We start from the raw sequence: 57,671 nt of genomic DNA, 5'->3' as shown, positions 1-57,671 counted from the left end.
TACCAGGCTTGTGCGGAATGCCGCTTTGATAAGGATTTTGAGCCATGGCTTTTACTTGAATTCGCTGATGTCGACGATTGCGTTATCGTCTACATACTGCAGGAACTCAATTCCCTTGCCATTTTTCTTCCAGGTATAATTATTCTGAATCCATTTGTAGATACCGGCCATATCCTTCGGCGCCTTTTTCGGGATTGTAGCCGTGTACACACTACCTGTTGGATAATGCACCTGATAAAAAGCACCATCGGTTAGAAACACCAATGTTGTCTTGTCTTTAGATTGCATAAAGAACTTACCCTGGATACGTTCATTTTCATTCTGACGCTTTATCGGGTACACCTTTGCATTTACGGTGGTGACGAAAACGTCATTATTGATTAGGTACCCAGACTTTCCAACGCGGATCATTCCTTTTGTGAAGGTTTCATCATTTGCCCCATTGGAGGCACGGTATAAACTAACCACTTCAACTTTTCCGTTGTTAGCTGTAATCAGGAAAAATGGCGCTTCTGTTTTAAGGCTTCCTTCCAGTTGTACCAATACACAGGTTTTCTGCGTATTTACAACTTCAGCAAGGCTGAAGCGGTCTTTAAGGAAGGTTTTATCTTTTTCATCAGGTTGAATTCTGATGAGGGTGTCTTTATACTTAACCTGAAAAGTCTCTTTGGCATCTTTTCCATTCTGTTCGGATGGACTGGCGAGAATAACTTTAAAGACATCTTCCGGGCTTTTGGGATAATGGTTGAAATCCTCCTGTTCAGCTAAGGATCGGGGCACATAACTTTGTTCCTTCGGGGCCTCTTTGCAGGCGTAGAAACAAGCGATAAGTAGAAGGGCGTATAATTTGATTTTCATATAGGGCCAAAAGTAATATTCAGCGCCGAAATCCTATATTTTATTTTTTAAAACTTCAGTTTAAGGACGTTGTTTTTTAAATAGATAACATAATTTTTTGTGCTATGAGATTTACGTATAAAGACCCAATTACCGAAAACGAGATCGAACTAACTGCTGAGCCGGAAGACTATAATGGCGAACAGGGTTTTCGAATTATTTTTCCTGAAAAAGATTCTTTTGTAATGGTACAAAAAGATGGAAGCTGGGAAGTGGTGGATGATGACGACATCAACCCGGCGATTGTAGAAGCAATTGCGGCAGGCCTGAAGAGCCCCACGCGATAAGTACCAGATGTAATAAACGACTAAGTCCCGGCTAACTACCGGGACTTATTTGTTTATCTGCTATTGTTTAATTCTCTTCATAAGCTCCATGCAAGCCCTACTGTTGTGATAGGGACATTTCCATAGGCCTACTTTATCTTCATGGGCCATCAAATGCCCATCGTTTTTTAAACCCCAAAACCACTCACCATTTTCTTTGTCGAGCATAAAGCCTTGAACAAACTGCCAGTTCTTATAAGACACCTCAAGATAACGTTGATCGCCGCTGATTTGCCAGGCGTTAAAGAATCCGACCATCGCCTCCGCCTGCACCCACCAATGTTTTTCTTTGATTGTGTGCCCTTTTGCAGGATCCTGCTCATACCATAAACTTCCATCGGGATCAATCCCCTTCAGGCAGGCATCAGCCATTTTAACAGCTACTTTCCGGAGCGCGGCAATCTGCGGCTCATCTGCTAGCACTTCAGCGGCTTCCAACAACAGCCAGGAGGCCTCAATATCATGCCCATAGGAGACTACATTAGACCTGCCATTCCAATACTCATCAAAAAACAGGATCATACTGGAACGCTCCGGATCAATGATGTGTTGTTGAAAATCATTCAACAGGCCCTGGATCTTAACACGTAAATCTGCATCAGGCCACGCCCGGTAAAGGTTGGTGAAAGCCTCCAGCACATGCAGATGCGTATTCATGGTCTTTTTTTCATTTGCATCTTTATCGCTGAGTCGCAAATCGTCCAGATCTTTCCACTCCCGATCGAAAGCTTCCAGATAACCCCCATGCTGCTGATCGTAACTGTATTTCACAAGATCACGGTATAAGGCTATGGCATGCTGCAGGCTTTCTTCACGGCCACTGGCCAGGTAGTACTCGGAAAGTGCATAGATGGTAAAAGCGACTGCATAGACCTGCTTTTTGGTATCCAGCGGAGAACCTTTATGGTCCACGGTCCAATATACACCGCCATAGGTATGATCCAGAAAATGATCCAGTATGTACTGATATGCGCGGTCTGCAAGGTCCAGAGAATTTTCAGCCTTTAGGTTGTACGCTGCAGCAAAAGACCAGAGTATTCTTGCATTCAGCACGGCGCCTTTCGCTTCGGTATGTTCAACCGCATTGGTATTGGAGATCTTGCCGTAGAACCCGCCATTTTCTTCATCTACCGTATGGCGCCTCCAATAATCCAGAATATGCTTTAGTTCAGCTACCATGGCTGCTTTGTATTCCGCTAACTGGGTGGTCTGACTGCTGTTCATCTTATGCGATATCTTGGAGCGCTTTTTTGTTGTTGTTTACAATTTTCAGGATAGACTGCACAGCGGTTGCGGAGCGCAGACCATCTTCAGGCGTGTTCATAACATAATCCAGCAACTTTGGAATGGTGGTTGTCGCGACGTGCATACGGGTATCTGATGAAGCATAATAGATAAACACCTGATCATCCTCGTCTCTGATCCAACCATTGCTGAACACGACATTGGACACATCCCCAATCCGTTCCTCCCCTACGGGTGCCAGAAGGTAGCCCCCGGGCTTGTAGATGACTTTAGTAAGATCGTTGAGGTCGGTCATGAACATGTACAATACATAACGGAGCCCTGCTGCGGTGTTACGTACTCCATGTGCAAGGTGTAGCCAGCCATGTGGCGTTTTCAGAGGCTCCGGCCCTAGCCCATTTTTAGCCTCGTAAACGGTATGATACAATTTATTTTGAACGATGTGCTCCTTTGTTATGAGTGCATTTTCTATGCTATCGCTCAAGCCGAATCCGATGCCACCTCCGGTTCCGGATTCAATAAAACCATCCTGTGGACGTGTATAAAAAGCGTATTTACCGTCGACAAACTCAGGATGCAAGACAACGTTGCGCTGCTGTGGAGAAGGTGTTTTCAAATCGGCAAGGCGATCCCAGTTGATCAGATCTTTCGTTCGAACGATGCCGCATTGCGCAACAGCCATCGTCTGGTCAAATGCCGGCGCTGCAGGATCTTTACGTTCCGCACAGAACAATCCATAAATCCAGCCGTCTTCATGTGCGGTTAAGCGCATGTCGTACACATTCGTATCCAGATCTTCCGTCTCGGGAATGACCATTGGCTCCTCCCAAAACCGGAAATTGTCGATACCGTTATCGCTTTCTGCAATGGCAAAGAAAGATTTTCTATCAAGCCCTTCTACACGCACGGCCAATATGTACTTGCCGTTGAACTTCATAGCACCGGCATTAAAGGCGGCGTTGATGCCGAAGCGCTCCAGTAGGTAAGGGTTTGTATCCGGGTTGAAATCATACCGCCAGGTTAGTGGTGCATGTTCGCCGGTAAGCACCGGATTTTGGTACCGACTGTAAATGCCATTGGCACTTGGAAGTTCTGTATTAGACATCTTGAGCAGGGCCTCATGTGCCCTGTTGAGTTCTTGTTGTCTTTTTTTGAAGTATGTCATGGTTTATTAATGGGGTAATCTTAATCTTCTAATTTGTTCCACCAGGTCTTTTTTAGGATGGTGATTAATAGGGCCAGGATAGCCAGTGTAATCCATAGTGGCGTTTGCATGTTCAGAATGAAATACATGGGCAGTATGGTCAGGCAGAGTTGGGCGATAATACCGAGCACAACATTAAACATGTCGAGCTTGAAACGTTTGTTGGCTTGAAAAGCAGGATCTTCAGCAACGACAATGTTGTGGATGGGCTTCCAGAATCCCCAGGGGCGCACTGTCTTGTAGAACGACTTTAGTACGTTGATGTCTGTTGGCTCGGTAGCATAAGTACCAATGATACTGCCGGCAAGTGACAGCGCAAATAACAGCGGCCACCAGTATAAGGGCAGTCCGGTAGTGAAGTACGGCATCAGCAATGCGGCAACGATACCAACGGCCATGCCCCAGAAAAATCCATTTGCATTAAAGCGCCACCAGTACCATTTTAAACAGTTTGCCGCGACATAGCCGCCATAAAGGCCCCCAACGATCCATTGGAGAATATCGTTAACATTGGTCGCCATTAAGCGAAGGCCAATACCGATGATGACAACCCCGACCCCCACGATGTAGTTCATAGACATGATCTTCCGGGTACTTGCATTTGGATTGTAGTATTTCACGTAAATGTCGTTTACAATGTAGGCTTGCGCGGCATTCAATGTACCACTGAAGGTGCCCATGAAGGCGCCCAGTAAACCGGTAAGCACCAGGCCGAGTACGCCTGTTGGTAAAAACGTGTTGATCGCCGCAGGAAGGATCATCTCGAAATCGGTCACCCCACCTGGCCCCTTCAGATTTAGTCGATCGTAGTACAATAGCGCCAGGACTGTTAAACCGATGACCATGGAATAGCGGATGGGCAATAGAATAATGCTCACAAATCCTGTCATCTTGCTGGCATCTTTCGGACTTCTCGTGCTCAGGATCTTTTGCATGTCGTAATTGGGTGCAGGTCCTGCCAGTGATGCAAACACACCTTTTAAAAGCATCATGCCGAAGAACAGGCTAAAAAGGCTGAATCCGTCCTCTGCGATCTTCCGGTTCGCATCTGCAACAATGCCAGACCAATCTAAGTCAAGCTTCCATCCAAAGAACGGATGATCCCAGCCTTCTGGCACCTTTAACGTCTGGCCGTTGAGGTGCGACATGGCGATGACCGCAATGGAGATGCAGGCGACAGTCATGATTGTATATTTGATCATGTCGCCAAGTACAATACTGTGCAGACCGCCTAAAATTGAGTAAAACATGGCGAACAGCGTGAAGGTGATTCCATACACATGCGGCACATATTTCGGTGCGACCTCAAATGGAACGTAGGCTTTCACCAAATCCCAGGGGATGAAGATTTCCATGAACTTACCTAGGCCAATGAAGCCGTACGCTAGAAATCCGAAGCAGCTTAACAATGCGAAGGCAATAACGACAATGTGGGATGCTGTTACGCCCTTTCCAGTAAGGCCAAAACGCGTTTGAAGCCATTCTGCCCCCGTATTGGCATTGCTCCTGCGCAGCCATTTACTCAGGAACATCATCATGAAGACCTGATTGAATACTGGCCAAAGCCAGGGAATCCAAATGCTTTTAAGCCCGTAGACAAAACACAAGGCCACCATCCACATGGTTCCGCTGATGTCGAACATATCGGATGCATCACTTAAACCCAGTTTGTACCAGGGGAGCGACTTGGAACCGAGCAGGTAACTTTCCTTGTCGGTTTTGGCTTTCTTGCGGTACCAGAAGCCAATGAATATCATGGTTGCCAAGTACAGCAACAGGATTATAACATCAATTAATTGTAGGTTCATACTTGGTTTAATGTTCGACGAAACATCGAGGGTCTAAATTAGAGATCAGAATTGCCACTAGAATAATACTATTTTAACCAATTCACATCTATAACTTTGAACTTATATATTTAAGCTGTGCTGAGTGTTTCAATTAGCCTGGATTTTTTCATTTATTTGTATCCTGTTCTTTTATCATGAAAGAGCTTGTTTCTAACCAAACTGTATGAACAACATCATCAAAGAGATCACGCCGCTGACGCAAAATGATTGTTTTACGATCTTTTCGCGGGTTAAGAGCGAATTCAATTTCCCATTACATTTTCATGAGGAGTTCGAACTGAACTTGATCGTTAATGCGAAAGGCGCCAAGCGTATTGTAGGTGATAACATTGAAGAAATCGACGACCTGGAATTGGTACTCGTTGGACCTAATCTTTCGCACGTTTGGTTGAGTCACAATTGCACCAGCGAGAACATTACGGAGGTTACGATCCAATGGCACAAGGACCTTTTTGATGAAAAGCTGCTAAAACGAAACCAGCTGAGTTTCATCAGGCGGATGTTTGAACGCTCTGTACGCGGCATTCTCTTCCCAAAGGCGACGGCAGAGTCCGTAGCACCACGGCTGCTTGCCATAAACCAGATGCAGGGTTTTGATTCTGTCTTAGAGCTCATGAGCATTCTGCATGAACTGAGCACTTCGAAATCCATGCGTGTGCTTTCTGATGTTACGTTTAATAATTCACAAGTCCTAAACTACAACAGCAGGCGGATTGATAAGGCTTATGAGTTTATGAACGCAAACTTTCATAAGCCCATTGCCCTTAAAGATCTTGCGAAGCTGGTTAATATGACAGAGGTATCCTTCAGCCGCTTTATAAAAAAGCGTACCGGGAATACCTTTATCGATAGTTTAAATGAGATCCGTCTGGGACATGCCACCAGGATGTTGATTGAAACTACGCACTCTGTGGCGGAGATTTCCTATAACTGCGGGTTCAATAACATATCCAACTTCAATAGATTCTTCAAGAAGAAGAAAAACTGTACCCCTAAAGAGTTCCGCGAAAGTTTCTCTGGCACAAGAGTGTTCATCTAAAAAGCTAATGTGTATGCACCTTTTTGTTAAGGTGCATTTCTTTTTCTAAGTTCTGCTCTGATATACTGCCCTGCCGGTGTGAGTTCTGCTGTTGTCCACTTCCCTTTTGCATTTGCACCGGGTATCAGGATCGCTGTGGTTTCTTTTTTATCAGTGATGTTCCAGTTCGCCCAGCTTAACTTATGCTGTTCCATCCATTGCATCCACTTTGCATTCTTCTCTTCATCAAACACGCCATCGCCATTGGCTTCACCTACGCCCCATTCTGTTACGAAAAGCGGGAGCTTGAGGCGGATGGCTTCATCTGCCCTGGCCATTAAACCCGCCTGGTGATTGGGATCCGAAGCGTAGAAATGGAAGGAATAGACGATGTTCTGCTGATCCAGGATTGGATCTTTTGCCGCCACATCTACATGTTGATCCCAGAAAGGGCTTCCAACAACGATGATGTTCTTCGGATCATGCTTACGAATCGCACGAATTACCTCAACGGCATAATTCTTTATTGTTGACCAGGATTCCTTTTCAGGCTCGTTCCACACTTCATAAATGACGTTGGGTACGCCGGCGTAACGTTTTGCCATTTTGCTGAAAAAGGCTTTTGACTGCTCCAGGTTTTTATCTGCATGATGATCGTGCCAGTCAATAAGCACGTACAATCCTTTCTTGATGCCTGCATCTATAACCTTCGTGACCATCTTCTCCTGGCCAACCGGGTCCTTAAGATAACCGCTGTCGGGTTCTACAGCCATGGATACCCTTAACAGGCTGATCTTGAAATCATCTGCAAGCCAGTTTACCACTTCAGGGTTGTAGTATTTCCGTCCGCCCCAGACACTCCAGGACAGGCTGATTCCACGAAGCTGTGGCGCTTCATTTTTAGCATTGACCATAACGCCGTCCTGTACTTTCAGCTGCCCATGCTTGGAAACGGGACTTACCTTTTGTGCCTGGGCTGCTAAACAGCTTGCAATGCTCAGCGCTCCGATCATGACGTGCCTAATGGTGTTTCTCAAAAGTATCTTCATAATGTTCAATTGTCGAAAAAAAACCTGGCTTCGTAATAGAAGCCAGGTTAACTAATTTATAGATTGTATTAAATTAAACCAAAGTCGTCGATGTAAACAACAGATGGTGTGTTGCCGCTGAATTCCTGAATCCAGATTTCAGTAAGTGTTGTCGCCTTGGTGATCTCAGATAATGGTAGGGTGTAGTCGGTCCAAACACCTTCATGTAGCACAAGCTCTTTACCGTCGGCACCGTTAAACACAAGTTTAATCAACTTACCTTCCGTGCCGGCACCACCGTAGATTGAAATCTTAACCGATTTGTAGTCTGCAAACCTAAGTTCAGCACCAGAGTAACCGAGTTGCAATGGTGACCCATATCCGCCAACATAGTCAATGCGGATAGAGTTGCTGCCTCTTTTTACCGGCGTTGCATTGTTCACATTCTGGGTACCACCCCATCCGCCCCAGATGTCAAATCCTGCGGATAGTGCATCATCAAAGATCAGCCTTTTGAAACCAAAGGAAGTGATTGATCTCGATGTTCCACCTGGCGTAGTTACAAAGATGTATGCTTGAACAACGCCCTCGGGTACTCTCACTTTTATCTCTGTAGGACTGGAAGAAACAATCTGGGCTTCTTTATCATCAAAGCGTACGGAGGTTACTCCATCGAAGATGGAACCGCCGATGGTGATGATCTCGCCTGCACCAGCAGCTACAGGATTTAAGCTGGTGATGTTTGCTGGCGGTTGTTGTACAACAAACTCGGTTTCAGCAGTACCGGAAGTGGTAACCACACGGATTTTATTCTCTTTATCAGCACCCCATGGCGCGGTTGCCGGAAGGGTGAAGATGATGCTCTTATCCGTAAGTAACGCCGGATTAAAGTACACGGATGTACCATTTACAAGCACCTGTGTGGTTTTTGAAAGATGCTCTCCAATGATGGCATACTGGGTGTTTAATTTACCCAGCGTGGTTGTCGAGTCAAAAGCTGCGACATTGGTTTGAAACACCGTGATTGTAGAATCCAGATTAAATGGGCGCTCAAGCGTGTCTGTCGTTGTTTTACTCACGGTCCGCACCCTGGAAATGGAAGGGGCACCGTTCCCACCGCCGTCATTATCATCCTTTTTGCAGGAAGAAAGGCAAAGTAGGGCTGCGAAGGAAAGTCCTGCAGCCATTTTGGTATATTTTAATATCGCGTTCATGTTATGCTTATTTAAAGTTATAAGGAACTGGTGCTTGTAGCAACAATGGGTTTGCAGCAGTTTCCGTAGATGGATACGGGAACAGGAAGTTTGCATCAGTTGGTGTGCGGTACTCATTACCGTATCTAACCGGTGGTGTGCTGCTATCTGATGTTCCCCGGTCTTGCTGCTTGATCAGCGTGATGGCTCTTGGATGGCTTGAAGCATTAAAACCATCGATACGCGTGAGGTCGAACCAGAAATCCATTTCAATCGCAAACTCTCTTCTTCTTTCATCCAAGATATCGTCCTTAGTCAGGGTTCTTGGTGCATTCGGATTTGTAGTGGTGTTGTATGCTGCATTTGGAACCTGGTAGAACCTTCTGATGGAGGTGAGATTTCCAAGACCTGCACGGTTTCTTACTTTGTTTAGCGCTGCAAGGGCTTCCGGGTTGGAACTGGTTTGTGCCGCACCAACAATCGCTTCTGCCTTGATCAGGTATACGTCTGAATAACGCATCAAATAGGTATTGTTTCCGGTAGACTGTGAAGAACCAATACCGCCATTGTCTGCTGGTGAGCCCACGACATATTTCTTCACCTGTGCATGTGTACCTTGTGAGTTTGCATCCGCAGGAAGGGTGTAGCCGCCTCCGGACTTGTTGATGTCATCATAGTGATCACCTGGCAACATGATAGTTGCTTTCCGGCGTAAGTCACCTGCTTCATACATGTCCTGAAGGTCGAATGTTGGACCAAGCACACCCCAGCCGTCACCAGTCGTGGTGATCTGAGAGTTGTAAGCAAAGGATGCCTGCATTGCATTTGCACGGCCGTAACCACCATTTGCCGCCCATTGCAGTGCGATCACCGATTCTTCGTTATTGTTATCTGAAGTATGGAAAAGATCGTTGAACGTTTTGCCATTCACATCAGCACCGTACAGCTTGAATTCTCCACTGTTTATCACCTTATTGGCGTACAATAAGGCATTTGGATAATCCTGCATGTACAAATAAACCTTTGCCAGCAAGGCTGATGCAGAGCCACTTGAAACATGGCCCTGTGCAGAAGAAGCGCCACTTCTCATCATCTTTTTGCAATTCGCTTCAGCAAACAACAAGTCGTTGATGATGAATTTATAAACATCAGGAACTGGATTGCTATTAAGTTGGTAGTTATCGACATAGTCTAGACTATTCTCGATAATAGGCACATTGCCCCATAGACGTACCAGGTAGAAATAGGCTAGTGCACGCATAAGGTGGGCTTCACCTAAGGCGTTGTTTACGACAGCGGGATCTACCGTTGCTGGCACTTTATCTGGCAGGTTGTTGATCAGTGCATTTGACTGGGCAACAACAGTGAACAGAGAGTTCCATGCACTGGTAAGTTCGAAGTTATCTCCTGTCACGGAGAAGTTCCCAAAGTTTACCACGTCGCTGGAATACGATCTTCCATTACCGCTGGCCATTTCGCTTATTGCCCAGCCAGATTTGGTGTTCCACCCGAACCATGGGGTGCTATATAGCGCGTTTGTACTGTTTGCGACCTGCTCGTTGGTTTGGTAATAATTATCGAGTGTGATAGCATCTTCAGGTGCGCGATTGAAGAAGTCTTTTTTACAACTGCTGAGGCCTACGCAACTGATTGCTGCTGCCACCATGATTGTTTTTATATAATTGTTCATGTTAAATCTCGTGTTATGATTAAAACTCTGCATTAATTCCAAAGGTGATCGTACGTGGGATTGGATAGCGGCCCAGATCAACATTCGTCAAGAATACGTTTTGATTTGTAGAACCAATCTCTGGGTCCAGACCAGTGTATTTGGTAAAGGTGTATAGGTTTTGTACACTCACATAGGCTTTCAATCTGCTCAAATGAATAGATTTTACCATGCTCGATGGTACATTATAGCCCAGGTTCACGTTCTGAATTCTTAGGAATGAGGCGCTTTCCAGAAAACGATCTGACATCTTCAGGTTCGGGTTATCAGTTCCGCTTTTTGGAGCCGGGATGTTAGAACTCGAGTTCGTTGGTGTCCAGAAGTTTGCAGATTCTGCAAGTTGATTCTGGTAAAGGCTTGCCAATCCAGCGGTGGTATACTTCAGGGCATTTAAGATTTTTCCACCTTGAGATCCATTCAAAAAGATGGACAAGTCAAAGTTTCTATAGGAGAATGTATTGGTGATACCATAAGTAAAGCTTGGTTGTGGGGAACCCAATGCACGTGTGTCGTCCTCGTTGATCACACCATCACCATTTAAATCTTCGAACTGAATGTCGCCCAGCCATGTGCCGGCAGAAGAATTCTCAACTGGTCTGCCAAATTGCGTTGCTGCTTCGCGCAGTTGCGCTGGTGTTCTGAAGATGTCTTTTACCACATACCCGTAGAACTCGCCTACTGGTCCGCCAACCACTGTTTTGGTTACCGGAACGGAAAGGAAACCATTGGTAATGTTCGCAGAGATGAATGGAATACCGGTCGCAAGCGATTTTACCTCATTTTTGTACCTTGAAAATACAACACTGGTGTTCCATCTGAACTTGTAGCGAACGAAGTTTCTGCTGGTGATGCTGAAGTCAAAACCTTTATTGTTCATGTTACCACCGTTGATATACGGTGCACTGATCACTGCTGCAGTGCTATACGCTGCTGAACCACCAAGCAAGTATGCAGGAAGTGGCTTTTGGAACAGGAAGTTTTTAGAGTCTTTGTTGAACCAGTCGAATGTAAAGTCTATGCGGCTGTTCAGGAAGCTGATGTCGATACCTGCGTTGGTCTGCTGTGCTGTTTCCCATGTTAATTCTGGGTTAGGCACTTTATCCACGGTGAAACCAGTACCCAATCCTGTTGTTGAAGGGCTAAGCGCCGAGCCATACAGGTAGTTTGGAACACCTTGGTTACCAACTTCACCATAGCCTACACGCACTTTAATGTTGTTCGCAAAGGACTTGGTAAATTTCATGAAATTCTCATCAGAGAGTTTCCATGACGCCGCAAATGATGGGAAGTAACCTGTTTGATTGCCTTCGGCAAACTTTGAGGATCTATCACGACGCACTGTAGCCGTTACACTGTACTTTTCATTAAAGGTGTAGATTGCACGGGCGAAGAAAGATTCAAGCGCCTGGCTACCCCTAAATTCACTGTTGGTCGCAGTTTTTGCATCACCTAGGTTTAATGTAGGCACATCGTTACTGTTGAAGTTCATTACTGAAGAAGTGACACCACCCCATGTAGATTCATTCACCTCATAGCCCAATAAACCCGTAACGCTGTGTTTACCGATGGTTTTATTGTAGTTCAAATATTCTTTCCAACCCCAGAAAGTGTTGTTGGTCATCAATTTATTCAGTGTAGCTACTTTGTTTTGGAAGATACCCCACTCATAAGTTGGATTGAAGGTAAGGGCATCTGACCAGCTGTAATCTGCGTTAAATTCAGATCGCAGGGAAAGTTCTTTTGTAAATTGAAGATCTCCAAATACGCTTCCATTGAAGTTACTTCTAAGTAAGGTATTGGTTAAACTCATTGCTTGCGCAACCGGGTTGATTGTACCGCCAATCTGATTAGCTAAAGGACCCGCAAAGGTACCATCCGCATTGTATACAGCATTGTCGGGCGCACTTAACAGGGCATTGTACACAATCCCAGTGTTATCGGTAAGTACCGAATTCTGATTTGTTCTACTGCCGGAAACGTTGGCACCAACTTTAAACCATTCTTTTACTTTACCATTCACGTTTGAACGAAGGGAAAAACGATCAAAGTCGTTACCGATTACGGTACCATCTTGTTTCAGGTAGCCACCAGAAATGTAGTAGTCTGTACCTTCTTTACCACCGGAGATGGATAGTTGGTGACTCTGCATAACAGCAGTCTGGAAGATTTCCTTTTGCCAGTCTGTACCGGAGCCTAATAAAGTTGGATCTGCGAACTCACCGCGTTTTGCGGTTCCATAAACATCTGCTAAAGCGTTCTGAAGATTTGCATATGCTTTAAGGTCCATCATGTCCAAAAAGCGATTCTGCTCCTGAACACCGCCATAGCCATCATAGGCAATTCTGGAGGTACCATTTTTACCACGTTTGGTGGTAATGATGATTACACCATTGGAACCTCTGGCACCATAAATAGCGGTTGCGGAAGCGTCTTTTAGCACGTCAATCGACTCAATGTCGTTAGGACTAATGGTTGATAAAGGACTCACGCCAGTAGCACCGTTGTTCTGAGAAAGTGCCGGAGAGCGACCACTTGTCGACTTATTGGTTGCATCGCCAGAGATAGGCACACCATCAATAACGTACAAAGGCTCATTTGACAAGCTTAAGGAGGTAATACCACGTACACGAACGGAAGTCTGACTACCTGGTGCTCCTGAGTTCTGGGTGATGGTAACACCTGAGGCCTTGCCTTGTAAAAGTTGGTCAATACTCGGCTGAGGTACGTTGGCGATGTCTTTAGCGCTGATACTTGAAATTGCGCCGTTAACATCCTGTCTTTTCTGTGTACCATAACCAATAACAACCACATCATTTAAGTTGGTGGCTGTAGACCTTAGAGTCATGTTGATTACGGTTCTGTTGCCTACAACAATTTCCTCGGATGTCATACCAATAAAAGAAAATACTAATGTTGCAGTTTTTGAAGGTACGGCAATTGAATATTGTCCGTTTTGATTTGTAGAGACAGCTGTTCTGGCTCCTTTAATTGCGACACCGACGCCGGGTAATGAAACACCCATCTCATCTTTTACTGTTCCGGTGATCACACTGTTTTGTGAAGTCTGGGCCTGTGCAGAATAAAAGGCACACATACACAACACCAACAGGCAGATTGCTCGTAAATTTTTAATCATAAAAAATTTATATTTGGTTAGTTAAACCCCAAATGTACTTGCAAGAACCTGCTGTGTAGTAATGTTATTTTACCCGAAACTAAGCTTAAATATACCGCTTATATGGGTGTTAAGGCTGCGTATCAAGCCTATATATCGTACCCTTGTTACCTGTAAGAAGAATAAGGTTACCCGCTTTTGCTTTTTGTATCGCATTTATATTCTCGGAGGAAATATTAGCCCATGTTTTACCGCCATCGGTGGATAAATCTACCCCGGAGGAGCCACCGGCAATACAGATCGTTTTCGTAATGTAGCATACTGCCGAGCGATAGCCAGACACGGAGACTGTTGGCTTATGCCAGGTCTTACCCCCATTTGTTGTATAAAGCGCATTGTTGGAGCTTTCCTGATCTTTCATGTAATCGCCACCTACGACGATGCCATGCTTTTCATCATAGAAATCCAGAGAGAAAGCTCCTGTACTATTTAAGCCTTGAATGATCGGATTGTGATAGCGCTTCCATTTTTTACCAAAATCTTTAGAATAGTAGATGTTTGCAGCAGCACCGCCAGTTGCAATCCACACTTTTCCCTGACCAAGGGTTTTTATGGTTGTTCCACTCGCAGCGAAACCCGCCTCTCCCATGGTTGGCTTAAATTTTAGGTTGTCGGACAGGTCGTCCCAGTTTGCACCGGCAGTTGTCGTGCGTAGAATTTTTAGCTTCCCTTTTATCGGATCGCCGAAGATCATCCCCTGGTTTGGATTCCAAAAATCCATACCATCAAGGAAAATGGCTGAATCTCTATTTACATAAGATTCCCGCCAGCTTTCACCACCATCCGAGGTGGACAGGATGAAAGCTGGGGAACCCGCATTAACAATGATTGCATTTTTTTCATCAAAGGCTTCGATATCCCTGAAGTCTAGCTTTTCCATGCCGTTCGGCTTTGACCAAGTCCAGCTCCGTCCCCCATCAACAGTTTTACCGACATAACCGTTACTGCCACTTACCCATGCAACGCGATCGTCCACAACAGAGAGACCCCGGATGCTGGTGTTTGTGCCTTTGTTAACTGGCGTTAAGGTGTATTGTTGTGCAGTTCCAATCAGTGGAAACAACAAGAGGAGAAGGAATATTTTCATCTATTTAACTTTTTTCCAGACTTCAGTTCTACCGATTATCGAAATACCGATATATCCTCGGATGTTCAGGTCTCCGTTGCCTTTCTGGCTAATGTTACAGCTATAGGTTTTACCAGATTTCGGATCATATATTTTTCCGTCGGTCCATTTGGATCCATCATAAACAAAGTCTTTAAGGATTTCCAGACCAAGCATAGGTCTTGTTCTTAAGGACTCGTCAGGATTGTGAATGTCTGTTTTTGCGGCACCCCGCTCATCTTTTGGATTTTTCAACCAGACAATTTTGCCCTGGAACTTGTCATTTTTCTTGTAAATGTCTACGTGGGCCTCACCAGAGGAGTTTACCCAGCGTCCAACGATTGCATCTTTAGTTTGCGCGAAACCTGCAATGGTTAGGCTGACAAATAATACAAGGAGCGTAATCTTTTTCATGTAAGCGGATTAAAAAACGTTAAATGGATTTGAAAATTGAAGAAAGATAAGAAAAAAACCAGATTATCCTAATTTATGAACCGGAAGGGAGAACCAGAAGTCGGACCCCTGGCCGAGCACGCTCTCCACCTGAATTTCGCCGCCATGTACCTTGATGATCTCTGCACAAATGTATAGGCCTAGCCCAAGTCCTGGAAATTTAGACATTTCTGGCGTCTTCACACGAACGAAGCGATCGAACACAGAACCAAGCATATCCGCAGGGATACCCATGCCGCTATCTTTTACACGCACGACAATGGTATCGTCCACGCGCTCACAATGTACCTGCACATCGGCGCGTTGGGGCGAATATTTTACGGCATTGCTTAACAAATTTAGAATCACCTGTTCAATCCGAACTTCATCACCATTGACCTTTATGTCTTCAGCAGGGAAATTGCAGTCGATCTTAGCTTCGGGCTGCGCTGCCTTAAATCCCTCCACGCAGTCATTCAGACACCTGGTGAGATCGAAAACAGCCATCTGACAATTTAAAGAACCGGCCTTGATCCGGGTAGATTCTAACAAATCATTGATGAGTGCGACCAACTTATCCAGCTGAAAGTTCATCTTAGACGCAAGGTCAAGAAAGGAAGACAACACCGACTTTGCTTCTAAATCTGATTTATTTTCTGTGCTTTTAAGTTTCATTTCTGCCAACTGAAGGTAGGCTTTCAGCACCGTTACCGGCGCTTTCAACTCATGCGTGGCCATGTGTACAAAGTCTTCATGAAGTTTTTCCCGTGTTTGGATCTCCTCTTTGGCTTTTAAAGCTTCTTCGTACTGCAGGGCACAACGCTGTTCATTTTTATGAAAGCGTTGGAGCAACGCGGTAAGAAAAACACAAAGGGAGCTATAGAGCAGCACCTGTAAGAAACTCCAAAACCAGATGAGTTCTGAATTTGTGCTCGCGAACAGGATCATGCCAATTGATGCAAGCGTTGTGATGCCCGTGGCGATATTTGCACCGCGGATGCCGCCGTAGCAGGCGCTCAGGGTGAGAACCACGAAGAAGTAAAGATAAGGTGGCGTTTGAGAATCCAGCACATAGACCTTGAGTAAGGCTCCGGTGATGGTTAGTAGAAATGGAAGCAATAAAACTGACCAAAGTGGGCGGTTCAGAATTTTCCCGTTGTCCCAGATTCTTTGATAAGCTAAAGCGATCCAACCATCAAGTGCCTTAATGATACTCATAGTCCTTTCCTTTCGGCAACAGGTTATTGATTTGATAAACCAGGGCATTGAAGTCTACAGGTTTAGTGACGAATAAGTCACACCCGTAAGTGCCCAAAGATTCAATAATCCTGTTGTAGGCAGAAAGAAGGATCACTGGAATATGTTGCGCTTCGGGATCGTTTTTGATGATGGAACACAATTCACCCCCATTAACATCGTTCATCAGGAAATCCATAATGATGAGGTCTGGATGGTTTGACGTGATTAGTTCAGAGATGTTATAGGTTGGAGCAGACGTTACAACATCGAACCCGCTCAGCGTCAGAATTTCCTTCATAACGCCAAGAAGTGCTTGGTCGTCATCCAGGATTAAAATTCTACTCATAGACAAGATTTCTAGAAAGATTATATTACAAAATTACAGCTGTGGCAGTAAACCCACCACAGTAATTGAACGATAATATAAAGCGGTATTTACTTGAAATCGGCTGGTTAATTGATGATACCATTTAGAACAGCATATCGTATTAGGGCAGCAGTGTTTTTTGATCCCGTTTTCTCGATTAAGCTTTGTCTGTGACCTTCGATGGTACGTTTGCTCAGGAACAGTTTTTCAGACATTTCACTGTTGGTAAGACCATCTGCGATAAGGTGTAAGACCTCAATCTCACGCATAGAGAACTCGATGTTGGACACATTTTCAGCTACAGAATTCACAGACTTCTGACTCAGCTTTTCAAGCATCTTAATGGATAGCTCTGAACAAAGATACTTCCCGCCTGCTTTAACATGCTTCAATGAAAATATCATTTCATCTGCACTGACGCTTTTTAAAAGGTATCCTGAGGCGCCTTCCTGGAAAGCCTGCGATACATATTTGTCATTATCGTGCATAGATAAGATCACGACACGAATGTTTGGATTTAAATTATGTGCTTCCTTGATCAGCGAGATCCCGTCGAGCTCCGGCATATTAATATCAGCAAGTATCACGTCTATGCCTTCGTTGTTGGAAATGAATTCTAAAGCTTCTCTTCCATTGGTGGCCTCTCCTGCTACATGTATTTCCTTGTCGGAACCTAGCAACATCTTAATGCCATTACGAACTATATTGTGATCTTCTGCTAATAAAACTTGTATCATTCTTTGATTAATTTATTCTTATGTTCCTATCGAGCGCTAATTAACTTCTTCATAACAAAGAAACTTCTTAATTGTGCGGTAAATTATCATATTTTATTCTAATTTTTATCATTGTTCCCAAACTTGAGCTCTCAAAGTCCATAATACCATTCAAAAGGAAGATTCTGTTTTTTATGCTGCGAAGTCCGGAACCATTTAGCAATGAGCGTTCTACTTTGACACCAAAACCTTTTCCATTGTCTTTGAATATCAATTGAAGCCAGCCCTCTTCTTCAAACATTTTTATTTCAGCGAGAGATGCCTGTGCATGTTTCATGCAATTGTTAATTAACTCCTGTATAATCCGGAAAAGGTATAATTGTTTTTCATCATTCAGCTTACTGAAATCCGCATTGATGTCTGTGACGATCTTAAAACCGGGGACACTCAGCCGCTGGCCCATCTCCTGTATCCCTGCCGCAAAGCCGAAATCACGCAATACAGATGGTGTAAGTTCGTAGGACATTTCTCTGGTTTCGCGGATAACCTGATCAAGAAGCAGGTTCACACTGTTGAATTCCGTCTTCATGTCATGCGTTCGCTGAATGCTTTGGAGATTGATCTTAATGCCATAGAGGATCTGGCATATACTATCATGGAGGGCACTGCTGATTTGCAGCCGTTCTTTTTCCTGCGCATTAAAGGTTGCAGACAGGATGTTTCGCTGGTTTTCTTCCTGGAGCCTTACCGCCTCCCTTGCTAGAGTAGTCTTCTCGGTAATGTCCATTATAATACCCGCAAAGTAAGTACGGTCATTGAGGCCCTGAATTTCATTACCCTGCGCATAGATTACTTTTCTTGTGCTTTTCTTAGTAATGATTTCAAATTCAAGTTCGACTTTATTAACGCGGCCCGGTGTAACTTCAAAGGCCTGCATTACTCGTTCGCGATCCTGAGGCTGAATAAAGGAGAGGAAGTTTCTGATTCGACCATCGAAGGCGCCGGGTTCAATTTCGAATATGGAGTTGCTGTACTCATCCAGGAACATGCGTTGTCGCTTGAAGTCCATTGTCCATGTTCCGGTATCAGATGCACTCAGGGTCATCTCCAGTCGGTGACTGGTATCCAGCAGTTTCTGTTGCGCCTTCCTGCTTTCTGTAATGTCTGCTACGGTGATGTAGTACTGGAGCTTCTCAGAAACGAGATCCCTAATGGACACGCCTTCTATCCGGGCATAAAATGCATATTGTGCCTGCGGCCTCATCTTAATCTCAATATATTGCCGCTGACTTGAAGATGAAACCTTCTCCAGGAAATTATTGAAAGCATCAAGATGATCAGCTTCAAAGAAACTGTGGAGACGTTTATCAAATAATGCTTTTCGCTGAACCTTTAATAAATCGGCGCCGGTCTGATTGGCTTCGTGGATAAATCCGATGTCATCTAAAATGAAATAACCTACTGGTGCATGATTGAAAAAACCTGCAAGCTTCGCCCGTTCTGCCTCTAAAAGCTGGTAAGAGACCTTCAGTTCCTCATTTTGCATCTCAAGCTCCAGCTGAAATATCTGAAGCTCATTGAGTAGAACTGAAATATCGTGATCTGAGATATTCAATTCTCCAGCTTCAGGCTTACACCTGGAGGTTTCTATTCGACGATTTAAAAGTTCAATTACCTGCTCCCTTTTTATTATATTCCTATCCAATGTGATGGTATTAAAGTTCTAAATAGAATTCCTGGCATGTTCAACTTAAATCTAGGGGATAATACGGACACCAACAAATAGATAAAATATTTACCACGTAATTAGGAATTTGTGTTTACCGGAGCTGTGCATAGATTTTCTCACAAATCTACATTTTCAGAAAACAAACCATTGTGTCACAGGGCATAAACACGTATTTGCCCATACAAATGCTGTATTTGTCCCACACCCGCATCCAGCTACTCGAAGCGAAATGATTATCTTCGCTTAACATATGCAAACAAACGGACGCCTTCAATTCAAACCATGCACCATAACACAGCTCAATATACTTCATCAAATTGCTGTTCAATCTTACAAAGAGAGCTACACACAAATCTGGCATGATCAAGGCGCAGCTTACCTGGAGCGGTTTTACGATGAATCTACATTAGCATCAAACTTGGAAGATCCTTCATGTACCTTCTACCTTATGTATCAGCAAGAAAGTGCAATAGGCTTCTTTAAACTAAGGGAAAATGCCTTAGCACCTTATTCCACAACGGATTGCCTTGAGTTGAACAAGATTTATATACTTCAGGCATTTACCGGGATGGGCTTTGGACTTGAAGCGCTGCGCTACATCGTTGAATTGGCAGCTACAAGAGACCGAAGCATACTCTGGTTGAATGTAATGGAAGAAAGTAAAGCAAGAAAATTCTACGAAGCTCACGGATTCGAAAAGGTTAAACAAGTCGCACTGGAGTACCCCTTTATCAAAGAAGGGCTTAACGTGTTGTGCACCTATAAGCTCGCGATACAGAATTTTAGATAAAATACGCTGAATGATGTAAAATTGCTTTCATGGTGATCCGTAACTTTGTTGACATGAAAGCTAATAAAAGCATGGAACATACGAGTACGCTGAACATTCCCGTGACGGGTATGTCTTGCGCAGGATGTGCGGCCAGCGTTGAGCAAAGCATTGCAGACTTACCAGGGGTAAATGAAGCGTTGGTAAACTACGCAAGTCAGACGCTTAAAGTGACCTACCAACCTGATTTCGTAAAACCTGAAAGTTTAAAGCAAGCCGTTCAAGACGCGGGATACGATTTGATTCTTGATGAAGTAAACGGTCTGGAGAAACAGCAGGAAATTCAACGTGATGCTTATGTAAGTTTAAAAAGGCGTTTGATCTTTGCGGTGATCCTTACCATACCGATCGCTATTCTTGGGATGTTTATGATGGATCTGCCGTATGCAAACTTCATCATGCTTGCGCTGAGTACGCCTGTGCTCTTCATTTTTGGCAGGTCCTTTTTTGCAAATGCATTTAAACAGGCTTTACATCTCCGGGCAAATATGGATACGCTCGTTGCACTTAGTACAGGAACCGCTTTTCTTTTCAGCACATTCAATACCTTTTATCCGGAGTTCTGGCACCGCAGAGGCTTGCATCCACATGTCTACTTTGAAGCTGCAGCCGTCGTAATCGTATCCATCATGCTCGGTAAGGTGCTTGAAGCTGGGGCAAAAGCTAATACAGCCACTGCTATTAAGAAACTGATGGGCCTCCAGCCACGAACTTTAATTGTATTGGATGAAAGTGGAGAGCGGGAAATCCCTTTATCGGAGGTGCAACTCGGCGCTGTGGTATTGGTTAAGCCAGGTCAGCAGATCCCTGTTGATGGAGCACTCCGGCAGGGTAGCTCCTACGTGGATGAAAGCATGATCACAGGGGAACCCGTTCCAGTGCTGAAGTCCGTAGGAAGCCAGGTTTTTGCTGGGACCATCAATCAAAAAGGCAGTTTCCAAATGGTCGCTACCAAAGTAGGTGCGGAAACCACGTTGGCGCAGATTATAAAACTTGTTCAGGAGGCGCAAGGTTCTAAAGCACCAATACAGAAGCTTGTGGATAAAGTTGCAAGCGTCTTTGTACCTGTGGTCTTAGGTGTTGCCGCACTGACGCTGTTGGTATGGCTGCTCTTGGGTGGCGTGAATGCGACTACACAGGGCCTTATGGCGACTGTAACCGTGCTTGTAATTGCATGTCCATGTGCCCTGGGACTTGCTACGCCTACGGCTTTGATGGTGGGGATTGGCAAAGGTGCAGCACAGGGCATCCTGATTAAGGATGCAGAAGCACTTGAACTCGGCGTCAAAGTAAACACCTTAATTTTCGACAAAACCGGGACCATCACCCAAGGTGAGCCGGTCGTTTCAACGCTTCATTATTTTGAACATTCAAAACCACTTGCGGCAGAACTTAACCAGATATTACTTTCGCTGGAGCAGCAATCTGAACACCCACTTGCCGCTGCTGTAGTAAAACATCTGCAATCCTCAACTAATGGTGTGATTGATCTGAAAGATTTTGAAAGCATAACCGGAAAAGGTGTGGTTGGCAGTCATAATGGACGCAAGTACTTTGTGGGTAACGCCGCTTTGCTTTCCTCAAATAACATATCAATAGGTGATAAGATCGAAGCACAGGCAAGTCTATTGCAAGATGGTGCTAAAACCTTGATTTACTTTGCAGATGAAGAACAGGTATTAGCGATTGCAACGATCGAAGACAAGATTAAAGCCAGTTCCGCTGAGGCGATTAAACAGTTAAACCGCAGTCATATTGAGGTGGTGATGCTCACTGGCGACAATGAACATACTGCCGCGGCTGTGGCGTTGAAGGTTGGTATTAAGCATTTCAAGGCGAATATGTTGCCGGAGGATAAAGCCGCTTTTGTAAAGCAGTTGCAAGGCCAGGGTAAAGTTGTTGGTATGATCGGCGATGGCATCAATGATAGTCAGGCTTTAGCGACAGCTGACCTGTCCATTGCTATGGGGAAAGGATCTGACATTGCGATAGATGTTGCGGGTATGACGCTGATGTCTTCAGATTTGATGCATGTACCAAAAGCGCTTAAACTATCCAGAATAACTGTGAAAACGATTCGCCAGAACCTATTCTGGGCGTTCATTTACAACCTCATTGGCATCCCAATTGCGGCTGGCATACTCTATCCGGCTTTTGGCTTCATGCTCAATCCGATGATTGCAGGAGCAGCGATGGCGCTAAGTTCAGTGTCCGTTGTTGCAAATAGCCTGCGACTAAAATACATCTCACTTTAACATTTCAAATCATGGAAACATATAAATTCAAAACCAATATCAAATGTGGCAACTGCATTGCTACGGTAACGCCTTTTCTAAATGGAATTTCAGATATCCAGGACTGGTCTGTTGACACCAAAAATCCCGATAAAACCCTTACTGTTACTGCTACAGACGAGTTAGATACTACGCAGGTTATATCTGAGCTGAATAAAGCTGGATATCAGGCGGAGACCATTCTGTAAGGCAGACCGATGGTACTACACATCAAAAATATGGTATGCGACAGGTGTGTCATGGTTGTACGACAGCAGCTGGAACAGCGGGGAATTTCAATCATGGACATCACCCTGGGACGGGTAAAAATTGTGCAGGACCTTGACGAACAGCAGCTTCTGGACCTTGGCGCATCCTTACAGCTGCTTGGCTTTGAGTTGATCGACAAAGAGAAAGATCGGCTTGTAGAACAGATTCGAAATATCATTATCACTTCGATTCATCATCCGGAAACCTCTGATCAGGCGAACATCAACTATTCTACACGTTTGGCAGCGCAGTTGAACCGGGATTACAGTTATTTAAGCAGACTTTTCTCTGAACATGAGAATAGGACCATTGAAAAATTCATTATTCAGCAGAAGGTTGAAAAGGTGAAAGAATTACTTCAGTATGGTGAAATGAACATTAATGAGATTGCCTTGCAGATGGGTTATAGCAGTAGTGGTCACCTTTCCACGCAATTTAAGAATGTGGTCGGTGTCTCGCCCAGCGTATATAAGCAGGAAAGCACCGCCGGTCGACAGCCATTGGATAGAATTTAGAACGTCTTATGGTGCGTAATGACGACTTTACTTCAGGATTGCAGCCTGAAGGTAAAGGTAATCTGATCTTCCGTGGAGTTGACGGTTAGGGTTCCGCCGTGTGCGTTTGCAATCTCGGAAGCAATGTACAGTCCTAACCCTAATCCCTGCTGCTCCTTTTTAATCTTTCCCCTTGAAAAGGGTTGAAATAATTGTTTTAACGTGGCCTCAGGGATTTTAGTGGCCTTATTGCTTACTGCAAGTTCAAAAACGCCATCTGCCGATGTTGCATTTACCTCGATAGCTGCACTTTTGTCGCCGTGTGTAAGTGCGTTGCCCAACAGGTTGGAAAACAGCTGGGAAATTCTTCGGATATCACAGTTTACAGGTTCAGCCAGATTGCTTCTGAAATTGATATCGGCATCCGGAGATGAGGTTTGCAGTTCTGTTACGACCTGCTTCAAGGCTTCATCAACGTTCTCTTCCTTCAGCTCCAGCATTATGCCCTCCCCTAACCGCCCGCGTGCGAAGTCAAGAACGTTCTCAATCAGGCCGTTCATCCTAAAAGCACTGTTCTTTATAATTCTGGCAAGTTTAAGAAGCTTTTCCTCGGTAAGCATCTTCACCAGCAATTGTGCACTACTGGAGATCGCGCCCAGGGGATTTCTAAGATCGTGACCTAAAATCGCAATAAACTGATCCCGAAGCTCCGCAGTCTTACGTTCGTCAGCAAGTTCCTGCTGGGAACTATCAACCTGCTGTATTGCACTTAGATAAAAAGAGATCAGGTCGGCGTAGAGCTTGAACATTTCTAACACATGAGATCTGTCAAAGGATGCTGGTTTGGGATCGATCGCACAGAGTGTCCCAAAAAAGCCACCCTCTTTACGGTAAATTGGAATTGAAATATAACTCCTGAAACCATACAATTTTGGGGTGTGATGATCGCAAAACATAGGATCTTCCGACACATCATTAATAATTATCGGCGCATCGGTCTGACGGATTTCATTGCAAATCGTGGTTTCAAGTGCAAGCTCGCCCCCTGGTTGTAGGCCGAAATTTATTTCATCGTGAATACTGCAGGCGATCCATTGTTCTGATGTAACCCGTGCAACAGCAGCAAAGCCCATCCCGGTCGTTTTACAGATTACGGACAAGATGTTGGGAATGGCAGGTATGTTTTGTATCGTGTTAATATCAGAGAGAATGTCAGGCCTGAGATTATCCATATTTGAAAATTTGCTGCAAATATAAGCGATATCCTTTTAAAGGATTATAATATATCAGTTACCTGCCAGTCATAATACAGGCCGGTTTAGGCTTGCTCAACCGGTCTGTGACTTACGTGCATAAGTAAGACCATGGCTGCAGACGGAAGCCTGATATATTTAGCTGTTTGATTATTATAGTACCTAATGTAAAAAAGCCACTACTATCGTAATGGCTTTTCTAATAGTGATTGACTATAAATGTAGTCACTACATGTACCCGGAAGCAGATTCGAACTGCCACGCCTTTTCAAGCGCCACCCCCTCAAGATGGTGCGTCTACCAATTTCGCCACCCGGGTTTACGCCGCAAATATAGAGCTTTGTACCAATTTATAAAACCTAACTTGCCCCGGTTTTTATACCTGTTCTCTTAACAAGTATCAATGTTTAACCTATTTTACAGAATTATACATAATTTTGTAAACCATAATTAAGTTCAAACAGCCCATGAATACAGCATTAGATTCTTCAATTGTTTTAAGAAACAATGTAAAGGTATTCGGACATGGCACCCAGGTGCTAATGTTTGGACATGGCTTTGGATGTGACCTAAATACCTGGCGCTTAGTTACGCCCGCCTTTGAGCAAGACTACAAAATCGTGCTCTTTGACTATGTAGGCGCCGGCAATTCAGACCTAAATGCTTATGATAACGAGCGCTACAGCACGCTTGAAGGCTACGCGAAAGATGTGCTTGAAATATGTGAAACATTAAATTTGAAAGATGTAATCTTTATTGGCCACTCGGTAAGTAGCATGATCGGGCTGCTCGCTGTAAACATGTCCCCAGAAAAATTCGGCAAACTTGTGTTTATCGGACCCTCGCCGCGTTACCTGAACGATGTTAATTATCCAGGTGGCTTGGAGCGGGATGAGCTTGAAGAACTACTGGAAATCATGGACAGCAATTACCTGGGCTGGTCAAGTACCATGGCAGGTCATATCATGGGCAATCATGATCGCCCGGAACTGGCCGACGGTCTCGCAAGTAGTTTCTGCAGTACCAACCCTGAAATTGCCAAGAAATTCGCCAGAGTAACCTTTCTTTCCGATAACCGGGCCGATCTTCAAAACCTCAAAGTTCCAAGTCTCACCATCCAGTGTCAGGAAGATTTTTTAACCAATGAAGTCATCGCTGCCTATATCGAAGGCATCACACCGGGAAACCAGGTCACCCTCCTGAACTCCACTGGCCACTGCCCGCACCTTAGCGATCCCACTGGTGTAATTAACGCTTTGAAGCCGTTCCTTAACAAAGCCTAACCGCAATTATGGATCAGTTCTCAAAGTATATTGACCCCGAGTTTATCTTTAATGAAGCCCCAATCGGCTTTGTTTCATTCAAACCCGATGGCGAAATCATCAAAGCAAACTGCACTTTCTACAGCTTTTTTGACAAAACAGAACGAGAACTATCCTCAGCCAACTTCCTGAAGTTACTTACCAAAGGCAGCGCCCTGTATTTCCAGATGGTGCTTAATCCACTACTCAACCTTCGCGAATACACCAATGAAATTAGCCTGAGTTTTAGCACGCCTACGGAAAACTTCGACGCTTTGTTCAATGCAAAAGCCTACAAAGATGAACACGGTAAAGTAATTGTCGTGAATGCTTATCTATTGAAGATCATTGACCGCAAGAAGTATGAAGCAGAATTACTGCTCGCAAAAAGAATGGCAGAAGATAGCCTGAACTCTGCAAAAAAGATCATCGACGACAACAATGAGCAGTTCATGAAAATCGCCTTGAACCAGTCGCACATGATCAGACGACCCATGGCAAATATGCTGGGCCTGATTTCCATCCTCAAAGACATTCAGATCAGTGAAGACGGCGCCGACCTAATCAGGCTACTGGAGACGAGTGCTGAAGAATTGGATACCCAGATCAAAGAAATCGTATCACAGACCCAATTACCGCTATAGCTAGATAATATCCTCCTGATCTGGTGGTTTGATGATCATCCGCAGCGACTGATCTCGGGAAAGATAGGCAACAGTCCAGTTCCAGAATGTGCGTGCACGATTTCGATAGGTGATTAAAGACATCAAGTGGATGAACAACCAAACCAGCCAGGCAATCAACCCGTTCATATGCATCTTCGGTTTGGGTAAATCTACAACCGCTTTTGCACTGCCAATAATTGCCATAGAACCCTGATCATGATACTTAAACGGCTCCCATGTTTTACCAGCCATCATATTCTTGAAGTTCTTTGCTAGTAACTTCCCCTGCTGTATTGCAGCTTGTGCAACCTGGGGGTGACCATTCGGAAAATCCGCATCACTTAGCATCAGGGCAGTATCGCCGATCGCATAGATGTTTTCGGAGCCAATAACCTTGTTGTATTCGTCAACCAGCAGGCGCTTGCCCCTTCCATACCAGGTTTCTGGTAAACCTTCAAACATCTTTGCAGTAACACCCGCGGCCCAGATCAAATTCTTTGAAGCAATCTGCATCCCGTCAGAAAGCGTTACAGTATCACCGTCAAAGTCATTAACATGGGTGCTCATGATCAATTTCACCCCGAGCCGCGTCAACACTTCTGTCGTATCTTGCTGAGATTTCTCACTCATTGGCGAGAGCACACTTTTCCCACCATCAACCAGGTAAACATTCCCATTGCTCCCCGCCAGTTCTGGATAATCCTTCCGGAGAATCCCTTTCTTCATCTCAGCGAACATCCCTGAAATCTCCACACCTGTAGGTCCCCCGCCAGCAATAACCATAGTCAACAAACGATTTGCCTCCTGCGGATCCGTCGTAATTGAAGCCTGTTCCATGCGCATCAGCAAAACATTTCTCATGGCGATGGCATCGCTCAGGGTCTTCATTGGAATAGCATGTTTCTTTATGTTCTCGTTGCCGAAGAAGTTTGTCTCCGCACCGGTAGCAAACACCAGGTAATCGTAGCTTAATTCACCGTTATCCAGCACAATGGCATTGACATCCGGTTTTACCTGCTTCAACCTGCCCAACCTGAAGAAAAGATTCTTTTTGCCTGCAAAAAGTTTACGGAAGGGATAACTTATACTCGAGGGCTCTAAAAAGGCGGTGGCAACCTGGTAAACAAGTGGGGGAAAAAAGTTATAATTGTTCTTATCTACTAACGTTACCTTGAGGTCGGAATGCCTGCCTAAACTTTTGGCCAGGTTTATGCCTGCAAATCCGCCACCAACAACCACTATATGTTTCTGCATAATCTAAATCTGATTTTTATTAAACATTGCTAAGTGTAGATAGTTTACAATTCAATTAATAAGCAAAGCAAACCGGCTTATAGCCGCTGCAAGTTCAACTTAATACTTCATGAAAAGAAAAAACCCTTTAATACCGTTAGCCCTCTTTCTTATCGCATTTTTCCTCATCAACATTTACACGCTCTCCGGTCTGCAGTTTCTGAGTGGTAGCCCCATCCTGCCTTTAATCTTCTGGGCAGTGATCGCAAGTCTTTCTGCCGCCCTCATAATCGCCTTCAAAAGAATTCAGACCAATGGCATGGACCAGTTCTTCAAAATCATTTCCCATGCATTTCTAATTATCGTGGTCAGTGAGCTTGTGTTTGCGATCTTTCTCCTGCCGGGTGACGTCTACCGCCTTATACTTCATCAACCCAGAAAATATAGCTGGGTGGTCTTTGCCTCCGCAATGCTGATTTTCACCATCCTCATCTTTGTCTACGGCATGCTGCGTGGCAAATATGCCTACCGTGTCATCCGCCATACACTGGAGTTCGAAGATCTTCCAGCTGCGTTCGACGGATTTACGATTACGCAGATCTCCGATGTCCATGCCGGAAGCTTTCACAACCGTAAAGCCGTGAAAAAAGGCATAGACCTGATTCACAAACAGCAGTCCGATTTATTCGTATTCACGGGTGACCTGGTGAACAACAAAGCTTCAGAAATTGTGCCCTGGATGGATTTATTTTCCACGATTAAGGCGCCGTTCGGACAGTTCTCCGTATTGGGAAATCACGATTATGGGGACTACGTGAAATGGGAATCAGAGGCAAACAAACGGGCAAATCTGGAACAGCTAAAATCCTTGCACGGACAAATGGGGTATCGGCTGTTGCTTGATGAACATGTAAAGCTCGAGAAAGATGGGCAGTCAATCATTCTAGCTGGAGTTGAGAACTGGGGGCTGGGATTCGGACAACGTGGGGACTTGCGAAAGGCTTTAGCAGGTGTCAACCCTGTCGCGTTTAAAGTCCTGCTCTCTCACGACCCAACACACTGGGAGTCGGAAGTCAAACAACTCGCCTCAAAGGTACACCTTACCCTTGCTGGCCATACCCACGGCATGCAGTTCGGTCTGGAAGCCTTTGGCGTAAAGTGGAGCCCGGTGAAATACCGTTATGCGCACTGGGCCGGTATTAAAGAAGATCAAGGTCGTTATCTGAACATCAATCGTGGCTTCGGCTTCATTGGCTTCTCCGGCAGAGTCGGTATCTGGCCGGAAATCACCGTCATCACGCTGAAAAGAAAAGTTTAGCTGCTCCGCTTCTCCGCCAGCAGCAGCGATAACGCATGCTGCATCGTACCTGCCCGAATGAGTTCCCCGGAGTTCACGAAGAAGATTTCGTCGGCATTCTCAATGGTGTTCAGGCGATGCGCGATGATAACCACTGTGGTCTCTTTTGAAAGGTTATTAAGTATGGCGCTCAAGAGTTGCTCAGTGATCGTGTCAATATTCGCCGTGGCTTCATCGAGGATCAGCAACTGCGGATTTCTTAACACCGCCCGCATGAAAGCGATCAACTGCTTTTGTCCCAGGCTAATGTTGTCCGAACCGGAGCTTACCGGTGTATCCAGTCCTTCATCAAACAAACCCAGAAGTTCCTCCAGACCAGCCGTTTTAATCACCGCCTCTAAAGCCTGGTTATCGTAGTCCTTGTATTTAGCATTGCCATAAAGGATGTTGTCCCTAACCGTACCGGAAAACAAAAACGGTTCCTGCAGAATAAAGCCAATTTGCTGGGTTCTTTCTTCCGTGGAGTAACTACGGATATCGCGTCCATTTAGTAGAATCTTTCCCTTAGTCGGGTCATAAAGCCGCGCAATTAACGAGGCAGTAGTTGTCTTTCCCCCGCCTGTAGGACCGATAAGTGCATAGGTCTTCCCCTTTTCCAGACTAAAGTTTATACCATGAAGGATGTCCTTACCGGGCTCATATCCAAAGTTGACATCCCTGAATTCCAGCAGCGCGGCGCCTGCTACTTGATCTGTTTTAGGATGTACCTGTAAATCATTCTCCATGTTTAGAATTGCAGAGATCCTGTCCCACCCTGCCATGGCAACCTGAAAGTTTGCCCATAGCGCCGCCAATTGCCTTAACGGATTATAAAAGTTAGTAGCATAAGAAAAGTAACTCACCAGTAAGCCCACGGTAAAATCCCCAATGCTGATCAGGTAAATCCCATAAGCAAGCACAATCAGCTGCGCCATCCCTGAGAAAAGTCCATATACCGGTACAAAAATATTATTAGCCATACCGGCACCAATGGCAGAACTGTAGCTGGCCTGATTGGCTTCATCAAACCGCTTTCTGAAATAATCTCTCCGGTTGAAAGCGATGATAACCTTAAAATTGTTGAGGCTCTCCTGTATCTCTGCGCTTAAGCCGCCAACCTTCTGCAGGTTCCTGGCATTTTTCTTTTTCACCCATGGGGAAACCAATCCGGTAAATACCAGTATGAAGACCGCCGGCGCCAATGCCGCTGCACCAAGCCTCGTATTGATGGATAGCAAGAAAGCACCTGCACCAATCATGGTGACCATACTTCCAATAAATTGCATCAGCGATTGTGAAAAGAACTGATTGATCTTGTCTGTATCATTATTCACCCTGGAGATCAGGTCGCCCGCCTTATTCTGATTGAAGAAAGCAACTGGCAATTCCTGTATCTTGTTGAATATGGCATTCCGTAGCGTATACAGCATCCGTTGTGCCACTCCCCCCATTAGTTTCGATTGAAAGTATCCGGTAACAAGCGCCAGCAGGTACATCCCAAGCAGTATCCCTGCATATTGCAGTACCCCATTGAAATCTTTTGTACGCACATAATGATCAATGGTGTACCCAATAATCAATGGTCCAATCAACAATAAGCCGGAGTTTATAAGAATTGTGATCATCCCCAGCAACAATGTCTTTTGCTCGGAGGCAATCAGTTGTAGTAATTTCCTCAGGGCAGCTACTGTTGAGGTTTTCTCTTTGGTAGTATCCTGATTAAGATTGTAATTCATAGTTGCTTGTACTCTGTTGTGAGGTATGAATTTGTACGTATTCCGGACTGCTTTTCATCAGTTCCTGGTGGGTTCCCTGCGCCACAATTTCCCCCTGCATAATGACAATGACCTTGTCATAATTTTCTACAGCAGCCACTTTCTGCGTCACAGAGAGCAATGTTAATCCAGGGTAGTTCCGCTGGATGTTGTCCAATATCTTCTTTTCAGTTAGAGTATCTACCCTTGCTGTAAAGTCATCCAGCAACAGCAATTTTGGATTTATTGCCAGTGCGCGCGCCAGCATAATCCGCTGCTTTTGCCCGCCAGAAAGACTAGAACCCCGTTCAGAAACAATGGTGTCAAGTTTCTGCGGAAGTGCATTGATGAAATCATGCAGCTCTGCGGTATCTATTGCGAGTTTAAGTGAGGCATCAGTCACCGTATCGCTAAATGCGATATTTTCACGAAGGCTCATGTTGAATATGATGCTATCCTGAAATACAAAACCCAGTTGTTTATAGAAGTTATCCTGTTTGTAAGCTTCAAGTGCATGGCCATCAAACAGGATGCGACCGGAGTCTGCTTGTATCAGACCGGTAAGGAGGTACAGCAGCTGGCTCTTTCCAGCAGCCGTTGGACCGATGATCGCCGTTTTCGAGCCAGGGGAAAGCTTAAAGCTGATGTGCTTCAAGGCCGGCTTTTGCCCAAAATATAAGCTCACATCCGCCATCTCTATCGCCCCATGCAAGGGCGTGTCAATGGTGCCTTGTTCCGGCACTTCCACACTGTTCAGCACGCCCTCTACTCTTCCATAAGAAGCCGTAGCCTGCGCAATAACGTTACTCATAAACCCAATAACCAGAATTGGGAAAATCAGGATGGCCAGATAGCTGTTAAAGGCGGCAAACTCCCCCAGACTCATGGAACCTGTAATTACAAAATGTCCCCCTAAAACCAAGATTGTCAATCCAGCGAAGTTGGAAACAAAGATGATTAGCGGAATAAGGCCCGCGAAAAGTGCCAGAATGGATAAGGATATGTCTCTAGCCCTGGCATTTGCCTCTATAAACTTGTAAGCTTCAAGCTGCTGCGAATTGATCACCCTTATAATGGCCGATCCGAGAATACTTTCATTGATGACCTTGTTCAACCAGTCGATTACTTCACGGCTCTGCTTAAAAAGCACTTTAACCTTAAGCAATACCATGTAAAATGTGATGCCGATGATCGGGATAATGGCTACAATAGCCAGTCCCAACTTCCAGTTTATGGATAATAGTAAAACACTGGCGCCGATGATTAAAAAAGCAGAGGAAACCATGGACACAATTGCCTGTGATACAAAAAGCTTTATGGAGTCCACATCTGCGGTGAGGTTGGTCAACAGCTTATTCGGATTTGTCTTTTGCACAAATGCATGGCTCTGCCTGGAGATCTGATCTGCAAGTCGGGTTCTTAGATCCCGCGCCACCTGCTCTGAAGCATAGGTTTGGACAATACTTTGCGCGTAGGTAAACACGAAAATCATAGTGATGGCCAAAAGGAACAGGCTCACCACGTGTTTCATATCGAAAGTACCTGCGGTGTAGGTGTCTATACCATGAGAAATCAGCGCAGGTAAAAGCAGGTTCACCCCATTACTGATCAACGCAAATAGCACGAGCAAAGCAATAAGCTTTTTGTATGGCTTTAATAAGCTGAATATACTAGGCTTTTTGACGGCCGTCGGTTTGTCCATGTGGTCTGTTGGCTTGCGAGGTATGATGACCAAAAATACACGAATAATTAACAATACGAAGAAGATTGCGGGAACTAAGCAATGGCGGAATGTGCGTTTCAGGAACAGTTTTATATCTTAGGGCCAACAACCAAATAGAATTGCATGCTTAAACCCTACATCGTCGGCGTTGACATCGGCACAGGCAGCACCAAAGCTGTTTCTGTAGACTTAGAAGGAAATGTACTTAACGTGTCACAATCGTCATATCCCACCCTCAACCCTGAACCTGGCTATAGTGAACAAGAGCCGGAAGCGCTCTGGACCGGCTTCCAGGATTGTCTTCAGGAGACCGTCCAGGCCATCGGATATGCACCCGATGCGATCAGCATCAGTAGTGCCATGCACAGCTTCATTCCGGTAAAGGCCGACGGTACCCCACTCCATAACATGATCACCTGGGCCGATGCAAGAAGTGAGCGTATGGCAGAATTACTCCGGGAGAGCGCAGAAGCGGAATTCATCTACAATACCTCGGGCACGCCAATCCACGCCATGTCACCCTTATGCAAACTTTTATGGCTCAAAGGCAACATGCCCGAACTTTTCGAGCAAACGCATAAATTCATCTCCATAAAAGAATACATCTGGTTTAAGCTGTTCCAGGAATTTGAAATTGACTATGGAATTGCCTCTGCTACTGGTCTGTTCGACATCATAAAACTGGAATGGAGCCCGGCAATCATGGAAATTGCGGGCATCGCTGCTGACAAACTTTCTACACCGGTAAACACGGGCTTCCACAGGTCTTTAACGGAACACCCGCTCATGGAAAACCTTGGCCTGAGCAAGCCACTCCCTATCGTGGTGGGTTCCAGTGATGGCTGTTGTGCAAATCTTGGTAGTGCGGTGACCGACGACAATAAAGCCGCGCTCACCATCGGCACCAGCGCCGCAGTTCGCGTCACCAGCGACGCACCCGTTTACAACTTTAAAGCCATGACATTCAACTATCTGCTGGATGAAAAGACATATGTGTGCGGCGGGCCGCTGAATAATGGCGGCATAGCCATCAATTGGGCAATAGAAAAGTTTCTAAACAAACCGGAACCCGAAGCGGCAGATTACGACTTCTTCTTCAGTCAGGTAGAAGCGACATCTGCTGGCGCGAACGGGCTGATCTTTGTCCCTTACCTTACAGGAGAGCGTGCGCCCGTTTGGGACACCGCGGTTTCGGCAAACTTTGTTGGATTGCAGTTACATCACGAGCAGCGGCATTTCTTCAGAGCAGTTGTGGAAGGCGTTTGCATGGCGATCAACGAGGTGCTGCTCGCTGTAGAGCAGGCAACAATGCCAATAAAACAACTGAATATCAGCGGTGGCTTCCTCAATGCCCCGGTTTGGGTTCAGGTACTTGCAAATGTCACCGGCAAAAAGCTGGTCGTGGTTCAGGCTGATGATGCCTCCGCCATAGGTGCCGCAATCCTGGCTGCTCGTGTCCTCCATCCGGAAGCACAGCTGGAAGCGAAACTTTCTACAGAAAGTCATGCTATTTTGCCCGACTATAAACAATATGAGACTTACAAAAGCCTGCAGCCAATCTACGGCAGCCTCTATGACAACCTGAAAACAGTTATGCACAATCTTAAAAGTCTAAACCTCTAACATGGATTTTCTATACGTTCTTGCCGGAATAATCATTCTGTTGGTTCTAATTGTCCGAAAAATCAACCCGATGCTGTCGCTCCTCATCGCTTCTATTGCTACCGGGCTGATGCTAGGGATGCCGATATTGAAAGTAATGGCATCGATAAACAACGGTATCGGCAGCACGCTGGGCAGCATGACCATGGTGCTCGCCTTAGGTGCCATGATCGGTAAACTTGCGGAAGATAGTGGTGCCGCGAAAAGCATTGTCGTCGTTTTGATCAGACTATTTGGTGCAAAACATATACAATGGGCCGTATTGATTACCGGTATACTCGTGGGCATACCACTCTTTTACAATGCTGGGTTTGTGGTACTTATCCCGCTGGTGTTCGCCATCGCCGGTGCAGCAAAACTACCTAAGTTGTATGTCGGCATACCCATGGCGGCAGCATTATCCGTTACACACGGTTACCTGCCTCCTCACCCCGGCCCCGTTGCTTTAGCCGGCATCTTTCACGCAGATATTGGCAAACTCCTGATCTACGGTTTTGCGCTAAGCATTCCCATTGCAATCATTGCAGGAATATTCTTTCCAAGGATGATCATCAAAACAGATAGAACGCGGGACCTCAACCAGATCATCACCTTTGAAGATGTTCACCTCCTGCCTTCCGCATTCAAGAGCTTCATCATTGCACTTTCGCCCATTGTCCTGATCACAGCAGGAACCCTCGGCACAATTGCCTTTTCAGATGGTGCGGTCAGGGCTTTCTTTATCTTCATCTCCGACCCAACAATCGCTTTGCTGATTGCCTTGTTCATCACCTTGATGTTGCAAGACTTGCCTATTGCTAAAGCGATGGACTCCTGTACAGAAGGTGTAAAAGGGGTTGCCATGATCCTGTTGATCATTGCCGCCGGTGGCGCCTTCAAGCAAATCCTGGTAGACAGCGGTATTGGGGAAGACGTCAAAACACTCGCAAACAGCATCAATGCTTCTCCGTTATTCCTGGGCTGGCTCATTGCCGCCTTGCTCCGCGTCACACTTGGCTCGGCGACCGTCGCTGCACTTACCGCTTCTGGAATGGTCGTGCCTTTTGTTGTTGCGGGCGCATCCCCAGAACTCATGGTGCTTGCAGTGGGGGCAGGAAGTCTGATGTTCTCCCATGTTAACGATACCGGGTTCTGGATGTTCAAGGAATATTTTGGCTTGACCTTAAAAGAAACTTTCAAAACCTGGACGCTGATGGAAACCATCGTTTCGGTGCTGGGCATTGTGGGTGTACTCCTCCTCAACCAGCTGCTTTACTAACGTATCAAAGTGGATATGAAGCCCCTTTTGGCCTTAAAATTGCTCATTATGGTGCGTTATTAACGCTCGTCGGCCCTTATCCATATCGAAAAATGAAAGACAACTCTAAAGTGATTGTAAACCTTTTAGCGGGTGTTGCCGTGGGTGCAGCCCTGGGGATTTTGTTCGCACCTTCAAAGGGCAGGAACTCACGCCGTAAAGTAGATCTCTTTTTTACCAACTTCAGCGACAACCTGATCGACAATGCTGAAAATCAGTACAACCTGTTAGACAACCTCAAAGATGGTCTTAAATTCGCCCTCCGAGAACGTCTTGAACAACAACGAACCAAAACAAGCGCCTAGAGCTTATGGATCTTTCCTTATCAAGCAAGACAGCCGTTATTTGTGGAAGCTCTCAGGGCATTGGCCTGGCCGCTGCAATTGAACTGGCCAGTCTTGGTGCAAACTGTATCCTTTTCGCACGTAATGCCAACCGACTTCAGGAAGCATTAAACAAACTGCCGGTTGCCGAAGGTCAGAAACATCAATTTAAAGTTGCGGATTTTACGGACATACAAGCCGTGCAAAATGGGATTAAGGAAATCATCAGCGAACAGCCTGTTCACATCCTGATAAACAATTCCGGAGGACCAAAAGCCGGCCCCATAGCCATAGCAGCCAGCGAAGAATTTACCGGAGCTTTCCAACAACACCTTATCAATAATCAGAATCTTGTAAATGCCGTGCTACCTGCCATGAGGGAAGCGAACTATGGCCGCATCATCAACATTATCTCCACTTCCATTAAGACACCCTTAGCTGGACTAGGCGTTTCCAATACCATTCGTGCTGCCGTTGCCGCCTGGTCAAAAACACTAGCCAATGAAATTGGTCCATACAACATTACCATAAACAATATCTTACCTGGATTGACCAACACAGCGCGACTAAGCAGCTTGGTTGCTTCAACAGCTAAAGCGGCAGGTAAGTCGGAGTCTGACGTTGCAGCAGCAATGGAAGCCACAATCCCCTTAAAGCGATTTGGAGAAGCGAGCGAAATTGCAAACGTGATTGCCTTTCTGGCAAGCCCGGCAGCAGCTTATGTGCATGGGGTAAGTATTCCGGTCGATGGCGGCAGAACGCCCAGCCTGACCTAAGCAAATAAAAAGCTTAAGAAAACAAGGCTGGATTCAAAGGACAGTTTTTACACCGCTTACCCTTCTTATACTTTTCACAGCACTTTTTCTTAAGCTTTTTTACTTTTAAATCTTTGAGGAGCTCCTTTGTAAGCGTCTTCTTTAACTCCTTCTTGGAATCCTTCTTTTCAGATTTATCTTTCTTTGACAAAATTTTCAGGATTATTCAGCCTCACTGGTATATTCAATTTTACCCACATGCTTGTCAATTTCCCATCTTCCAGTACCTTCTTCGCCGATAACTTCAAATAGTTCCAGCGCACGTCTGGCTTTGTATTCTTCTTCACGTTGTTCCTTGAAGAACCAGTTTAGAAATTCCAAAGTGACAAAATCAGATTCTTTATAACAGCGGGCAGCAATGTTTTTAATGGACTGCGTGATGTTTACTTCTTGTTCCAATGCTTCTTCAAATACCTCACGGAAACTGTTGAAGTCATTTTTTATATTGGTGATCTCTGGAGATATCGCAACACCACCCATGTCTAATACATATTTATAGAACTTTAGTTGGTGCAGGCGCTCCTCTTCTGCTTGTTTAAAAAAGTAATCCGCTGAATAATCAAATCCATTGCGATTGCACCAAGAAGCCATTGCAAGATAAAGTGATGAAGAATGAGCCTCTTTTTTTATTTGCTGGTTTAGCAATACTTCTACATCTGCAGAAAGTAAGCATTTAATACGCATGATATCTTTCATATTCCTTGTGTTTAAAAACTGATTTAAACCAAAAATAGTGCTACAATTGGATTAACTGGTTTTTATTAGAAATATGGAAGCAGTCTAAAGAAGCTTAAGCAATTACGCGATGTAAACGATCCTGAATGATGTGGTTAAGTTCCAACATCACAAAGGTACCCTGAAGCAGGTCTTTGATGGCAATGATCTCCAATAAAGAAAGTACATAGCAGTGATCACAAGCACAAATGAAGATAATCTCCAGGTCGCCAGACTTATCATTGCTTAAGAGTAATGCCTCTATATCGATGTTGTAAACAGCCTTTTTTAGCTTTAAAATGTTACGATAATCAAAACGTGCAATCTTCCCCGCAAAATCAATAAACCAGCATTTCTCCTCATCAGATTGATAGATGGTTCCGGCGTGGTTTCCGTACACTTTATTCCAGTTTAAAGAAGGGACGTATGTATTTGGCTTCATTAAATGTGATTATGTACAAATGTTAGCATTATTTAGATTTAATCCAAACTAAAGTACAAATAAGCGCTGCTTATTTGTAACAATTCCAATTAGTCCGGCTGATTTGCTCCAGCGTTCGCAAATCCACATCGTATTCATTTCTTATGATATGGTAAGATTTGGCCAAAATGCAAGTGGTAAATTTGAACATCAAAACAAATCAACATGGAAAATCAAATCTTAGGCCTCCACCACATCACTGCAATAGCGGGTAAAGCCAAAACCAATTATGATTTTTACACTAAAGTTCTGGGTCTTAGATTCATTAAAAAAACGGTAAACTTTGATGACCCAAATACCTATCACTTCTATTATGGAAATGAAAACGGCGATCCGGGTACGATCCTAACGTTTTTCCCATGGGAAGGCATTCAATCTGGTCGCCGGGGAACCCGTCAAGTCACAGAAATTGGCTACAGCGTACCTGCGGGAAGTTTGGAATTCTGGCAAAAACGACTTGACGATCATCATGTAATATATAACAAGGTTGCAGAAAAGTTCGGCGAGCAATACTTAACCTTTCTCGACCCCGATGGTTTAAAGTTTGAACTTACGGTGGCGAAAGTTGAAGATCAAAGGACAGCATGGACAACCGACGATATCAATGCAGAACGCGCCGTTCGTGGTTTTCACCATGTAACAATCACCAGCAATAAAATCGCGAAAACCGCTGAAGTACTGACCGAGATCCTGGGCTACCACCTACAGGAACAGGTTGTGAACAGATCCAGGTTCATTACAGACAATGTACCAAACGCAGCGATTGTGGATCTTGTTGAAGCGCCAGGTGAAGCTGCAGGCCATGTGGCCGGTGGTTCTGTGCATCATGTTGCCTTCCGGGTGAAAGATGAAGCAACGCTGATGTATTACAGAGATAAGATTGCCGCTAAGGGCCTGAACATCACAGAAAAGATCGACAGGAACTACTTCTATTCTTTGTACTTCCGCGAACCTGGAGGCGTGCTGTTTGAAATCGCAACCGATAATCCGGGGTTCACCGTTGATGAAGCAAAGGACGCCCTTGGCACGCATTTGATGCTGCCGGAGCAGTATGAACAACATCGTGCGGAGATTGAGCAGATCCTTCCAAAACTGGTTTAGTAGTGTTTTAACATTGTAATATCCAAACACATGGAAATTGAAAATAACTACATCGCCGCCGGCACACCTTTAAATGGTGCGGCCCAGGCGCTGATCATGATACATGGCCGGGGCGCCAGTGCGGCAAGTATCCTGCCACTTGCCGCTTACTTGAGTCTGCCGGAACATACAGCACTGCTGGCCCTTCAGGCACCGCATCATACCTGGTACCCAAATAGCTTCATTGCGCCTGTAGAAACAAATCAGCCAGCATTAGACGAGGCACTTGCAATGGTTGATTCCCTTGTTTCACAGGTGGTGGAAGCAGGTATCCCGAAAGCGAACATCTACTTTCTGGGCTTCTCACAGGGGGCTTGTCTCACCCTGGAATACGTCAGCCGAAATGCAACCCGCTATGCTGGTGTCGTTGCATTTACCGGGGGGCTCATTGGCGCGGAACTGCTCGAAACCCAATATGAAGGTGATTTCAAAGAAACACCCATTCTGATTTCGACGAGCAATCCTGACCATCATGTGCCGCTACGGCGTGTAAAAGATTCTGGATGCCAGCTCGAGCGCATGCATGCAAAAATCACCGTTGTCGCCCACCCTGGTAAGCCGCACAACATCACGGATGAAGAAATAGCACTTGCAAATAAGCTGATCTTCACTCCAAAAGTTGCGCTGGAGCAATCATAAAAAAAGAGACCATTTACCTGGTCTCCTTTTTTTATTCGTTATGTAAACTGCATTAAAACAATGCATAACATTCGTTTGCGATTTCAAGTTCTTCATTGGTTTTCGCAACCAGAATTTTCACCTTGGCGCCTGCCTCGTTAATTTCAAAAACCTGTCCGCTTCCGGATTTATTCTTCTCGCTATCGAAGGCAATGCCGAGGTACTCGAGCGACTCACAGACCATTTTGCGCATCACCCGATCATTCTCCCCTACGCCACCGGTAAATACAATTGCATCTACACCATTTAATACGGCCGCATAAGCACCAATGAATTTCTTGATGCGGTATGCATAGAGTTGAAGCGCTAGTGCAGCTTCTGCCGATCCCTGATCTGCAAACTTGTGCACATCGCGCAAGTCGTTTGACCCAGCCATGCCCAACAGTCCGGCACCTTTATTAAGCAAGTTACTCACCTGTGCAACGGTAAAGTTTTCCTGATCGATCAGGTGAAACACAACTGAAGGATCGATGTCACCAGAGCGTGTGCCCATTACCAAGCCACTTAAGGGCCCAAAACCCATACTTGTATCGATAGACTTGCCTGCTTTAACCGCTGCTGCGCTGCAGCCATTACCCAGGTGCAGGGTAATCAGCTTGGCTTCAGGATTTCCCAGATATTTCATCGCCTGTCCGGCAACATTCTTATGGCTCGTCCCGTGGAATCCGTACACCCGCACGCCGTAATCATCATAGTACGATTTAGGAATTGCATAGCGATGGGCATAATCCGGCAGCGTATGATGGAAAGCCGTATCAAATACAGCAACCTGCTTCGCTTTTGGGAAAGTATGTTCAGCGACCTCAATACAGGTATAACTTACCTGATTATGCAGGGGTGCCAGCGAGAATAATGCTTTGATCTCCTCTTTAACGTCGGGCGTAATCTCCGTCCCTCGGCAGAATTTCTCACCACCATGTACTACCCGGTGGCCAACAAGGTCAACATCATCTGGTCCATGGATAATACCTTTAGCACTTAGTGCATTCAGGACTTCCTTCAAGGCCTCTCCGTGGTTCGTTACCGTGGAGCCAGGCAGGCCTATTCTTTCTACCAAACCCGTAGCGAGCGGGTCCGTGGCTGGCATGTTAAAAAACTGATACTTCAAGGAACTGCTTCCCGAATTTATCACTAGGATTTTCATCTATTATATATTATACTTCCTGGCACTGGATTGCAGTGATAACAACCGTATTAAAGATGTCATCCACAGTACAACCCCGGCTCAAATCATTTATTGGCTTGTTTAATCCCTGCAGCATCGGTCCTATGGCCAATGCGCCGGTTTCTCTTTGTACGGCTTTGTAAGTGTTGTTCCCGGTATTCAAGTCTGGGAAAATCAATACACTCGCCCGGCCGGCAACTTCCGATCCCGGAAGCTTTTGCTGACCAACAGCTGGGTCAACGGCAGCATCGTACTGTATCGGCCCTTCAATCTTCAGGTCAGGCCTGCGTTCGCGCACAATGTTGGTCGCTTCACGTACCCGCTCCACATCTTCTCCGGCACCCGAACTTCCAGAGGAGTACGATAACATGGCAATGCGAGGCTCAATACCAAAACGAATGCTGCTTTCCGCAGAGGAAATGGCAATCTCCGCAAGCTCCGCTGCTGTAGGATTTGGATTTACGGCACAGTCGCCAAACACGGCCACCCTTTCCGGTAGGCACATAAAAAATACGGAAGATACCACTGATACGCCTGGCCGCGTTTTAATGAACTGCAGTGCCGGACGGATGGTGTGCTGCGTCGTATGGACGGCACCAGAAACCATCCCATCTGCATGCCCTTTATGTACCATCATCGTTCCGAAGTATGATACATCCGTCATCATGTCGGTTGCCATCTCCAGATTCACATTCTTGTTCTTGCGCAACTCATACAAGGTTTGCACATAATCATCGTAATGGGCGGAGGTTTTTGGATTGACAATATGAACCGCATTCAGATCCAGATTCAGGCCCAAACGCTTAAGCGACAGCCCGATTTCTGTGGCATCCCCCAGAATGGTGAGCTCTACCAGATCCTGACTCATGATTCGCGCAGCTGCTTTAAGCACCCGATCATCATTTCCTTCTGGCAGTACAATATGTTTCTTAATACTTTTCGCCCTTTTCACCAGTTGGTACTGGAACATATGTGGCGTAATACCTTCTGGTGTGAAGGTGATAATTCTATCATCTAGAGCCTTCAGATCCACGTACTTTTCAAATACCTGAATGGCCAGCTCTATCTTCTTTTTATTGTCTTTGGTAATGCGCGAATGGATATGCCCGATGGCGTTGCTGGTCTCAAAAGTTCCCGTTTTCACACTGATGATCGGCATGACGGTCTGCAAACCTTCGATCAGCTTCATGACTGGCTGATCCGGTATGCTGCCAACAGTGAGTACAATACCGGCAACTTTTGGATAACTGGTCGATTGATTTGCCTGCAAGGCGCCGATGATGATGTCGCCGCGGTCACCCGGCGTAACGATCAGGACATTCTCTTTAATGTGATTCAGGAAGTTTGGAAGCATCATGGCCCCGGTTACAAAATTGTCGACCTGATTCGTCAGAAGCGCCTCTCCAAATAATACATTGCCATGCAGCGCATCGGAGATCTCTTTCATGGTTGGACTTTGCAATCCACTTTCCATTGGAATAACCGTCAGCATAAGTCCCGCAGGGAGTTGTGCTAATAGCAACTGTTTCACATCTTCTACATGTTCCTGGCGCACCATGTTAACAACAATGCCGAGCACCTGCACATCCCTGGATTGAAAGTTTCTGTAGATGTTAATGGCGGTGTTGACCACCTGTGCCGTAGATTTATGTTCGCCAGTAACCACAATGAGTACCGGTGCGGCCAGGTTCTTAGCAATAAGTACGTTAGACTCAAATTCGAAAGCGGTGCCTTCTCCAAGAAAGTCACTACCCTCTATGACGGTAAATTCATAGTTCTCTTCCGCTTTCTTGTATTTGCTGATGATGGTATCAATAATTTCACTGCTATTTTCCGTTTGCGGCTGGTGCAAAACCTGCTGCCGTGTGAACGCGAAAGTATCATTATACTGAATTGGTAAATTAAAGAAATCTAAAATCGCTTCAATGTGTTGTTCCTTATATTCAGCATCTTCCTGAGCGATGATTGGCTTGAAGTAACCAACCTTTTGCGTTTTTGAGAGAAGCATGTTGATTAAGCCGAAGGCGATGACGGATTTCCCGGTGTAAGGCTCCGCGGATGCTATAAAAATGTTCTTAGTCATGAGAAGATGTTTATAGCGGGCAATATGCATTTTTTTTGGCGGACAGACCAGTTTAAACCGAGGGTTTTACCATCAGCAGCCATTATTAGGTTGAAATTACAATGTTTTGCAATACTGTTAATATATTTACCGATTCTTGGCGCATGCTTTGATAATGGCGTGTAAGGATAAAGAAAAAGATTGAATGGATAACACTGAAACTCCCGTTGTACCGGAGCAGGCAGATAAAAAACCGGGACTCATTTCGCGGATGTTTATCACCCTGGCCGAGGTATACAGCTTTATTGCCCGGTTCTTCAAAGAAGCATTTCTCCCACCTTTCGAAGGAAAAGAACTACTACGGCAATGTTATGAGATTGGCTACCGCTCAGCACTGCTAATCTCCACCACCGGATTCATTACCGGTGTCGTATTTACAAAGCAATCCCGACCATCATTAGCAGAATTTGGCGCCACATCCTGGTTGCCCTCGCTTGTCGGCATTGCATTACTTAGAACACTTGCACCCTTATTGACCGGCTTAATTGCCGCAGGTAAAGTTGGCTCCAGCATTGGTGCCGAACTGGGGTCCATGCGGGTAACCGAGCAGATCGATGCTATGGAAGTATCGGCAACCAACCCTTTTAAATTCCTGGTTGCAACTCGCGTACTTGCTGCCACCATCACCATACCCATCCTCTCCTTCTATACCGGAATGATCGGCATGCTTGGTGCCCTCCTAAACGTAGCGATGTTTGAAGAAACCAGTGCTAAACTTTTCTTCCAGGCATCACTCGATCAGATTACATTTTTAGATATCACCGCTTCTACTGTCAAAGCTATTGTCTTTGGTTTCACCATCGGCATTGTTGGATGCTACCAGGGCTATAATTCGTCCAAGGGAACGGAGGGTGTAGGTAAAGCGGCAAACTCAGCCGTAGTTATTTCCATGTTCCTGATCTTTATCGAGGAAGTTATCTCTGTTCAGTTTTTTGGTTTATTCAGATCCTAATCTACTCGTATGAAATCAAGACCAATAACCGATCCCAACCTCGAGAAGGTTATCGAGATCAAAGGACTGACAAAGTCGTTCGGGAATTTTCATGTACTGCGCGGTGTAGATCTAAACCTGTACCGTGGCGAGAACCTCGTGGTTCTTGGAAAATCCGGTACCGGGAAATCAGTACTGATTAAAATTATCATTGGATTGCTAAAGCCAGATAACGGATTGGTGCGGGTGCTGGGCAATACTGTTGATGAGATTAGCTATAAAGAACTGCTTGCACTGCGACTGGATGTTGGTTTCTCCTTTCAGAACAGTGCACTATATGATAGTATGACGGTTCGGGAGAACCTGGAGTTTCCACTGGTCCGCAACCGTAAAGGCATCACAAAGGCAGAAGTTAACCACGCCGTAGAATCTACACTGGATGCAGTGGGCTTATTACAGGCGATCAACCAGATGCCATCTGAGTTATCCGGTGGTCAGCGTAAGCGGATAGGCATTGCCCGGACATTGATCCTGCAGCCCAAGATCATGCTTTACGACGAACCTACAGCAGGACTTGATCCGATCACCTGTCTGGAGATTAACAGCCTGATCAACGAAGTTCAGGAGCGCTATAAAACAAGTTCCATCATCATCACACACGATTTAACCTGTGCAAGAGCCGTGGGTAACCGCGTAGCGATGCTGCTGGATGGAAAATTTGAGCGACAAGGCTCTTTTGATGAAGTATTTGACACAAATGACGAAAGGGTTAAACCTTTTTACGATTACAACTTTATAAAATAAAACATGGCACAATCAGACAACCGTAAACAGATCACGGTAGGTATTTTTATATTCATCGGCCTGGTGATCTTCATATTGGCAATATTCACCCTTGGTGGGCAGCGTAAGACTTTTGTAAAGAGCTTTACTTTAAATGTAGTCTTCTCTGATATACAAGGCTTAAAAACAGGTAACAACGTCTGGTATTCAGGTGTTAAAGTCGGCACCATCAAAAAGATTCAGTTCTATGGCAAGTCAGAAGTTCAGGTCTTTATCAGTGTTGAAGAAGAAGCGCACAAGTACATTCACAAGGATGCAACGGCAAGCATCAGTTCTGATGGTTTAATCGGTAACAAGATCATCGTGATTAATGGTGGTAATCCCAAATACCCTTTTATTGAAGATGGCGACAGACTTCAGGTGTCCACCACCCTATCTACGGACGATATCATGAAGACCTTTCAGGTGAACAACAAGAACCTGGTAGACATTACCGGCGACTTTAAAACACTTGCCCGCGGACTTGTGGAGGGTAAAGGATCAGCAGGAGCATTGTTATCTGATGAAAAGATCGCAAACAACTTCAGAAGGATTGTAACCAACCTGGAGCGCACAACAGCATCTACGGACAGAATGGCCAGAGAACTTAATCAGTTCAGCAAAACCTTAAACACCAAAGGTGGCCTTGCAGATAATTTGTTAACGGATACAGCTGTTTTCGCGCAATTGAGTCGTTCCGTTAATGAACTTCAGAAAACCGCCAGGGCAGCTTCAGCAATGACAGAGAACCTTAATGCAGCATCAGCTAAATTAACGCAGTCTGATAATGCCGCAGGCCTGCTTTTGAATGACAAGCAAACAGCTGATCAGGTACGCGCTATCATGAATAATCTGGAAACCAGTTCTAAGAAACTGGATGAAGACCTTGAAGCGCTACAAAGCAATTTCTTATTCCGTGGCTTCTTTAAAAAGCGTGCGAAGGAAGAAGCGAAAGCTGCCAAGGAACAGCAGTAGCGATTTTTCTCAAACCATTCTATATTCAGGTTGTTCTACTTGAAAAACCGATAACAGATATGGCAAAGCAAACAGAAAGTGCAAAAGGCACAACGACCAGCGAAGAGAAAAAGGACACAAAGAAAGCTAAAGGTGTTGAAGCTCAAGACGTCATATCGTCTAAAGATGCTAAACAAACCAAAGTGACAAAGAAAGAGAAATAGATATTTCCAACAAGATCCATAAAATGGCAACAGAATAGCTTTCTGTTGCCATTTTCTTTTTTACAGGCGGCCATTTACGACCTTGCGCCATGAAGATCAAGAGCGGTATGCTGCTGAGCTGATCCAGTGCTGAAGCACAGCTTACACACGGATCACGTGGGCGAGGTGTGGGCGAGGTGTGGATCAGCTGTGTGTCGGGTGTGCTTAATGTATATGCCAAAAAAAAGTCGGCTACCCTCCGGTAGCCGACTTTCTAATGCTATCTTAAAATATTAGAACCGCATAAAGGCTGCGATCTTACTATCCGCAGGCATCTTATCCTGTTCCAACACATGTACTGCACCGCCGTTTTTCAAGGTCTTAATTGCAGCTTTATTCAGCAAACAGGTGTCTCCCTCCTGCCTTTCCTCATGGATAACCAAGGCGTTTGATGCCTCGTCGAATGTTCCCCAGATATGTGCGTCTTTCACAATGAACAGATCGGAAATCTGGCTGTAAAAACTCGCTGGGATTACATCTTCTGGTATTGAAGAAGTCAATTCCGTTGTCGAATTGTCGTAATAGGTTTTCAGCGCCTTACGTGCCTGCTGCTTAAAGAATGGAGCGGCGATCTCCTTAACTTTCTGGTAGACGCTGTTCTTATCCTCATGATCAAAGTTTCCGGTCAGGTTCTCTTCAACGACGTTATACTTTGATATTTGACGGTATAAGCCAACGATCTGTTCTGTACCAGCCAGGATTAATGGTGCTGATTCCTGCGACAGTAACTCCGTCCATAAAGTTTGATTTACTTCTTTCAGGTACTGCGTTACCCATTCGGTTTCATCGGCTAATCCGGGTCCATGACCGTGATAGTTAGCACCCGAGATGGCACCTCTTCCCGCTCCGGCGCCTGCGCGTCGCATGGTCTGCTGGGCATCTTTCTCTTCGAAGTGAATCACGTCATCCATTCCGTTAGGCAAGCCTTCTACTTCCAGTAGTTCCAATCCATATGCGTCGCCACGGAAGATTTTAGCGTCTTTCTTGCTCAGCATCAGCAGGAAGAAATAAGCATCATCCGTCATTAGTGGCAATAAAGGCAGGATGTTAAAAGAGGAGTTGATGAACAACTCTTCCTTCAATGGCATTGGTGTCTTGATTACTTTACATAAACCTTCTGCCAGAAATAAAGCTAAGCCCTGCGATTGTGTATTCCAGAACTCGCGGTTGTCTACCAGCGCAGAAGCTTCCTTCAAGATGGAATCAACGGCAGCCTGGCTCTTCCCTTTTTCAGTAAGTATTCGTTTAGCTTGCTGCAGGTTATTTTTGAGCAGCAAGGCATCATGTTTTTCATTCACCTCTACGCCTGAACTGTGTGCCGGCATGTAGAGTGACACACAAATATCTGATTCAAAACCAGTGATCTCTGTGATGTCTTCTTTTGATAATACGCCCATAGATTCTAGTTATTTGTGTCGTCGTTATATTCTACACCTTTGTTAACATTTCTGTTTACATGTCTCATCTGGATAAGCGCTTCCTGGCTATCGGTATCTGAGATGTATTTTTCAGTAATTTCATTTTCCTTATCCGGATCAATAGCCGCAAAAGCATCTTTCAATCCAGCAGTTTCATTTCCTTTACCTGAAGGTTTGCCCTTAGGAGGTACAAAACTTCCATTATTGTTCTTAGCCATAGATTTGAATTTTAGTTTTTATTAAGGTATTGTTATCTTAATAATGATCCCTGGCGCGGAATTGTTTGTAAAAATAAATCTTAGAAGCGCATGCGCACACCAATGCCAAGCTTGAAAACATCTTTGACGGACACCTCTGGTACATTCTGGAAGTAATTTACCAGGTACCACTCATTGCTGTTGAATTCGGAGTACACACTTAAGGATTTTAAACCGGCAGCTTTGATAAACCTGGGCTTGGTAAGCTCCAGCTCATTGCTGAAAGATAAGTGCGGCCTGATTGCTTCAGACCAATAATAATAACCCTTGGGCCAGTTATCTTTGGAGAACTTCAACTGAAGATCCGGATGTGCCGTGTAGGTAAAAAATAAGCCTGGATTGAAGGGATAGATTTTTCCGAGCTTGTTCACAGTGATTACAAAGGGCTTGTAGGCGAATTTTGCGGTTATGATGTGCAATGTTCCGCCTTTTGATTTGGGCACATACCCGTATAGCAAATCCAGGTTTCCACGCTCATTGTTAAAGAGTTTATAGCCTGCACCGACGCTTACATAACCGATGCTGCCGGCATGTTGAAGGATTACCTCGTCTGGTATAAGAAATTGCTGTGCATTCGCGCGTACACCAAAGCATAGCACGATGATCAGTAGCGTGCATCTAGTAAAATACGCGTTCATGAGTGATGTTGTTGTTTAATACAGTTACAATGATGAATTCTTTATTTTCAACGGAACCCGTCACCAGGTAGTTGAATCGGTCGCCAGGCTCGGATGTCAGGTACGTATGGGTATGACCATATAGCGCCGCTACAAAGCCTTGGGTGTTCTCGAACTGCGCCTTATATTTTGGCACCAATTTCTGGTCGAAATCCTCAGATAATGGGGGTACGTGACCAACGGAAATATAGCCCTTCACTCCTGCGGTGGGCTTAAGTTCCTGGGCAAGCCAGTTCAGATCCGGCACCTGGCCATTGTACTTATATTCACGGCTATTGGTATCATGGCAAATGAACTTCGTACCTTTGTATATGAAGCTAAAATTCAGATCGCCAAACATCCGGGCATAGGCAGCCCTGCCGCGGCCGGTGAGGTCATGATTGCCGATCACGGTAATAACCGGCACGCGCATTTTCTTCATGCGCGTGGCATAACCTTCCATTTCTTTGGAACTTCCAAACTCCGTGATATCACCTGCAACGAGGATGAAATCCACTTTGTCAAGTGAATTTACTTTTTCAATAAAGCCGGGAATTTCCTTGTAGGAGCGCTGTGTGTCACCTGACAGAATGAACTTCAGTGTATCGTTTTTCGGTTGAACGGACATTAGTTGTTCTAATGCCTTTCTGTTTAAATCTGTAGGTGAATTCCGGTCGAACGTCTGGTTCGGGCTGTATTCAAAGGCATTACAGCCCGCGAGGAGACCGGAAAGTAAAAGTAATTTCGTAAAAATCTTCATGGGTCAGTAAATCTACTTCAGAGAACCAAAAACAATGCCTTTCAGGCAAGCTGCTGTCATGAGCAGGCCATGATTACCAATCTAAAATTGTAAATTGTCCTAAATCAACAGAATTATGAGAATTGCGGTTTTTAGTACTTACACCTATGACGAGGCATACCTGAACCGGTTCAATACGGGCCATGAGCTTACCTTTTTTGTGCTGCCATTGAATGAACAGACGGCTGCGCTCACCAAGGATTTTGATGCGATTTGCATCTTTGTAAATGATACGGTGAACAAGGATGTGCTTGCCATCCTTCATGAAAATGGTGTGCGCCTGGTTGTGCTCCGCTGTGCGGGATTCAATAATGTTGACATCGCCGCAGCAACGACATTGGGCATTCCAGTATTACGCGTTCCCGCCTACTCGCCGGAAGCTGTTGCGGAACATGCCATGGCACTGATTTTAACGCTAAACAGAAAAACGCATAAAGCCTACAACCGGGTACGGGAAGGGAACTTTTCGCTGGAAAAACTTATGGGCTTTAACCTGCACCAACGTAAAGTGGCGGTTATCGGAACGGGGAATATTGGGAGAGCATTCTGCAACATCCTGCGCGGCTTCGGCTGTAAAATCAGTGCTTTCGACATCTATCCCGATCAGGAACTGGCAGCTGCCGGCGTAACCTATGGAAGTCTTGAAGAAACGCTGGCAGACGCAGATATCGTTTCCTTACACTGTCCGCTGATGGATAGTACGCACCAGATGATCAATGCAGATAGCCTCAAGCTGTTTAAAAAAGGTGCAATGTTGATCAACACCAGTCGCGGGGGTCTGATCAATACCATGGATGTAATTGCCGCATTAAAGCATGGGCAACTTGGATACCTGGGGCTAGACGTGTATGAGCAGGAAGGCAAGTTGTTTTTTCAGGACTATTCTGAAGATGTCATTCAGGATGAGATGATCCTGCGGTTGATCTCCTTTCCCAACGTGCTTATCACCTCCCATCAGGGATTCTTCACGCAAGAGGCTATGGAGCAGATCGCGACGACGACCTTCCGTAACATTGATGCCTTTGCTTCGAAAGCTGATTTACACAACCAGGTTGTAATTGGCTAACCAATAGGGAATAACATATTTTTCAAACAACTTAAACACCACAAAACTAAATCTATGCTAAGTAAAGCGGAAATCTTTGGCTATACGCCGAGTGAAGAATTTGCCAAGCCAGTAGCTTACTTCTCTATGGAGTTCGCGATTGATCAGGCGCTAAAAATATATAGTGGTGGCCTGGGCTTTTTGGCAGGTTCACATCTTCGTAGTGCTTATGAACTTAAGCAAAACCTGGTCGGCATCGGCATGTTATGGAAGTTCGGCTACTACGATCAGGTGAGAACGAGTGATGCCCTGATGAAAGCAGAATTTGTGGAGAAACAGTATTCCTTCCTTACGGACACTGGCATCATACTTACCGTTCCGGTTCACGATTACCCAGTAAAGGTTAAAGTTTACCTGCTTAAGCCTGAAGTCTTTGGAAGTGCACCGCTGTTTCTATTGTCCACTGATATTCCCGAGAACGATGAGATGTCGAGAAGCATTACGCATCATCTGTATGACGGCAATGAAACCACCCGGATTGCGCAAAGCATCTTACTAGGCATTGGCGGTGGAATGTTGCTGGATGCCTTGGAGCTCAATCCGGAGGTTTACCACTTAAACGAAGGACATGGTGTAGCCTTGGGCTTTTACCTTTATGCCAAGTATAAAAGCCTGGAGGAGATCAAAAAACGTGTTGTGTTTACAACGCATACGCCAGAGATGGCCGGTAATGAATCGCACCGCTACAGCTTGCTGAAGGACATGTCCTTCTTCTATCATATACAGGAACATGAAGCAAAATATATCCTGGGTATGGACGGCGATGATTTTAATTTCACGCTGGCCGCACTAAAGTTTGCCCGCAAGGCAAACGGGGTTTCCAAGTTACATGCGGAAGTTGCAAGGCAGATGTGGAGCAGTAATCCCGGTGTGTGCGACATCATAGCTATTACAAATGCACAAAACAAGAAGTTCTGGACAGATAAAGAACTCGCAGCAGCAATTGACCAGGATGATCAAGAGGCAATTGTAAATAGAAAAAAGGCGCTGAAAAAGGATCTTTTCAAAATTGTAGCAGATCAAACCGGCAAACTATTCAAAGCGGATGTGCTCACGGTGGTTTGGGCCAGAAGATTTGCAGGCTACAAACGCGCGGATCTGGTGATGCAGGACTGGGAGCGGTTCGAGAAAATGGTAACAGGCACTACTTATCCGGTGCAGTTTATATGGGCGGGCAAGCCCTACCCAGGCGACCATGGCTCTATTGCGCTTTTCAACCACATCATTTCAAGAGCCAAACCACTTGCAAATTGTACAGTGCTTACGGGTTATGAACTGGGACTTTCTGATGCACTGAAGAAGGGTTCTGATGTCTGGCTGAACAACCCAAGAATGTTTCGCGAAGCTTCAGGCACCAGCGGGATGACAGCGGCTATGAACGGGTCCATCAATCTATCGATGCCGGATGGATGGGTGCCTGAGTTTGCAAGACACATGGAGAATGCATTTGTGATTGCTGCAATGGAGGACCAATCTGCCCCAGAAGCGGTCGACAAACAGGAAAATCGAGCTCTAATGACTTTATTAGAAGAAGAAATTCTGCCTTTGTACTACAACGATCCTGAAAAATGGGTACAAATACTTAAAACTTCTGCTCAAGATGTTGTTCCAGCCTTTGAATCAGCAAGATTGGCCAGGGCGTATTATGAAAAAATGTATTTAGGTTAAATATCTCGTTAACAATTGCAGGTGAACGTGGCGGCTTGCTTTGTGCCGGAACAAATTTTGCAACATTGGACGTGTTAGCTACTAAAATGCAGCTATTCACAGGTTTAAGGAATTTTTACAGGGCTTGTGTGTATTTTTTAGCTACAAAACTGTGCAGTTTTTAAGACGGTTGCGTATTTGTTACACAATAATCTTCTCACAGTTCAAGGTTTGACTTAATTAAACACGTTTATATGGATATACATCACGGAGAAATTGTTGAAAAAGTAGTAAGAAGAAACGGCCATTCGATCACCGATGTGGCGAGATTGACAAATGTAAATCGTAGATCAGTTTACAATTGGTTTAACCAACCAAGGCTTAAACCGGAGATCATTTACAAAATCGGTTGTGTGATTAACCACGACTTTTCTGTTGAGTTACCGCATTTTTTTACACCTGAAGATTTTGAAAAAGGATTTAAGGAACACGCTCCGGTTGAAAAGCGAGTAGAAGAAAATAAAGATATCTGGAAAGATAAGTACATAGACTTAATGGAGCGTTATAATGCGCTCTTAGCAGAATGCAGTATGGATCGCGAGATCAGTGGCATCCTGAGTACTATGTCCTAATTATAATTTTACAGCTGTACCCTCGGGTACAGCTGTAAATATTTAAGATTTATACCAGCCATAAGTATGGCTGAACTTGAGCACCATCACAGCTAGTGGCGGCACTTTCAATGACAGGGAGTGTGTCTGCCTGTTCGCAGGGATTGGTGCGGTTTCCAGCACTTTCAGGTTTCGGATGTCGCTGCCACCATAATATAGATCATCGGAGCTGAACACCTCATCATAGTAGCCCATCTTTGGAACACCCAGGCGGTAATTGTTCCAGACCTGCGGATTGAAGTTGGCCACAAAGATGAGCGTATCCGCTTCATCCTCCCCTTTTCGCATCCAGGAGATCACAGACCTTTCTGCGTCATCTGCGTTTATCCACTCAAAGCCTTCATGTGAAAAATTGAATTTATATAACGCTGGTTGATCCCGATACAGCTTATTCAGATCCCTTACCAGGCGCTGTATGCCCTGATGATCAGGATTGTTATTCTCATGCCAGTCCAGACTGTAATCGTGGCGCCATTCATGCCGCTGTGCAAACTCTCCACCCATGAAGATCATCTTAGCACCTGGGTGTCCAAACATGTACGCATATAAGAGTCTTAAGTTTGCGAATTGCTGCCAGTTGTCACCCGGCATCTTGTTGATCAGCGAAGCCTTTCCATATACCACTTCATCATGCGAGAGCGGCAAGGTAAAACGTTCTGAGAAGGCGTACATCATGCTGAAGGTAAGTTGCCCTTGTCTGTACTTTCTGTAGATCGGGTCTGTCTGCAGGTAACCGAGCGTATCGTGCATCCAACCCATCATCCATTTCATATCAAAGCCGAGGCCGCCGTCGGCCACGGGATGCGTAACGCCCGGCCAGGAGGTCGACTCTTCAGCAACGGTAAATACATCCTGATATTCGGTGTGGATAACCTGATTCAATTCCTGCAGAAAGCTGATGGAATCGAGGTTTTCACGGCCGCCATGGATGTTCGGTACCCATTCTCCGTCATTTCGGGAATAATCCAGGTAGAGCATGGACGCAACAGCATCCACTCTTAAGCCGTCGATGTGATAATTCTCCAGCCAGAATATGGCATTGGAGATCAGGAATGCCCGAACTTCATTTCTGCTCAGGTTGAATATGAAGCTCTTCCAGTCTGGATGGAATCCCTTTCTGGGATCTTCCCATTCATACAAATGCGTGCCATCAAAATATCCAGGACCGTGCTCATCTGTTGGGAAATGTGAGGGTACCCAGTCCAGAATCACACCAATGCCGGCCTGGTGCAGCTTGTCGATCAAATACATGAAATCCTGTGTGGTACCATAGCGGCTACTCGGTGCGTAGAAGCCTACGACCTGATAACCCCAGGATCCGTAGAATGGATGTTCCATCACCGGCATAAACTCCACATGTGTGAAGTTCATGTACTGACAATACGCGGGTAGCTGTTCCGCCAGTTCACGGTAGGTTAGAAACGAATTTGGCTGCTCGTTGTCGACGCGACGCCAGGATCCGAGGTGAACCTCATAAATGGAAAGCGGTTTCTCCAGCGGGTTTTGCAATTTCCGCTGTGCCATCCAGGTTTCATCATTCCAGGTATAGGTAAGATCCCAGGTAACACTTGCGGTATGCGGCGGCGTCTCCCAGTGAAAGGCATAAGGGTCGCCTTTCTCTACCTGATAACCACTATGCGATTCAATGAAGTACTTGTAGTATTCTGCGGCACCAAGCCCGGGTATAAAGCATTCCCATATCCCGGAGCTATCCCAACGTACTGACATGGGATGACTGCTTCGGTTCCAGCCATTGAAGTTACCGATAACACTTGCCTGCTTCGCATTCGGCGCCCAGACGGCAAAATATGTCCCTTTAACTCCAGCATGTTCAACCAGGTGCGAACCGAGTTTATTAAACAGCTGGTGGTGTTTTCCATCCTTGAACAGTTGAATGTCTTCGTCAGAAAATAACGAAAACCATGCGGGCGGTTCTACCACTTTTTTGCTCTTGACCACTTTTATCTTCGCCATTCTTTATCTGCTTAAACTGTTACGCTTCTATTCTTTTCAACAATCGCCTTGATGCCACGCAGGGGTACAATAACCCAGTCCGGACGATTGTTTAATTCATAATTCAACTCATAAATTGCCTTCTGCAAGATGTAGGTTTGCAGCAGCGTTTCCAAATCCGCAGCATTGTCGGGCACAATTGGTGCGTTGCCAACTTTCTCCATGTACGATTTCAAGAAGAAACCGCTCATATAGTGGTACCATTGTTCTACATAGGGAAGCAGTACATTGATGTCTTCCTTGCGGATTTGATTATCCAGGAATAAACTTCCAAAGGCGGCATAATGGAATGAACGGATCATACCTGCAACATCACGTAGTGCCGAGTATTTCAAACGTCGCTCACTATAACTTCTCGATGGCTCCCCTTCAAAATCCAGGATAAGGAAATCTTTTCCGGTGAACAACACCTGCCCCAGGTGGAAGTCGCCATGTATACGGATTTTGTTAACGTCTATCTTACGGCTGTAAACCTGCTTCAGAATGGTTAAGATCTCATCTTTCATTTTAAGCACTTCTTCAGCCTCTGCACGGATTGCAGGATCAAGCGATTTCATGTTCTTGCTTAAGCTTGAAAATGCAACGCGCACCAGCGATTGTAAGGACGAGAACAAAGATCGTTGATAATGCAGCGAGAATGGCTCTGGCGTAAATGCAGGATCATTGGTATCATGGCTTAAGGCCAGGTGCATTTCTGCTGTCCTTTCACCAAGTAAAAGGCAGTTTTCAGCGACTGTCCCCTCCAGCAATTCCTGTAAAGATTGTGGTACCTGCTCAAATTCAACCGGCGCAGTAAGCTTACCTACGAGTTCAGGCAAGCTGAAGGTGGAATCCATGGTCGAAAGGATCTTCTCATTAAAATCGTCCAGGCGATCCAGCATATACGCCCAGCCATCGCTGGTGCTTTTCACCATTTCCTGCATCATACCCAGTACCATGGTATCCTTACCGAACTTCCATTCAATGGCACCTACATAGCCTGGTGTGTGCTTGAAGCCTGCGTTTTCGCTCAAGTGACGACTCAGCTCCACATCCGGATTGATTGCACGGTCTACCTTCCGGTAGATCTTCAGGTAAAAAGTATTGTCGTATGTGATGGACGTGTTGCTCTGCTCTGCGGAAATCACACGAGGTTTTGTCTTTGGATTTTCCTGCACATGTTTACGCAGGGCTTTGTTGCCGTGGAACAACAGTTCGGAACGATTTTGTGGCACATGTTGGCTTACTGCCATATTGCTCAAAATGGCCTGTTGCAATTCGATGCCGTAAATTGCGTCATAAAGTACCGCATCTTCTCCGTTTATTTTCAGAAAGGCAATGACAGATTGCGGGCAATTGTCCTGCAACTTATAAGAAAACTGGCCGATACCACAGGCAACCGGAATCTGGTACATGTCTGGTAGTCCGTCCCTGTAGGAAACCTCCAGGAGTAGCACAAAGGCATTGTTTTCTTCCATCGGCAGGGTTGCGTGGTCGATGATTTTCACGTTTTCCATACCTCTGCCCTTACCGCCGAACCAGCGTAAACGCATCATGTACTTTGGAAGGATCTCCGTTTCAAGTTGTGCGATAACCTCCGGTTTAAGGAGGTCTTTCCATTTGTTTATGTTGATGGTATGAATTTGCACGTCCGTTTCAAGTTCCGGATGCACTTTCTCCAGGATAAAGCTTTGTGTAGCGTATGCGCCTAAAGTAAAGAAATATGGGATATCTTCCCTGATTTGCGGGAAGCGGTTGCGGCTAAGGATTTCTACAGGTACGTAGCCTTTGAAGGTATCTAGATCAAGTTCTGCAACTTGAGCGAATCTCGAGAGGTTAGCTACGATCAGCATTGTCTCGTCTTCAAAAGTTCTGGTGAACGCAAAAACCTTTGCGTTCTCACTCTGCACAAACTTCATGTCTCCACGGCTCAGCGCCTTGTATTTCTTTCTGGTGCTGATCACACGCTTCATCCACCACAATAATGATGAGGTATTTCTGGATTGCAGTTCCACATTGACAGATTCATAATGAAACTGAGGATCCAGGATAAGTGGCAGATAGAGTTGCTGTGGATTGGCTTCAGAGAAGCCGGCATTCCGGTCTGAGTGCCACTGCATCGGCGTACGAACACCGTCGCGATCACCCAGGTAGAAGTTATCACCCATACCGATTTCATCGCCATAATAGATCACGGGTGTACCTGGCAGCGTAAAAAGCAAGGAATTCATCAGCTCAATCTTGCGTCTGTTGTTTTCCAGTAATGGTGCAAGGCGATGTCTGATGCCCAGGTTGATTCTGGCTTTCGGATCTTTAACATACACCTTATACATGTAGTCACGCTCCTCATCAGTTACCATTTCCAGCGTTAACTCATCATGGTTACGCAGGAAAATCCCCCATTGGCAATTTTCTGGAATTGGTGGGGTTTGATCAAAGATATCGGTGATCGGGTATTTATCTTCCATCTGCAGGGCCATAAACATACGTGGCATCAGCGGAAAATGGTAGTTCATCTGGCACTCGTCGCCATCGCCAAAATACGCAGCGGAATCTTCCGGCCACATGTTTGCCTCTGCGAGCAATAAAGTTCCGGGAAAGTGATCGTCTACGTACTTGCGGAGCTTCTTTAAAAAGTCATGTGTTTCTGGTAAATTCTCACAGTTGGTACCATCGCGCTCAAAAAGATAAGGCACGGCATCAAGCCTGAAACCATCAACCCCCATTTTACACCAGTAGTCCATTACTTTGATTACTTCCTGCTGCACTGCGGGATTATCAAAGTTTAAGTCGGGCTGATGATGGAAGAATCGATGCCAGAAGTACTGTTTCGCAACCGGGTCCCAGGTCCAGTTGGAAGTTTCGTAATCCTGGAAAATGATCCTCGCGTCTTTGAACTGTGTGGGATCATCGGTCCATACATAATAATCTCTATAGTTGGACCCTTTAGGCGCTTTCCGTGCACGCTGGAACCATGGATGCTGATCTGAAGTGTGGTTGATGACCAACTCTGTGATCACACGGAGCCCACGTTTGTGTGCTTCTTTTAAGAAAGCTTTAAACTGTTTTATATCGCCATAAGAGGGATTGATGTTGTAGTAGTCAGCAATATCATATCCATCATCACGAAGCGGTGATGGATAGAAAGGCAGTAGCCAGATGGCGGTGACACCAAGATCGGCCAGGTAGGGTATTTTTTCGATTAGCCCTTTGAAGTCGCCGATACCGTCGCAGTTCCCATCGCGGAAAGCCTTGATGTGCAATTCATAAATGATTGCGTCCTTATACCAGTGTATGTTCTCGTCAATGCGATTATTTTTTTCAGCCATGGTTGTATTTGCTTATTGTTCTATTCTAAAGATGTGTGCCGGCATG

At 45.3% G+C, this 57,671-nt stretch carries 53 protein-coding genes and 1 tRNA gene (2 of these 54 cut by a window edge); 22 read left to right on the top strand and 32 right to left on the bottom strand.

Annotated features, from left to right (window positions below):
• Positions 1-46: the beginning of a DUF4112 domain-containing protein gene (locus tag IEW69_RS02095; protein WP_188625162.1), read on the bottom strand. It extends 437 nt beyond the left edge of the window; the window shows 46 of its 483 coding nt (coding positions 1-46); the start codon lies at positions 44-46; its stop codon lies beyond the left edge, outside the window.
• Positions 47-51: 5 nt separating this feature from the next.
• Positions 52-858, bottom strand: coding sequence for a hypothetical protein (locus IEW69_RS02090; protein WP_188625161.1), 807 nt, complete (start codon positions 856-858; stop codon positions 52-54).
• 104 nt (positions 859-962) lie between these two features.
• Between IEW69_RS02090 and IEW69_RS02085 the strand changes: the two genes are divergently transcribed.
• Positions 963-1,184, top strand: a complete 222-nt coding sequence (locus IEW69_RS02085; protein WP_188625160.1) for a hypothetical protein — start codon at positions 963-965, stop codon at positions 1,182-1,184.
• 60 nt (positions 1,185-1,244) lie between these two features.
• Here IEW69_RS02085 and IEW69_RS02080 read toward each other — a convergent pair whose 3' ends face one another.
• Genes IEW69_RS02080 through IEW69_RS02070 form a run of 3 tightly spaced genes read right to left on the bottom strand, consistent with a single transcriptional unit; the run spans position 1,245 to position 5,480 of the window.
• Positions 1,245-2,447, bottom strand: coding sequence for an AGE family epimerase/isomerase (locus IEW69_RS02080; protein WP_188625159.1), 1,203 nt, complete (start codon positions 2,445-2,447; stop codon positions 1,245-1,247).
• A 1-nt stretch (position 2,448) separates the two neighbouring features.
• Positions 2,449-3,633, bottom strand: coding sequence for a glycoside hydrolase family 130 protein (locus tag IEW69_RS02075; RefSeq protein ID WP_188625158.1), 1,185 nt, complete (start codon positions 3,631-3,633; stop codon positions 2,449-2,451).
• A 20-nt stretch (positions 3,634-3,653) separates the two neighbouring features.
• On the bottom strand, positions 3,654-5,480 hold the full coding sequence (locus tag IEW69_RS02070) for a sodium:solute symporter family protein (RefSeq protein WP_188625157.1): 1,827 nt from the start codon (positions 5,478-5,480) through the stop codon (positions 3,654-3,656).
• A gap of 205 nt (positions 5,481-5,685) precedes the next feature.
• Between IEW69_RS02070 and IEW69_RS02065 the strand changes: the two genes are divergently transcribed.
• Positions 5,686-6,561, top strand: a complete 876-nt coding sequence (locus IEW69_RS02065) for an AraC family transcriptional regulator (RefSeq protein WP_188625156.1) — start codon at positions 5,686-5,688, stop codon at positions 6,559-6,561.
• A gap of 26 nt (positions 6,562-6,587) precedes the next feature.
• On the opposite strand, the gene IEW69_RS02060 is transcribed toward IEW69_RS02065, so the two are convergent.
• The 10 genes from IEW69_RS02060 to IEW69_RS02015 form a co-directional block, all read right to left on the bottom strand.
• Positions 6,588-7,589, bottom strand: coding sequence for a glycoside hydrolase family 5 protein (locus IEW69_RS02060; RefSeq protein ID WP_229663483.1), 1,002 nt, complete (start codon positions 7,587-7,589; stop codon positions 6,588-6,590).
• 68 nt (positions 7,590-7,657) lie between these two features.
• Positions 7,658-8,782 (bottom strand): IPT/TIG domain-containing protein, encoded by a 1,125-nt coding sequence (locus IEW69_RS02055; protein ID WP_188625155.1) that lies wholly within the window; start codon positions 8,780-8,782, stop codon positions 7,658-7,660.
• A gap of 7 nt (positions 8,783-8,789) precedes the next feature.
• Entirely contained in the window at positions 8,790-10,451 is a 1,662-nt protein-coding gene (locus IEW69_RS02050; RefSeq protein ID WP_188625154.1) for a RagB/SusD family nutrient uptake outer membrane protein, read from the bottom strand.
• Between the two features lie 19 nt (positions 10,452-10,470).
• Positions 10,471-13,626, bottom strand: coding sequence for a SusC/RagA family TonB-linked outer membrane protein (locus IEW69_RS02045; protein WP_188625153.1), 3,156 nt, complete (start codon positions 13,624-13,626; stop codon positions 10,471-10,473).
• Positions 13,627-13,735: 109 nt separating this feature from the next.
• Complete coding sequence (locus tag IEW69_RS02040) at positions 13,736-14,752, bottom strand: WD40/YVTN/BNR-like repeat-containing protein (protein ID WP_188625152.1); 1,017 nt, start codon at positions 14,750-14,752, stop codon at positions 13,736-13,738.
• Positions 14,753-15,184: a DUF2147 domain-containing protein gene (locus IEW69_RS02035; protein WP_188625151.1), complete on the bottom strand. Its 432-nt coding sequence runs from the start codon at positions 15,182-15,184 to the stop codon at positions 14,753-14,755.
• A 63-nt stretch (positions 15,185-15,247) separates the two neighbouring features.
• Entirely contained in the window at positions 15,248-16,420 is a 1,173-nt protein-coding gene (locus tag IEW69_RS02030) for a sensor histidine kinase (RefSeq protein WP_188625150.1), read from the bottom strand.
• A complete protein-coding gene (locus tag IEW69_RS02025) occupies positions 16,407-16,787 on the bottom strand; it encodes a response regulator (RefSeq protein ID WP_188625149.1) in 381 nt (126 codons plus the stop codon). Before IEW69_RS02025 ends, IEW69_RS02030 begins: the two co-directional genes overlap by 14 nt.
• Positions 16,788-16,894: 107 nt before the next feature.
• The gene (locus IEW69_RS02020; RefSeq protein WP_188625148.1) at positions 16,895-17,545 is read right to left on the bottom strand and encodes a response regulator; all 651 of its coding nucleotides are present in this window, start codon (positions 17,543-17,545) and stop codon (positions 16,895-16,897) included.
• A gap of 67 nt (positions 17,546-17,612) precedes the next feature.
• Positions 17,613-19,229 (bottom strand): PAS domain-containing sensor histidine kinase, encoded by a 1,617-nt coding sequence (locus IEW69_RS02015; protein WP_188625147.1) that lies wholly within the window; start codon positions 19,227-19,229, stop codon positions 17,613-17,615.
• Positions 19,230-19,503: 274 nt separating this feature from the next.
• On the opposite strand from IEW69_RS02015, the gene IEW69_RS02010 reads away from it, so the two are divergent.
• From IEW69_RS02010 to IEW69_RS01995, 4 genes are read left to right on the top strand one after another with little or no spacing between them, the layout of a single operon-like run.
• Positions 19,504-20,043, top strand: a complete 540-nt coding sequence (locus IEW69_RS02010; protein WP_188625146.1) for a GNAT family N-acetyltransferase — start codon at positions 19,504-19,506, stop codon at positions 20,041-20,043.
• A gap of 53 nt (positions 20,044-20,096) precedes the next feature.
• The gene (locus tag IEW69_RS02005; protein ID WP_229663482.1) at positions 20,097-22,337 is read left to right on the top strand and encodes a heavy metal translocating P-type ATPase; all 2,241 of its coding nucleotides are present in this window, start codon (positions 20,097-20,099) and stop codon (positions 22,335-22,337) included.
• 11 nt (positions 22,338-22,348) lie between these two features.
• Entirely contained in the window at positions 22,349-22,564 is a 216-nt protein-coding gene (locus IEW69_RS02000; protein ID WP_188625144.1) for a heavy-metal-associated domain-containing protein, read from the top strand.
• A gap of 9 nt (positions 22,565-22,573) precedes the next feature.
• Positions 22,574-23,140 (top strand): helix-turn-helix domain-containing protein, encoded by a 567-nt coding sequence (locus tag IEW69_RS01995; protein WP_188625143.1) that lies wholly within the window; start codon positions 22,574-22,576, stop codon positions 23,138-23,140.
• Positions 23,141-23,172: 32 nt separating this feature from the next.
• Here the strand turns inward: IEW69_RS01995 and IEW69_RS01990 are convergent, their stop codons facing one another.
• Both IEW69_RS01990 and IEW69_RS01985 read right to left on the bottom strand, forming a co-directional pair.
• Positions 23,173-24,351 carry a GAF domain-containing sensor histidine kinase gene (locus IEW69_RS01990; RefSeq protein WP_188625142.1) on the bottom strand — a complete coding sequence of 393 codons (1,179 nt, stop codon included), beginning with the start codon at positions 24,349-24,351 and terminating at the stop codon, positions 23,173-23,175.
• 256 nt (positions 24,352-24,607) lie between these two features.
• Positions 24,608-24,691 (bottom strand) — tRNA-Leu (locus IEW69_RS01985).
• 148 nt (positions 24,692-24,839) lie between these two features.
• Here IEW69_RS01985 and IEW69_RS01980 point away from each other — a divergent pair.
• The gene (locus IEW69_RS01980) at positions 24,840-25,655 is read left to right on the top strand and encodes an alpha/beta fold hydrolase (RefSeq protein ID WP_188625141.1); all 816 of its coding nucleotides are present in this window, start codon (positions 24,840-24,842) and stop codon (positions 25,653-25,655) included.
• Between the two features lie 8 nt (positions 25,656-25,663).
• Positions 25,664-26,317 (top strand): PAS domain-containing protein, encoded by a 654-nt coding sequence (locus IEW69_RS01975; protein ID WP_188625140.1) that lies wholly within the window; start codon positions 25,664-25,666, stop codon positions 26,315-26,317.
• Here the strand turns inward: IEW69_RS01975 and IEW69_RS01970 are convergent, their stop codons facing one another.
• Complete coding sequence (locus IEW69_RS01970; RefSeq protein ID WP_188625139.1) at positions 26,318-27,592, bottom strand: NAD(P)/FAD-dependent oxidoreductase; 1,275 nt, start codon at positions 27,590-27,592, stop codon at positions 26,318-26,320. It lies immediately after the preceding gene.
• A 109-nt stretch (positions 27,593-27,701) separates the two neighbouring features.
• On the opposite strand from IEW69_RS01970, the gene IEW69_RS01965 reads away from it, so the two are divergent.
• Positions 27,702-28,889: a metallophosphoesterase gene (locus IEW69_RS01965; RefSeq protein WP_188625138.1), complete on the top strand. Its 1,188-nt coding sequence runs from the start codon at positions 27,702-27,704 to the stop codon at positions 28,887-28,889.
• On the opposite strand, the gene IEW69_RS01960 is transcribed toward IEW69_RS01965, so the two are convergent.
• Both IEW69_RS01960 and IEW69_RS01955 read right to left on the bottom strand, forming a co-directional pair.
• Positions 28,886-30,643, bottom strand: coding sequence for an ABC transporter ATP-binding protein (locus IEW69_RS01960; RefSeq protein ID WP_188625137.1), 1,758 nt, complete (start codon positions 30,641-30,643; stop codon positions 28,886-28,888). The genes IEW69_RS01965 and IEW69_RS01960 overlap by 4 nt on opposite strands.
• Positions 30,627-32,363: an ABC transporter ATP-binding protein gene (locus IEW69_RS01955; RefSeq protein ID WP_188625136.1), complete on the bottom strand. Its 1,737-nt coding sequence runs from the start codon at positions 32,361-32,363 to the stop codon at positions 30,627-30,629. Before IEW69_RS01955 ends, IEW69_RS01960 begins: the two co-directional genes overlap by 17 nt.
• A 144-nt stretch (positions 32,364-32,507) precedes the next feature.
• Between IEW69_RS01955 and IEW69_RS01950 the strand changes: the two genes are divergently transcribed.
• From IEW69_RS01950 to IEW69_RS01935, 4 genes are all read left to right on the top strand, one after another.
• Positions 32,508-34,007, top strand: a complete 1,500-nt coding sequence (locus IEW69_RS01950; protein ID WP_188625135.1) for a gluconokinase — start codon at positions 32,508-32,510, stop codon at positions 34,005-34,007.
• Between the two features lies 1 nt (position 34,008).
• Positions 34,009-35,304, top strand: a complete 1,296-nt coding sequence (locus IEW69_RS01945; protein ID WP_188625134.1) for a GntT/GntP/DsdX family permease — start codon at positions 34,009-34,011, stop codon at positions 35,302-35,304.
• A 92-nt stretch (positions 35,305-35,396) separates the two neighbouring features.
• A complete protein-coding gene (locus IEW69_RS01940; RefSeq protein ID WP_188625133.1) occupies positions 35,397-35,648 on the top strand; it encodes a YtxH domain-containing protein in 252 nt (83 codons plus the stop codon).
• A 5-nt stretch (positions 35,649-35,653) separates the two neighbouring features.
• Positions 35,654-36,442 (top strand): SDR family oxidoreductase, encoded by a 789-nt coding sequence (locus IEW69_RS01935; RefSeq protein WP_188625132.1) that lies wholly within the window; start codon positions 35,654-35,656, stop codon positions 36,440-36,442.
• Positions 36,443-36,455: 13 nt separating this feature from the next.
• Here IEW69_RS01935 and IEW69_RS01930 read toward each other — a convergent pair whose 3' ends face one another.
• The 3 genes from IEW69_RS01930 to IEW69_RS01920 form a co-directional block, all read right to left on the bottom strand.
• On the bottom strand, positions 36,456-36,632 hold the full coding sequence (locus IEW69_RS01930) for a hypothetical protein (protein ID WP_188625131.1): 177 nt from the start codon (positions 36,630-36,632) through the stop codon (positions 36,456-36,458).
• 11 nt (positions 36,633-36,643) lie between these two features.
• Positions 36,644-37,177, bottom strand: a complete 534-nt coding sequence (locus IEW69_RS01925; protein ID WP_188625130.1) for a ferritin — start codon at positions 37,175-37,177, stop codon at positions 36,644-36,646.
• Between the two features lie 94 nt (positions 37,178-37,271).
• Positions 37,272-37,637, bottom strand: a complete 366-nt coding sequence (locus IEW69_RS01920) for a hypothetical protein (RefSeq protein WP_188625129.1) — start codon at positions 37,635-37,637, stop codon at positions 37,272-37,274.
• Positions 37,638-37,841: 204 nt separating this feature from the next.
• Here IEW69_RS01920 and IEW69_RS01915 point away from each other — a divergent pair, with 204 nt between their 5' ends.
• Both IEW69_RS01915 and IEW69_RS01910 read left to right on the top strand, forming a co-directional pair.
• Entirely contained in the window at positions 37,842-38,777 is a 936-nt protein-coding gene (locus IEW69_RS01915) for a ring-cleaving dioxygenase (protein WP_188625128.1), read from the top strand.
• A gap of 30 nt (positions 38,778-38,807) precedes the next feature.
• Positions 38,808-39,455, top strand: coding sequence for an alpha/beta hydrolase (locus IEW69_RS01910; protein ID WP_188625127.1), 648 nt, complete (start codon positions 38,808-38,810; stop codon positions 39,453-39,455).
• A 52-nt stretch (positions 39,456-39,507) separates the two neighbouring features.
• On the opposite strand, the gene IEW69_RS01905 is transcribed toward IEW69_RS01910, so the two are convergent.
• Positions 39,508-40,638 (bottom strand): acetate/propionate family kinase, encoded by a 1,131-nt coding sequence (locus IEW69_RS01905; protein WP_188625126.1) that lies wholly within the window; start codon positions 40,636-40,638, stop codon positions 39,508-39,510.
• A 10-nt stretch (positions 40,639-40,648) separates the two neighbouring features.
• Entirely contained in the window at positions 40,649-42,742 is a 2,094-nt protein-coding gene (gene pta / locus IEW69_RS01900) for a phosphate acetyltransferase (RefSeq protein ID WP_188625125.1), read from the bottom strand.
• 250 nt (positions 42,743-42,992) lie between these two features.
• On the opposite strand from pta, the gene IEW69_RS01895 reads away from it, so the two are divergent.
• Genes IEW69_RS01895 through IEW69_RS01880 form a run of 4 tightly spaced genes read left to right on the top strand, consistent with a single transcriptional unit; the run spans position 42,993 to position 45,712 of the window.
• A complete protein-coding gene (locus tag IEW69_RS01895; protein WP_373284091.1) occupies positions 42,993-43,733 on the top strand; it encodes an MlaE family ABC transporter permease in 741 nt (246 codons plus the stop codon).
• A gap of 9 nt (positions 43,734-43,742) precedes the next feature.
• The gene (locus IEW69_RS01890) at positions 43,743-44,516 is read left to right on the top strand and encodes an ABC transporter ATP-binding protein (RefSeq protein WP_188625123.1); all 774 of its coding nucleotides are present in this window, start codon (positions 43,743-43,745) and stop codon (positions 44,514-44,516) included.
• 3 nt (positions 44,517-44,519) lie between these two features.
• The gene (locus tag IEW69_RS01885) at positions 44,520-45,509 is read left to right on the top strand and encodes an MlaD family protein (RefSeq protein ID WP_188625122.1); all 990 of its coding nucleotides are present in this window, start codon (positions 44,520-44,522) and stop codon (positions 45,507-45,509) included.
• Positions 45,510-45,568: 59 nt separating this feature from the next.
• Positions 45,569-45,712, top strand: a complete 144-nt coding sequence (locus tag IEW69_RS01880; RefSeq protein WP_188625121.1) for a hypothetical protein — start codon at positions 45,569-45,571, stop codon at positions 45,710-45,712.
• A 272-nt stretch (positions 45,713-45,984) separates the two neighbouring features.
• On the opposite strand, the gene IEW69_RS01875 is transcribed toward IEW69_RS01880, so the two are convergent.
• The 4 genes from IEW69_RS01875 to IEW69_RS01860 all read right to left on the bottom strand — a co-directional run bounded on the left by IEW69_RS01875 (position 45,985) and on the right by IEW69_RS01860 (position 48,842).
• Entirely contained in the window at positions 45,985-47,148 is a 1,164-nt protein-coding gene (locus tag IEW69_RS01875) for a baeRF7 domain-containing protein (RefSeq protein WP_188625120.1), read from the bottom strand.
• 5 nt (positions 47,149-47,153) lie between these two features.
• Positions 47,154-47,387 carry a hypothetical protein gene (locus IEW69_RS01870; protein ID WP_188625119.1) on the bottom strand — a complete coding sequence of 78 codons (234 nt, stop codon included), beginning with the start codon at positions 47,385-47,387 and terminating at the stop codon, positions 47,154-47,156.
• An 80-nt stretch (positions 47,388-47,467) separates the two neighbouring features.
• The gene (locus tag IEW69_RS01865; protein WP_229663481.1) at positions 47,468-48,064 is read right to left on the bottom strand and encodes a hypothetical protein; all 597 of its coding nucleotides are present in this window, start codon (positions 48,062-48,064) and stop codon (positions 47,468-47,470) included.
• Positions 48,045-48,842: a metallophosphoesterase family protein gene (locus IEW69_RS01860; RefSeq protein ID WP_188625118.1), complete on the bottom strand. Its 798-nt coding sequence runs from the start codon at positions 48,840-48,842 to the stop codon at positions 48,045-48,047. The genes IEW69_RS01865 and IEW69_RS01860 overlap by 20 nt, the downstream gene beginning before the upstream one ends.
• Before the next feature lie 115 nt (positions 48,843-48,957).
• Between IEW69_RS01860 and IEW69_RS01855 the strand changes: the two genes are divergently transcribed.
• From IEW69_RS01855 to IEW69_RS01845, 3 genes are all read left to right on the top strand, one after another.
• On the top strand, positions 48,958-49,947 hold the full coding sequence (locus IEW69_RS01855; RefSeq protein ID WP_188625117.1) for a 2-hydroxyacid dehydrogenase: 990 nt from the start codon (positions 48,958-48,960) through the stop codon (positions 49,945-49,947).
• A 54-nt stretch (positions 49,948-50,001) separates the two neighbouring features.
• The gene (gene glgP / locus IEW69_RS01850) at positions 50,002-51,654 is read left to right on the top strand and encodes an alpha-glucan family phosphorylase (RefSeq protein WP_188625116.1); all 1,653 of its coding nucleotides are present in this window, start codon (positions 50,002-50,004) and stop codon (positions 51,652-51,654) included.
• 233 nt (positions 51,655-51,887) lie between these two features.
• On the top strand, positions 51,888-52,265 hold the full coding sequence (locus IEW69_RS01845; protein WP_188625115.1) for a helix-turn-helix domain-containing protein: 378 nt from the start codon (positions 51,888-51,890) through the stop codon (positions 52,263-52,265).
• 42 nt (positions 52,266-52,307) lie between these two features.
• On the opposite strand, the gene glgB is transcribed toward IEW69_RS01845, so the two are convergent.
• The 3 genes in view from glgB to IEW69_RS01830 are tightly spaced (at most 12 nt apart) and all read right to left on the bottom strand, a layout consistent with a single transcriptional unit that may run on beyond the window.
• Positions 52,308-54,278 (bottom strand): 1,4-alpha-glucan branching protein GlgB, encoded by a 1,971-nt coding sequence (gene glgB, locus IEW69_RS01840; protein ID WP_188625114.1) that lies wholly within the window; start codon positions 54,276-54,278, stop codon positions 52,308-52,310.
• An 11-nt stretch (positions 54,279-54,289) separates the two neighbouring features.
• On the bottom strand, positions 54,290-57,625 hold the full coding sequence (treS, locus tag IEW69_RS01835) for a maltose alpha-D-glucosyltransferase (RefSeq protein WP_188625113.1): 3,336 nt from the start codon (positions 57,623-57,625) through the stop codon (positions 54,290-54,292).
• Between the two features lie 12 nt (positions 57,626-57,637).
• Positions 57,638-57,671 carry the end of an alpha-1,4-glucan--maltose-1-phosphate maltosyltransferase gene (locus IEW69_RS01830; protein ID WP_188625112.1) on the bottom strand. The gene runs 1,913 nt beyond the window's last position, so the window shows 34 of its 1,947 coding nt (coding positions 1,914-1,947); its start codon lies off the right edge, out of view — the gene reads right to left on this strand; its stop codon occupies positions 57,638-57,640.

Source organism: Pedobacter quisquiliarum (assembly GCF_014642175.1).
In the GTDB taxonomy this organism is placed as follows: Bacteria; Bacteroidota; Bacteroidia; order Sphingobacteriales; family Sphingobacteriaceae; genus Pedobacter; species Pedobacter quisquiliarum.
Note: the sequence above shows the minus strand (reverse complement) of the source record. Positions and strands in the feature narration are given on the sequence as shown.

What these genes read in the sequence shown, in the direction of transcription:
- IEW69_RS02090 (WP_188625161.1), bottom strand. Translation starts at nt 858, where the DNA reads ATGAAAATCAAATTATACGCCCTTCTACTTATCGCTTGTTTCTACGCC.
- IEW69_RS02085 (WP_188625160.1), top strand. Translation starts at nt 963, where the DNA reads ATGAGATTTACGTATAAAGACCCAATTACCGAAAACGAGATCGAACTA.
- IEW69_RS02080 (WP_188625159.1), bottom strand. Translation starts at nt 2,447, where the DNA reads ATGAACAGCAGTCAGACCACCCAGTTAGCGGAATACAAAGCAGCCATG.
- IEW69_RS02075 (WP_188625158.1), bottom strand. Translation starts at nt 3,633, where the DNA reads ATGACATACTTCAAAAAAAGACAACAAGAACTCAACAGGGCACATGAG.
- IEW69_RS02070 (WP_188625157.1), bottom strand. Translation starts at nt 5,480, where the DNA reads ATGAACCTACAATTAATTGATGTTATAATCCTGTTGCTGTACTTGGCA.
- IEW69_RS02065 (WP_188625156.1), top strand. Translation starts at nt 5,686, where the DNA reads ATGAACAACATCATCAAAGAGATCACGCCGCTGACGCAAAATGATTGT.
- IEW69_RS02060 (WP_229663483.1), bottom strand. Translation starts at nt 7,589, where the DNA reads ATGAAGATACTTTTGAGAAACACCATTAGGCACGTCATGATCGGAGCG.
- IEW69_RS02055 (WP_188625155.1), bottom strand. Translation starts at nt 8,782, where the DNA reads ATGAACGCGATATTAAAATATACCAAAATGGCTGCAGGACTTTCCTTC.
- IEW69_RS02050 (WP_188625154.1), bottom strand. Translation starts at nt 10,451, where the DNA reads ATGAACAATTATATAAAAACAATCATGGTGGCAGCAGCAATCAGTTGC.
- IEW69_RS02045 (WP_188625153.1), bottom strand. Translation starts at nt 13,626, where the DNA reads ATGATTAAAAATTTACGAGCAATCTGCCTGTTGGTGTTGTGTATGTGT.
- IEW69_RS02040 (WP_188625152.1), bottom strand. Translation starts at nt 14,752, where the DNA reads ATGAAAATATTCCTTCTCCTCTTGTTGTTTCCACTGATTGGAACTGCA.
- IEW69_RS02035 (WP_188625151.1), bottom strand. Translation starts at nt 15,184, where the DNA reads ATGAAAAAGATTACGCTCCTTGTATTATTTGTCAGCCTAACCATTGCA.
- IEW69_RS02030 (WP_188625150.1), bottom strand. Translation starts at nt 16,420, where the DNA reads ATGAGTATCATTAAGGCACTTGATGGTTGGATCGCTTTAGCTTATCAA.
- IEW69_RS02025 (WP_188625149.1), bottom strand. Translation starts at nt 16,787, where the DNA reads ATGAGTAGAATTTTAATCCTGGATGACGACCAAGCACTTCTTGGCGTT.
- IEW69_RS02020 (WP_188625148.1), bottom strand. Translation starts at nt 17,545, where the DNA reads ATGATACAAGTTTTATTAGCAGAAGATCACAATATAGTTCGTAATGGC.
- IEW69_RS02010 (WP_188625146.1), top strand. Translation starts at nt 19,504, where the DNA reads ATGCAAACAAACGGACGCCTTCAATTCAAACCATGCACCATAACACAG.
- IEW69_RS02005 (WP_229663482.1), top strand. Translation starts at nt 20,097, where the DNA reads ATGAAAGCTAATAAAAGCATGGAACATACGAGTACGCTGAACATTCCC.
- IEW69_RS02000 (WP_188625144.1), top strand. Translation starts at nt 22,349, where the DNA reads ATGGAAACATATAAATTCAAAACCAATATCAAATGTGGCAACTGCATT.
- IEW69_RS01995 (WP_188625143.1), top strand. Translation starts at nt 22,574, where the DNA reads ATGGTACTACACATCAAAAATATGGTATGCGACAGGTGTGTCATGGTT.
- IEW69_RS01990 (WP_188625142.1), bottom strand. Translation starts at nt 24,351, where the DNA reads ATGGATAATCTCAGGCCTGACATTCTCTCTGATATTAACACGATACAA.
- IEW69_RS01980 (WP_188625141.1), top strand. Translation starts at nt 24,840, where the DNA reads ATGAATACAGCATTAGATTCTTCAATTGTTTTAAGAAACAATGTAAAG.
- IEW69_RS01975 (WP_188625140.1), top strand. Translation starts at nt 25,664, where the DNA reads ATGGATCAGTTCTCAAAGTATATTGACCCCGAGTTTATCTTTAATGAA.
- IEW69_RS01970 (WP_188625139.1), bottom strand. Translation starts at nt 27,592, where the DNA reads ATGCAGAAACATATAGTGGTTGTTGGTGGCGGATTTGCAGGCATAAAC.
- IEW69_RS01965 (WP_188625138.1), top strand. Translation starts at nt 27,702, where the DNA reads ATGAAAAGAAAAAACCCTTTAATACCGTTAGCCCTCTTTCTTATCGCA.
- IEW69_RS01960 (WP_188625137.1), bottom strand. Translation starts at nt 30,643, where the DNA reads ATGAATTACAATCTTAATCAGGATACTACCAAAGAGAAAACCTCAACA.
- IEW69_RS01955 (WP_188625136.1), bottom strand. Translation starts at nt 32,363, where the DNA reads ATGGACAAACCGACGGCCGTCAAAAAGCCTAGTATATTCAGCTTATTA.
- IEW69_RS01950 (WP_188625135.1), top strand. Translation starts at nt 32,508, where the DNA reads ATGCTTAAACCCTACATCGTCGGCGTTGACATCGGCACAGGCAGCACC.
- IEW69_RS01945 (WP_188625134.1), top strand. Translation starts at nt 34,009, where the DNA reads ATGGATTTTCTATACGTTCTTGCCGGAATAATCATTCTGTTGGTTCTA.
- IEW69_RS01940 (WP_188625133.1), top strand. Translation starts at nt 35,397, where the DNA reads ATGAAAGACAACTCTAAAGTGATTGTAAACCTTTTAGCGGGTGTTGCC.
- IEW69_RS01935 (WP_188625132.1), top strand. Translation starts at nt 35,654, where the DNA reads ATGGATCTTTCCTTATCAAGCAAGACAGCCGTTATTTGTGGAAGCTCT.
- IEW69_RS01925 (WP_188625130.1), bottom strand. Translation starts at nt 37,177, where the DNA reads ATGAAAGATATCATGCGTATTAAATGCTTACTTTCTGCAGATGTAGAA.
- IEW69_RS01920 (WP_188625129.1), bottom strand. Translation starts at nt 37,637, where the DNA reads ATGAAGCCAAATACATACGTCCCTTCTTTAAACTGGAATAAAGTGTAC.
- IEW69_RS01915 (WP_188625128.1), top strand. Translation starts at nt 37,842, where the DNA reads ATGGAAAATCAAATCTTAGGCCTCCACCACATCACTGCAATAGCGGGT.
- IEW69_RS01910 (WP_188625127.1), top strand. Translation starts at nt 38,808, where the DNA reads ATGGAAATTGAAAATAACTACATCGCCGCCGGCACACCTTTAAATGGT.
- IEW69_RS01905 (WP_188625126.1), bottom strand. Translation starts at nt 40,638, where the DNA reads ATGAAAATCCTAGTGATAAATTCGGGAAGCAGTTCCTTGAAGTATCAG.
- pta (WP_188625125.1), bottom strand. Translation starts at nt 42,742, where the DNA reads ATGACTAAGAACATTTTTATAGCATCCGCGGAGCCTTACACCGGGAAA.
- IEW69_RS01895 (WP_373284091.1), top strand. Translation starts at nt 42,993, where the DNA reads ATGTTTATCACCCTGGCCGAGGTATACAGCTTTATTGCCCGGTTCTTC.
- IEW69_RS01890 (WP_188625123.1), top strand. Translation starts at nt 43,743, where the DNA reads ATGAAATCAAGACCAATAACCGATCCCAACCTCGAGAAGGTTATCGAG.
- IEW69_RS01885 (WP_188625122.1), top strand. Translation starts at nt 44,520, where the DNA reads ATGGCACAATCAGACAACCGTAAACAGATCACGGTAGGTATTTTTATA.
- IEW69_RS01880 (WP_188625121.1), top strand. Translation starts at nt 45,569, where the DNA reads ATGGCAAAGCAAACAGAAAGTGCAAAAGGCACAACGACCAGCGAAGAG.
- IEW69_RS01875 (WP_188625120.1), bottom strand. Translation starts at nt 47,148, where the DNA reads ATGGGCGTATTATCAAAAGAAGACATCACAGAGATCACTGGTTTTGAA.
- IEW69_RS01870 (WP_188625119.1), bottom strand. Translation starts at nt 47,387, where the DNA reads ATGGCTAAGAACAATAATGGAAGTTTTGTACCTCCTAAGGGCAAACCT.
- IEW69_RS01865 (WP_229663481.1), bottom strand. Translation starts at nt 48,064, where the DNA reads ATGAACGCGTATTTTACTAGATGCACGCTACTGATCATCGTGCTATGC.
- IEW69_RS01860 (WP_188625118.1), bottom strand. Translation starts at nt 48,842, where the DNA reads ATGAAGATTTTTACGAAATTACTTTTACTTTCCGGTCTCCTCGCGGGC.
- IEW69_RS01855 (WP_188625117.1), top strand. Translation starts at nt 48,958, where the DNA reads ATGAGAATTGCGGTTTTTAGTACTTACACCTATGACGAGGCATACCTG.
- glgP (WP_188625116.1), top strand. Translation starts at nt 50,002, where the DNA reads ATGCTAAGTAAAGCGGAAATCTTTGGCTATACGCCGAGTGAAGAATTT.
- IEW69_RS01845 (WP_188625115.1), top strand. Translation starts at nt 51,888, where the DNA reads ATGGATATACATCACGGAGAAATTGTTGAAAAAGTAGTAAGAAGAAAC.
- glgB (WP_188625114.1), bottom strand. Translation starts at nt 54,278, where the DNA reads ATGGCGAAGATAAAAGTGGTCAAGAGCAAAAAAGTGGTAGAACCGCCC.
- treS (WP_188625113.1), bottom strand. Translation starts at nt 57,625, where the DNA reads ATGGCTGAAAAAAATAATCGCATTGACGAGAACATACACTGGTATAAG.